This window comes from Anaerobiospirillum sp. NML120448 (genome assembly GCF_023050945.1).
In the GTDB taxonomy this organism is placed as follows: domain Bacteria; phylum Pseudomonadota; class Gammaproteobacteria; order Enterobacterales; family Succinivibrionaceae; genus Anaerobiospirillum.
The window spans coordinates 1-57,671 of the sequence record NZ_JALKIM010000012.1 but is presented as its reverse complement, the minus strand read 5'-3'; the positions used below and the strand labels follow the sequence as shown (position 1 = coordinate 57,671).

At 39.6% G+C, this 57,671-nt stretch carries 28 protein-coding genes and 1 pseudogene (1 of these 29 running past the window's edge); 10 read left to right on the top strand and 19 right to left on the bottom strand.

The features are described 5' to 3' along the window. Positions 1-1,180: the 5' portion of a methyl-accepting chemotaxis protein gene (locus MXE38_RS03745; protein WP_246911634.1), read on the bottom strand. The gene continues 473 nt to the left of window position 1, outside the view; 1,180 of the gene's 1,653 nt are visible here — the first part of the coding sequence; it begins with the start codon at positions 1,178-1,180; its stop codon lies beyond the left edge, outside the window. 1,446 nt (positions 1,181-2,626) lie between these two features. On the opposite strand from MXE38_RS03745, the gene MXE38_RS03740 reads away from it, so the two are divergent. After that, entirely contained in the window at positions 2,627-3,337 is a 711-nt protein-coding gene (locus MXE38_RS03740; protein ID WP_246911632.1) for a hypothetical protein, read from the top strand. Positions 3,338-3,937: 600 nt separating this feature from the next. Here MXE38_RS03740 and MXE38_RS03735 read toward each other — a convergent pair. Both MXE38_RS03735 and MXE38_RS03730 read right to left on the bottom strand, forming a co-directional pair. Continuing rightward, positions 3,938-5,512 carry a Na+/H+ antiporter NhaC family protein gene (locus tag MXE38_RS03735; protein WP_246911630.1) on the bottom strand — a complete coding sequence of 525 codons (1,575 nt, stop codon included), beginning with the start codon at positions 5,510-5,512 and terminating at the stop codon, positions 3,938-3,940. Positions 5,513-6,034: 522 nt separating this feature from the next. After that, entirely contained in the window at positions 6,035-10,489 is a 4,455-nt protein-coding gene (locus tag MXE38_RS03730) for an autotransporter outer membrane beta-barrel domain-containing protein (protein WP_246911624.1), read from the bottom strand. A gap of 1,086 nt (positions 10,490-11,575) precedes the next feature. Here MXE38_RS03730 and MXE38_RS03725 point away from each other — a divergent pair. After that, positions 11,576-15,070, top strand: a complete 3,495-nt coding sequence (locus MXE38_RS03725; protein ID WP_246911619.1) for an ATP-dependent RecD-like DNA helicase — start codon at positions 11,576-11,578, stop codon at positions 15,068-15,070. Positions 15,071-15,136: 66 nt separating this feature from the next. Here the strand turns inward: MXE38_RS03725 and MXE38_RS03720 are convergent, their stop codons facing one another. From MXE38_RS03720 to MXE38_RS03695, 6 genes are all read right to left on the bottom strand, one after another. After that, on the bottom strand, positions 15,137-16,471 hold the full coding sequence (locus tag MXE38_RS03720) for a gluconate:H+ symporter (RefSeq protein ID WP_246911617.1): 1,335 nt from the start codon (positions 16,469-16,471) through the stop codon (positions 15,137-15,139). 847 nt (positions 16,472-17,318) lie between these two features. Continuing rightward, a complete protein-coding gene (locus MXE38_RS03715) occupies positions 17,319-18,203 on the bottom strand; it encodes a putative metalloprotease CJM1_0395 family protein (RefSeq protein WP_246911613.1) in 885 nt (294 codons plus the stop codon). Positions 18,204-18,625: 422 nt separating this feature from the next. Further along, positions 18,626-20,434, bottom strand: a complete 1,809-nt coding sequence (locus MXE38_RS12505) for an ABC transporter permease subunit (RefSeq protein ID WP_348647354.1) — start codon at positions 20,432-20,434, stop codon at positions 18,626-18,628. Then, the gene (locus tag MXE38_RS03705; RefSeq protein WP_246911610.1) at positions 20,421-21,332 is read right to left on the bottom strand and encodes an ABC transporter permease subunit; all 912 of its coding nucleotides are present in this window, start codon (positions 21,330-21,332) and stop codon (positions 20,421-20,423) included. Before MXE38_RS03705 ends, MXE38_RS12505 begins: the two co-directional genes overlap by 14 nt. A gap of 112 nt (positions 21,333-21,444) precedes the next feature. Beyond that, positions 21,445-22,524, bottom strand: a complete 1,080-nt coding sequence (gene potA / locus MXE38_RS03700) for a polyamine ABC transporter ATP-binding protein (RefSeq protein ID WP_246911756.1) — start codon at positions 22,522-22,524, stop codon at positions 21,445-21,447. A gap of 441 nt (positions 22,525-22,965) precedes the next feature. Next, a complete protein-coding gene (locus MXE38_RS03695) occupies positions 22,966-24,162 on the bottom strand; it encodes a hypothetical protein (RefSeq protein WP_246911607.1) in 1,197 nt (398 codons plus the stop codon). Positions 24,163-24,456: 294 nt separating this feature from the next. Between MXE38_RS03695 and MXE38_RS03690 the strand changes: the two genes are divergently transcribed. After that, positions 24,457-25,674 (top strand): iron-containing alcohol dehydrogenase, encoded by a 1,218-nt coding sequence (locus MXE38_RS03690; protein WP_246911604.1) that lies wholly within the window; start codon positions 24,457-24,459, stop codon positions 25,672-25,674. 299 nt (positions 25,675-25,973) lie between these two features. On the opposite strand, the gene MXE38_RS03685 is transcribed toward MXE38_RS03690, so the two are convergent. From MXE38_RS03685 to MXE38_RS03655, 7 genes are all read right to left on the bottom strand, one after another. Then, a complete protein-coding gene (locus MXE38_RS03685) occupies positions 25,974-26,879 on the bottom strand; it encodes a flagellin (RefSeq protein ID WP_246911601.1) in 906 nt (301 codons plus the stop codon). A 101-nt stretch (positions 26,880-26,980) separates the two neighbouring features. Next, positions 26,981-27,892, bottom strand: coding sequence for a flagellin (locus MXE38_RS03680; RefSeq protein WP_246911596.1), 912 nt, complete (start codon positions 27,890-27,892; stop codon positions 26,981-26,983). A 542-nt stretch (positions 27,893-28,434) separates the two neighbouring features. Further along, a complete protein-coding gene (locus MXE38_RS03675) occupies positions 28,435-35,967 on the bottom strand; it encodes a hypothetical protein (protein ID WP_246911594.1) in 7,533 nt (2,510 codons plus the stop codon). A 284-nt stretch (positions 35,968-36,251) separates the two neighbouring features. Beyond that, entirely contained in the window at positions 36,252-38,078 is a 1,827-nt protein-coding gene (locus MXE38_RS03670; RefSeq protein ID WP_246911589.1) for a peptidoglycan DD-metalloendopeptidase family protein, read from the bottom strand. A 399-nt stretch (positions 38,079-38,477) separates the two neighbouring features. Further along, on the bottom strand, positions 38,478-38,774 hold the full coding sequence (locus tag MXE38_RS03665; RefSeq protein ID WP_246911578.1) for a hypothetical protein: 297 nt from the start codon (positions 38,772-38,774) through the stop codon (positions 38,478-38,480). 374 nt (positions 38,775-39,148) lie between these two features. After that, entirely contained in the window at positions 39,149-40,513 is a 1,365-nt protein-coding gene (locus MXE38_RS03660) for a DASS family sodium-coupled anion symporter (RefSeq protein WP_246911569.1), read from the bottom strand. A 1,198-nt stretch (positions 40,514-41,711) separates the two neighbouring features. Next, positions 41,712-41,891 (bottom strand): hypothetical protein, encoded by a 180-nt coding sequence (locus MXE38_RS03655; RefSeq protein WP_246911567.1) that lies wholly within the window; start codon positions 41,889-41,891, stop codon positions 41,712-41,714. A gap of 1,664 nt (positions 41,892-43,555) precedes the next feature. On the opposite strand from MXE38_RS03655, the gene MXE38_RS03650 reads away from it, so the two are divergent. Further along, the gene (locus tag MXE38_RS03650) at positions 43,556-45,208 is read left to right on the top strand and encodes a HAMP domain-containing methyl-accepting chemotaxis protein (protein ID WP_246911565.1); all 1,653 of its coding nucleotides are present in this window, start codon (positions 43,556-43,558) and stop codon (positions 45,206-45,208) included. 463 nt (positions 45,209-45,671) lie between these two features. Further along, positions 45,672-45,848, top strand: a pseudogene (locus MXE38_RS03645) (flagellin); the annotation flags it as partial. Positions 45,849-46,037: 189 nt separating this feature from the next. Here the strand turns inward: MXE38_RS03645 and MXE38_RS03640 are convergent. After that, the gene (locus MXE38_RS03640) at positions 46,038-47,195 is read right to left on the bottom strand and encodes a hypothetical protein (RefSeq protein ID WP_246911563.1); all 1,158 of its coding nucleotides are present in this window, start codon (positions 47,193-47,195) and stop codon (positions 46,038-46,040) included. Between the two features lie 503 nt (positions 47,196-47,698). On the opposite strand from MXE38_RS03640, the gene MXE38_RS03635 reads away from it, so the two are divergent. The 5 genes from MXE38_RS03635 to MXE38_RS03615 all read left to right on the top strand — a co-directional run bounded on the left by MXE38_RS03635 (position 47,699) and on the right by MXE38_RS03615 (position 55,444). Further along, positions 47,699-48,973 (top strand): SLC13 family permease, encoded by a 1,275-nt coding sequence (locus MXE38_RS03635; RefSeq protein WP_246911561.1) that lies wholly within the window; start codon positions 47,699-47,701, stop codon positions 48,971-48,973. Between the two features lie 1,252 nt (positions 48,974-50,225). Further along, positions 50,226-51,548 carry a hypothetical protein gene (locus MXE38_RS03630; RefSeq protein WP_246911559.1) on the top strand — a complete coding sequence of 441 codons (1,323 nt, stop codon included), beginning with the start codon at positions 50,226-50,228 and terminating at the stop codon, positions 51,546-51,548. Positions 51,549-52,443: 895 nt separating this feature from the next. Further along, entirely contained in the window at positions 52,444-53,478 is a 1,035-nt protein-coding gene (gene dusA, locus MXE38_RS03625; protein WP_246911557.1) for a tRNA dihydrouridine(20/20a) synthase DusA, read from the top strand. Positions 53,479-53,644: 166 nt separating this feature from the next. Next, the gene (locus MXE38_RS03620) at positions 53,645-54,514 is read left to right on the top strand and encodes an aldo/keto reductase (RefSeq protein ID WP_246911556.1); all 870 of its coding nucleotides are present in this window, start codon (positions 53,645-53,647) and stop codon (positions 54,512-54,514) included. A 3-nt stretch (positions 54,515-54,517) separates the two neighbouring features. Then, a complete protein-coding gene (locus tag MXE38_RS03615) occupies positions 54,518-55,444 on the top strand; it encodes a PfkB family carbohydrate kinase (protein WP_246911554.1) in 927 nt (308 codons plus the stop codon). A gap of 316 nt (positions 55,445-55,760) precedes the next feature. On the opposite strand, the gene MXE38_RS03610 is transcribed toward MXE38_RS03615, so the two are convergent. After that, entirely contained in the window at positions 55,761-56,420 is a 660-nt protein-coding gene (locus MXE38_RS03610) for an HAD-IA family hydrolase (protein ID WP_246911551.1), read from the bottom strand. A gap of 304 nt (positions 56,421-56,724) precedes the next feature. Further along, positions 56,725-57,671: RNA-guided endonuclease IscB (gene iscB, locus MXE38_RS03605; protein WP_246911548.1), on the bottom strand; the 947-nt coding region annotated here is incomplete at its 5' end.

The window sequence follows — 57,671 nt, the reverse complement described above, 5'->3', positions numbered from 1 at the left end:
TAAGCGCTAATAAGTTGGTCTGGCTAGCAATCTCATCAATGGTGCTTACAATAGAGGAGATCTCACGGCTCTTTTGTGATAATTGCTCAATCTTATTGGAGTTATCTTTTGTATTTTCTACCTGACGCTCGACATTTTCAAAAGCACGCTTAATTAAAGCAATACCACCTAAGGTAATGTCCTTACACTCATTTGAACCTTGAGCAGCTCGATCGCAATTGCGGGCAATATCGGCAGTGGTGGACACCATTTGATCAGAGGCAGTAGCCACAGTCATGGCCTGGCTTTGAACATTATCAGTGGCAGTAGCAATAATATTAGATGACTGGTTAACACTGTCTAAACGGGTATAAAGCTTGTCGCATTCAGTTTGGGTAAGATGAACGATCTTACTTACAGAAGAACGTAATTGATTTAAAGAAGCACAGGCACGACCAAACTCATCCTTGGACTTAACTTTAGCCTCTTGAGTAAAGTCACCAGTACTCATACGTTCAAGCTGCTTAATAAAATCAATAATTTGTTTGTTGATATAGGTAGCAATAAAGAAGGACATGATTACTGCTACGCTGATACCTAATACGGCTAAAGCGTAAATATAGTACAAGCTGTTTTCATCGGCAGCGGCTGATGAAACATCTAAACACTGCTTCATTTGAAGCTCTTCAATACGACTTGTACAACGTAAAGCAGTAGCACGTAGTGGCATTACATCTCTAATGTAAAGATTAAGAGCAAAATCAGCCATTTCAGAGTCAAGCAATGGCACAATTTGGTCTTCTAATTGGCGAATAAAGCCAAAACCTGCGGTACGTAATTCTTGGTTGGCAGAGGTGTAGGCTGGATCAATAATAAAATCTTCGTGTAAATCCATAATTGATTTACGAAGATTGGCTACTAAAGTAGGTATGTCTTTTTTAAGCTGTTCTGGGGTGTAATCTTTATCAATTAAATTAAGACCCTTCATAGCTTTTTGGTTAGCAATTAAAAAGGCATCCTCTACCTTTTTAATACGCTGGAAAGCAGTAGAAAGAGTTTCATCAATAGTATAAGCAGCTCGTTGAGCCATGGTTAAGTTGTAAATAGAAATACCAACAACCACCACGTTAACAAAAATCACAGCCATAAAACCAGCAATGATTTTAAATTTGGTACTTTTATTGCGCAAAAATGTAATCATGATGTCACATAGCGTATCTCTAACCATAACAAGTTAAAAAACGTAGCTCATAAAGTTAGGATTAACGCTCTCCTTATTATTAAGATGGTAAACACACCAGCAATGAAAACTATTAGATAATAGTCTAAATTGTTTGAAACCTTGTATTTAAACACAACGCTGCCTTTTACGGCAAAAGCATATCTTCTGAATAGAAAATTAGAAAAAATAAGCGCTGTGAAATTAAATAAATACATCTAGAATGGCATATTCTAGATAACATGAAATCAAACTTATGGTGGAGTTTTTATCCAAGTTTAACCAGTTCAAAAGTACTGAGTTAGTTAGTAAACTCTATTTAAACTTAAGACCAAGTATTAAAAGAATTTTTACCAATGCTATTAGAAAATTATAAACTTTTGGATAAACAAAACCAATTGCTTAACGCTGATAGGCAACGTTTGCACTCACACTTTCTTAAATTTAATCAAAAAATACCTAAACATACTCTAAAAGTACTAACTTAAGTTGTATAAGTAATACTTCTAAAAAAGAGTATCTAGAGTATCAAAATTTCTGCGATATTTAAAGGTAAATTTATCCTTTTTGCTTGATTACTTAACAATTTTATAGGTGCAAATCTATGTATATAATGAATATCAAAAATTACGTTCTAAAAGCAAAGCACCAGTAGTATTGTAGCCTTCCATCCCCAGCTACAGCTCAAGCACCAGCGCTTGCTCTCACTCTCATTCTCGCTCTTGCTCAAGATCTTGCGTTCGTTCTTGCTCTTGCGCCTGCTTAAGCTGTAGCTTAAGCCTTAGCACTTTAGAGCAATGATTTAATGGCTATAAATGCATTGGTTTTGTTTAGTAAGCTGGTAGCAAGTGATGAAAAGCTCAGCTTTAGCAAGGTTCTTAATAGCGGAAGCTTTATGGCAAAGTTTGATTATTCGCTATAAGCAAGAGCAGCAGTAGTGTTGGTTTACAGCTCCTGCTCAAGCTAAAGCTCAAGTTTCAGCTTAAGCTCTAGCACAATTATACTTATGAGATAATGGCTGAGTCTGTGGTTTAAGTAAATGGCTGGTAGCAGCTGATGAAAAGCTCAGCTTTAGCAAGGATATTAATAGCGGAAGCTTTATGGCAAAGTTTGATTATTCACTATAAGCAAGGGTAGCAGTAGAGGTGATTTACAGCTCCTGCTCAAGCTAAAGCTCAAGTTTCAGCTTAAGCTCTAGCACAAGTATACTTATGAGATAATTGCTGGGTCTGTAGTTTAAGTAAATGTCTGTAAGCTCCTGATGAAAAGCTCAGCTTTAGCAAGGATCTTAATAGCGGTAGCTTTATGGCAAGGTTTGATGATTCACTGTAAGCAAGCGCAGCAGTAGAGTTGGTTTACAGCTCCTGCTCAAGCTAAAGCTCAAGTTTCAGCTTAAGCTCTAGCAAGGTTCATAATACTGGTAAGTTTATGGCTAATTTAGATTATTCCCCTTTTTGTGTACAAGAGTCTGATATTCAAGCCCTTAGTTTAAGTGGCTTTAAGTTTATGGAGCGCTTAGCTTGTGATTGCGGCTTAATTGAGCGGCAGTGTTTTAATTACATTTACCAAGGGATAATAGCCACTATAATAGGCCAACAGCTTTCAGATAAAGCTTATCAGGCCATCTTAAGAAAATTACCTCAGTCATTTTTTAATAGTCCAGTTGGTCTTATTTGTTCTATCAAAGAACACGAATTATCCTTGGAGAAAAATGGGAAAAGGATCATTCCCTTGAGTAATTCAAAAGTTGCTACTTTAAAAGGTGTAGCTCATAAGTTTGCCTCAAATGTATGGAATGAGTACCAATTAAGAAAACTTAATCGCTCAGGTAGAGCTGAATTACTATCAGAAGTTAAGGGTATAGGCCCTTGGACTATTAATATGATAGAGATGTTTGTCTTTAAAAATAAGAACGTCTTTGCTAAAAATGATTTGGGCATCAAGAAGGCAGTGTTGCTGCTCAATGATGTAGACGAAAGTGAATGCAGTCCTAAAGAAATTGCAGCACTGATGGATAAGTATGAGCACTTAGCTCTACAAAGCTCTCGTGCCACTATTTTGTCTTTCTACTTATGGGCGCTCAATAGTTTGGATAAGGAAAAACAAGAAACTTATTACGGATCTCACAAACTAAACTAAAAGCTTTTAATAGTTTGTCCACCATTAAATTACAATGAACTTAGTCAGGTTTATTCATAAGCTTATTTAACAACGCTATATTTTAGCTATTGCCTTTATTAGCCTATTTAAAAGCTTAAGCTATACTTAAGAGCTCACATCAGGGTAGTAGGGCTATAGCATATAAGAATGGCATTGTTGTTGTTGTTGTGATTTACTGTTTGCTAGCCTTAAGCTAAGCCTTGAGAGGTAAAGTGTTAAAGGATATATAGCTTATATTAGCTATTAGCTAACCACCTCTGGCGCTTAATATGATTTCTTTTGTTAATTAATTGGGGTAAGGCCACATGAGATTATTGATTTGTATCTTGATACCTTGGTTAGGTTTTTTCACCATAGGTAGACCATTTACAGGCATTATTTGCTTAATCTTACAGCTTTGTTTGATAGGCTGGCCTATTGCAGCTATTTGGTCTGTATATAGCTTAAGTAAGTATGAAAATGAGAAGCGTCTTGAAGAAATTCTGTTGAGAAGAAAAAACTTCTAGCAAATTAAAAAGCCAGCAATTAATTACTTAATCGCTGGCTTTTTTCATGTGATTTTAGCTTGTTGCTAAGGAATTACTTAGTTGGGTGTAATGCCTCGTGATCAGCATAGGTTTCACGTTTAAGGTTGCGCATATGAAGATAGGAGAGTACGCAAACCATGATAACAAAGCCTGTGCCTAAGCTTAAAACTAAACTACCAGTAAAGCCTGCCACAATATAGCCGCTAAATGCAGAGGTAGCTACAATTAAAGCAAATGGTAATTGGGTGGCAACGTGCTCAATGTGGACACATCCTGCGCCAGCTGAGGACAGAATGGTCGTATCTGAGATCGGTGAACAGTGATCGCCAAATACTGAGCCAGCTAAAGTAGCACTTAAGGTAATAGTAATAAGTGCGCCTGATGGATCAATAGCTTGAGCAACTACTACTACGATTGGAATTAAGATACCAAAAGTACCCCAAGCAGTACCAGTTGAGAAAGATAAGAAGCCTGCAATTACGAAAATAATAGCTGGTAAGAAGTTACCTAACATACCCATATCATTCTCTACAATGCCAGAGATGAATAATGGGGTTTGTAAAAGGTCACGACATACACCAGAAATAGTCCAAGCCATAACTAAGATTAAGTTAGCAGGGATCATGGCTTGAATGCCCTTTAAGACACCATTCATAAATTGCTTTAAGGTAAGTAAGCGACGGCCTACGAATAAAACAAAAGCAACTACTAAAGCAGCAAAAGAGGCTAATACTAATGCAGGGCCTGCACTGGTATTACCAAAAGCACCACCTAAAGAATGGTAAGCAGGATCTTCACCCCAATAGCCACCTACGTATAGTAAGGAAAGAACTGCAAATACAATTAAGGCTAAGATAGGTACGATCATGTCTAATACGCCGCCCTTTTCGGTAACAACGTCAATATTCTCATGATCACTGTTGCTGATGCCAGAAGAGCCATTCTTAATAGCATCAATTTCAGCACGACGCATCTGGCCAAAATCAAAGTTACCAATAGCAACTAAAACTACCATGGAAATACATAATAAAGCGTAGAAGTTCCATGGAATAGTAGCTACGAAAGCTTCCATCTCAGACTCAAAAGCGCCAGTAGACTTTAAGTTAGAACCAACGGCTGCAGCCCAAGAGGAAATTGGAGCAATAATACAAACAGGGGCAGCAGTAGAGTCAATAATGTATGCAAGCTTAGCACGGCTAATACGATACTTATCAGAGATAGGACGCATCACAGTGCCTACAGTTAGGCAGTTAAAATAGTCATCAATAAAGATGAAAGCACCTAAAAGAGAGGTAGAAAGTAAAGCACTCTTACGACCCTTAATCTTCTTTGTTGCCCACTCGCCATAAGCACGGGAACCGCCTGCCATAGCAATTACATAGACTAAAGAGCCTAATAAAGAGCAGAAGATTACGATATTAAAGTCAACCTTGTTAACCATCACAGAGAATGCATTTTGCACAGTGCTGACGATTAAAAAGTCTTGGCCCATGCCGACAGTGTAAATTAAGGTACCAGATAAGATACCAATTAATAAAGAAGAGAATACTTCCTTAGTAATAAGTGCGAGCACAACCGCAATAATTGGCGGCAAAATGGATAGCGCACCTGCGTAATACGGTTCCATTCGTTGACCTCTCCTATCAAAAGTCAAAATCTTGTAGATTATAAATAGCTTTAAGCAAGACCTAAGTTAAGGACTTGCCTGCTAGTAAATAAAATTAATAATTAAGCCCTGCTTTCACAACTTGCTTTTGCTAGACATGAATTAAAACAGGTGCAAGGTAGTAAAAAACGCCGCAATTATAGCACGCACTAATATTAAGCTAAGTGTGTGCACATAAATAGTGCATTAAATTGCCATTACATTTTTAAATCGATAAAGCACTCAATTATTGCACTAAAACAATGCAACTAACATATCAGCACCAGACTTATGGGGAATCAATAAAGGATAAGGACAGGCGACAAGCTCTATAAACTTTGATTAGGCTGTAGAGATGATGCTCAAAGTAAAAAGGCAGGTCATAATCGGAAGACCTGCCCTCATTTAATTGAGCATTGAAATTGTTCTTAGGCGGCTCTTAATAGTGGCTTGCCTTTCACAAAAACTAAGAACCGCCTGCTCACAATAAGCTAAAGGAGCTTATTAGAACATGTAACGTACATTACCCATTACACCGAACTCATCAGCATTGGAAGAGCCAACATAGTTGGTGTTCAAGCCAACGGATAACTTCTCGCCATACTTAGCGTCAATGCCAAAGGTTGCGCCATAGGTGAAGCTATCAAAAGCATCAGAGGTTAAATCAAGAGTCTTGGTACCAACAAAGGTAGTATCGAGCTTAGCCTCAGTGTCACCAGCGTTAGCAGTTAAGGTTAAGTCAAATACTGGCTTAACAGTCCAATCACCAACAGCAATATTCTTAGAGATAGTTACGCCAAATGGGATAGCAACCATCTGCATAGTATCGAAGTCGGTATTAGCAACTACAAGACCATCAGCCTTAGCATCGTAGCTATCAACATCTAAACGGGTGTAGCGTAAGCCTAAGTGTGGAGTTACGTCCATAGAGGCTAAATTGAGCTTGTACTCACCACGTAAGCCTAAGGTTACGGCATTGCTATCAACATCAGCAGTTACCTTGCTTACCTTAGCACTTGGAGTTTGTTCAATATCATTAGATAATTGAGTGAAGCCAGCATCAGCAACTAAGCTAATCTGACCAAAAGTCATACCAGCATAGAGACCTAAGCCAAAGTAATCTGCATCATTAGATACCTTATCACCAATATCCTGGCCATCAATAGAGGCAGAACCAAAGTTGAAGTAGGCACCTGCACGAATGCCAGGCTCAAAGGTAAAATCACCACCTAAAACAAGGCCAGCTAAGTTAGCATCTACACCGTAGCTAACGCCATCAGCACCAAAGCTATCAGACTCGTGGCTCTTGTAAACTGGAGATAACCATAAGCCGCTGCCCTGAGCATTGTCAGCAAATACTAAGGAACCATTAGGATTTGCACGGGACATACGATCTACAACTGCATCAGTAGCAGCATGCTGAGCTAAGTTGGTAGCCTGAACAGTACCGCCATAAACTGCTAAACGAGCAGTCTCTTCAACAGCCTTACCGCCATCTAAACCAGTCATAGTCTGGATGTACTTAGTACCATCCTTATCTAATTCAACGTAATCCTTATTACCCTTTAAGGCAGCAACAGCTAGTTCTTGTACAGGGGCAGACATATTAAAGGTCTGTGCAACTAGCTTATCTGGATTTAATGTAAAGCTAATCTTGCCAGTTGTTGGGTCGTAATTACCATCTAATAGGCCGCCAGCAGCAGAAATAACAACACCATTGTTGGTTGTATTTTGTGCAGTTGCATTAGATAAGGTGATCTTATTTTGCTCAGATAAAGCAGTCTCAAAATCAAGCTTGGAGCCACTAGCTAAGGTTACTGTTGCAGTACCAGAGTTTGCAAACTGAATAATTGCCTTGGAGCCATCGCTAGTCTTAGAGGCTAAGTTATCAGTTACTACTAAGGATGAACCAGCACCTAAATCAAAAGAGTTGCCGCCAGTTAAAGCAGTAGTTAAATCATCGTTAGATGCTTTTGAGTTGAGAATTACCTGTTCGCCGCTAGCAATATGTAAAGACTCATTAGCAACTAAAACAGCGCCGTTAGACTCTTTTAATGAAACACCATCAAAGAAGTTTAACTTGGTTAATAAAGCCTTGGCCTCATCAGCTGTGGTACCAACTGCTAAGATTGAGTTCTTGCCAACACCAATGTCACCGCCAACAGATACTACACCATCAGTTTCATTAGTAACTTCGGTAATAGCTACGATGGTAGAAGGCTGACCGTACTCAGGGTCAAGTACTAACTTACCACCCTTAAGATCTAAGGAGCCAACCTCTAATACGCCAGTATTATTTTCATTGCCAACTTCAATCACTGAATTAGAGCCAGATAAAATAACCTTACCAGCTTTTACTGAGCCTGCAATAGACATTTTCTTAGTTGCAATGATTTTATTAGCTGTTACGGAACTGGCAAAAATATCCAATGACCTAGTAGTAATTATATCGGCTGTGATGGAGCCGTTGCTAACATCCATATAATCAGAGACAGTAATATCTTGTGCTACCAGAGAGCCGTCATTAACTAATTCTTTAGTGTAGATATCACCAGAAGTATTCAACTGACCATTGGTCATTACATAAACTGTCTGTAAAGATTTATTTTTAGCACCGATATCACCCTGAACATTTACAGCAGCATTTACAGAAGCTCTGCCTTGCTTATTAGTTGATGCTGTAATATTGGCTAAAGTACCACCATTACCATTAACTACAAAGTCAGCATTGCCGTTAAGAGCTACGCCACCAATAGAGCTATCATTCTTGGCAACAAGCTTACCATTTACACCATTTAAGGTTACAGTGCCACCACTAGCAATTTCAAGATCGCTCTTGCTCTCAGCTAGCTGTACAGAACCCCAAGAGTTTGCACCAGTTACAGCTGCATTAGCGCCTGTAACGGTGGCATTCTCGTAAATACCGCTAAGACCTGAGTTACCTTGAGCAGTGGCAAAGTTAACCTTGCCACCAGAAATACCTGAATCGGTATCAGATAGGGTAGCACCTTGAACTTCTAACAAGCCATTGCCACCATCACCTAATAAAGCTTTCTTGAGAGCGTCTAACTTAGTCTTCTCAATTACACCAGCTTGACGGCCAGTTAAAATGATCTTAGAGGAGCCATCTAACTTAAAGTTCTTGATATCACTCTTGAGAACATCAGACTCAGTTACTTTGGCGTAAGAGGCGCTTACAGAAGAAAGCTCTTTGAGCTCAACGCCTTCAGCTGCAGCATTCTTAATGGTGTTATTAACTGTTAAATTACTATTTTTTAAATATAATTTACCACCATCTGCAACTTCAATGCTCTCAACAGTTAGTGAGTCTTCCTCGCGAACCTCAATTAAATTGAAAGCACCACCACTTTGTACATTAATAGCAGTGTTGGTAAGGCCAGACCAGTCGCCTGTAATAGTTAAGGAACCACTGTGGCTAGCATCACCACCTACTTTAATGGTATCAATACCAGAAATGGTACCATTTTTTGTTTCAGAGTTTCCTAACTCAAATTTAGCAGCTCCACCACTAGCTCCTACAGTAAATTCGCCAGAACCAGTTAAAGTATTATCTACATAGAAAGTGCCTTTAGTCTGGGTGAAGTCATCACCAACAGTCAAAGCATTAGTGTTTAAATCAAGATCAGCTACATCAAACTTAGAGCCTAAGGTTAAATCATTAGCATTGAATGTGGTTGCTGCTGAAAGTACTAACTTATCAGTGTCTAAAGTGCCATTATCTTTAATAAACTTTAGGCCAGAAGTAGAAAGGTCAACAGCGCCAGAGGTTACATTGATTTCACCGCCGCTAGCCATGGTGATCTTGCCACCAGCCATGCCTTCTAAGAGCTCAGCAGTGGTGTTAACTACCTTGTTGTTAAAGGTAATGGAGCCGCTATTAGTAATATTGCCACTTGTAGCATTGAATACAGAGTCTGCATTATTTACAACAATAGATCCATTTTTTGCAATATTTAAAGTTGCGCCATTGAGATTAACGGTTGTAGCTTTGGCACTAGCAGATGCGTTTGCGTTTTTATCTAAATCACCAGAAAGATGTAAGACGCTATTGCCACTAACAGTAATAGCAGATTCAGCTCCTGTTAAGTTGATATTGTGTGCAACAATATAGTTGCCAGAGCCGCTAACATTGATATCAGTGCCGTTTACATTAATAGCTCCATGGCTAAAACCACGAATAATGGAGCCAGAACTATCCTTTTCTGTGCCCTTCATATCGATTTTGCCACCCTCTAAATTGAGAGTATTAGCATAGATTTGAGAGCCAGAATCAAGAGTAATATTAGAATTGCCTTTAACGCTTAAAACACCAGTTCCTGCAATGATGTTGCCATCTTTATCGCCAGCTAGTGTAGCGCCTAACATGGCATTGTCTTCCCAGTCAGAGTTTGTGTTATGACCGATATGTTTTGAGATGGTTACAATAGCGTCAGTTAACTCAACTTTGCTAATCTGAATCATGGCTTGAGTAATGTTTAACTCACCACCATTTACTTGGAGTTTGGAATTTGGATTATCTTCAAAGGTATCATCAAAAGTACCATATAGGCCTTGTCCTTGAGATTGTGCTCCAGTAATACTTAGGATGCCGCCTTTCTCAACAATTACATTCTCTTTAACACGAAGATGGTCTTTATTTACATTGCTTGAACTATCATATTTAAGGTGACCACCATTAGCAATGGTTAGGTTAGTAAAGAAACCACCTGAACTGCCACTGATTGTTTCTTCGTTTTTAAGAGTAAAGTTACCCTTTACATCAGTTTTGCTAGAGCCACTGATAAAGTCTGCAAAAGTGCCAGAAGCAGCCTGAGCTTGGCCTGCGGCCATGGCAACGGTGACTAGGGCGGCGGTGGCTAAGCCCTTGAAATAAGCATGATTGAAAATAGCACGATATTGGGCCATTAAGAACTTAATGGCATTGTTTGTTTGCTTCATTTCTTTAGAAATTCTAAATAAGATTGGAAAGCTTTGTCTTTTTAAGGGCTTTATCTAGTAACTACAATGGCCTTTAAATGCGGATAATCAAGGTTACTAAACTTACAAACCACAATAGCTTTGTTCGCTATTTTTGAGAGGTATTATCTATAGATTGTTGAATGATCTATTATTAGCCTCAGGCAAAGATAAAGCGTAGTGGTCAATAAGCCTGTACTCTTGGAAGTGCGTACAGGAGTCGCATAGGATATAGAATATCGTCTATAAGATGATTGACCTATACCAAAAGATAGCATAAAGATAGGCTATCTTAAGTAAAACACTTGAGCAACACGATAGTTGCGTTATAAGGCTAGAAGCCATAAATTTGCTAGCACTTTTTTAATTATGTGCTAACCCAACAAAGCTGCTTTTGTGTTAAAGACAAAACTTGTTAGAAAAATAATAGAAATAATAAAATATTATTTCTATCATTGTTATTATGTGCTATTTACGTCAAATTATAATAAAAACTATAGCAAAAAAAAAAGAGCAAATATTAAATATATGTACGTTAAAAAGTCAATTTCACAGGAATCTACAATAATGCTAGGCAAAGCGCCTATTCTAAGACGTTTAATATAAAAACTATTGTAAATCATCATGTATTGATGAGGGCAGAAGTGCAAAGTATAAAACCTTGTTAGATAGTGTATTCCTAAGCAACACTCTCTGAGTTTTAACAGTATAAGCAAAGGGGCGGGCGATAAACAAGATAGGTGATAGGATCAATTGAAAATCTTGTGGTATTATTTGATAAAAATCGAGCCAATTAGTAAAAATAAAATTTTTCTAATCTGCTTCAAAAAGAATAGGTATAAGTATAGCCAGTGTGGCCGCACTAGATCTACAGAAGATCCTTTCCAATATTGCTCCTCAATAATAAATGATGTACTAAATGGTGGGTGGTATTAGCTTGAGTGTAAGAGCGAGAATTTTGGCTGCTACTTGTGATTTTGCTCAGCTGTAAAATAGAAGCTTTATGTCTGGCATTATGGATGAATGATATACTAAAAGCGTTGTTCTTTTTCTGCTGTGAGCCATATGATGAGTGATCAAAACTTTGAAAATAAAGATAAAGTTGAAATTTTACCTAATGGGGTAAAAGTAATATGGCAATTCTATAAGCCTAAGAAAGAAAAAGCCTCTGATCCTCAATCATCAGACAAATCCCTGGAAGATAGCAAGGATAGCTATGGCAATCGTACTAGTGCTGGAAAAAGAACTGGCACTAAATCTAGCTCTCGTTCTGGTTATAGTGCTCGTGGCAGAGCTGGCGCTAGTGCTAGTGCGGGCGCTGATGCTAGTGCTGGGGGAAAAAGCAGCTATAAAAGCAAAAGTACGGCTTATAAGTCTAAAAAGAGCGCACAAGAGCCTACAGCTTATTCAGGTTTTGCTAAAGAAAACCACCACTATGATAATGAGACTAAATTCAATCATAGCCAATTTAATGCTGCGGCTAACCAGTCTGGTAATGACTTTTATGCCAATAATAGAGCCGTAAGTAAGCAAAGTAGAACTTCACAAAACTCATATTCAAGAGCTAATCAGCCTTCCACTAATAATGATTACATGGCCAATAATTACCAAGGTTATGGCCAGGGAAGCGTGCGTCCTGCGCAAGCTCAAGCTACAGCTCCAGCTATAGCCACGGCTAGTGCTAGAGCTTCAATCCCTAATTCATTACAGGTAGCACCTAATAATAGTACAGGATATAGCCCAAACTATAGCCAAGTTGCTAATGGCAATAGGGGGATTGAGGTAAGTGCAGCTGCTAGTAACAGTTATGGTCATAATGTTGAGCGTGGCAGAATAGCTAATCAAGACTTTAGAGTAAACCATAATGCCAGTCAGGGGCAGGGCCGTACTTATAGCAATAATAGTGCGGGGATGACTGCTGGTAACTATCAGAGCCCACAGATGAATAACGTGGCTTTTAATATGGGTAATGCTCAGCCATCAAGCGCAGTTAATAGGGCGGGCGCTTATGCTTGGGATAATAAGCAGGCCATGAATATGGGCAATTCCTATGGTGCCACTATGAATAATGGTCAAGCTATGGGACAAAGCCGTAATATGGCTCGTAAAGAGAACATGGTTCAGGGCCAGGCTACAGGATATAACCATGGTAATGCTGCTGGTCGTGGTCAGAATATGGCCTATGCCCAGAGCCAAAGTCGTAGCATGGGGCAGGGCCAGGGCCTTGGGCAGAGTCATAGCCAAGGATATGGCTATGGGCAGAGCGCTGGGCAGCGCTCTGGGCAGGGGGCTGTCCAGGGAACTGTCCAGGGGGCTGGGCAGGAGGAGCGCAAGGGCAGGTTGGATGAGCTGTCGGGATTGCTAGAGCGGGTAACTTATCATAATGAGGAGACGGGGTATTGCGTTTTGCGTATTAAGGTAAAAGGCGAGACCGATCTGATTACTGTGGTAGGTCATGCCTCTAGTGTTACCCCTGGTGAGTATGTTACTGCCCATGGCTTTTGGATTTTTAGTAAGGAGTATGGCCGACAGTTTAAGGCTGAGCGTATTGATGTTTACCCTCCAACTACCCTTGATGGTATTGAGCGTTATTTAGGCTCAGGCATGGTTAAGGGTGTGGGGCCTAAAACTGCCAAAATATTGGTAGATGCCTATGGCGAGAATGTGTTTGATATTATCGAACAAGACCCTAAAGCTATGCTTGATTTGCATGGTATTGGACAAAAGCGTGCTAATAAAATAGCATCAGGCTGGGCAGATCAAAAAGTGATTAGATCTATTATGGTCTTTTTACATTCTCACGGTGTTTCTACCTCTAAATCAGTACGTATCTTTAAAAAGTATGGCTCTAAGGCTATTGAGGTAGTACAGGAAAACCCATATTGTTTGGCTAAAGATATTAGAGGCATTGGCTTTAAATCAGCTGATACTATTGCCTCTAAAATTGGTATTGGTGCTCAAAGTCCGTTAAGAGCTCAGGCAGGTGTTGCTTTTGCGCTATCGGAGGCTTCTAGTAATGATGGCCATTGTTGTTTGCCTCGTAGTGAGTTGATTAAGCTATCCCAAGAATTATTGAATATTCCAGAGCCTATTATTAATGATGCTATTGAGCATGAAATTGCTGATGGTGAGTTGACGCAAAGTAACTTTCCTACTAGTGATAGTATCTTTTTATCCTCTTTATATAGAAGTGAGCAGCGTATTGCCCAAAGCCTTAAAGAGCTAATGGAGCAGCCACTACCATGGCCTGAAATAAAAGAAGACATAGCCCTTGATTGGGTTGAGAAAAAGCTCTCCATCAACTTAGCTGATAGTCAAAAACAAGCAGTAAAAACGGCGCTTCATAGCAAGGTAATGGTTATTACAGGTGGCCCTGGTGTAGGTAAAACTACTATTGTTAAGGCTATTTTAAAGATCTTAGCTGCCAAAAATGTTGATATTAAGCTCTGTGCTCCTACAGGACGTGCTGCTAAGCGCTTGTCAGAAAGCTCAGGCTATGAGGCTACTACTATCCATAGAATGCTTGAAGTTGATCCTAGTACTATGGAGTTTAAATACAACGACACTAATCCTTTAAGTTGTGATTTATTGGTGGTAGATGAGTGCTCCATGGTTGATATTCCATTGGCTAACAATTTGTTAAAAGCTGTACCTCGCCATGCTGCTGTGATTTTTGTAGGTGATATTGATCAATTGCCATCAGTAGGCCCTGGTGCATTTCTGGGTGATTTAATTGCCAGTGAGCTCATACCTGTGATTCGTTTAACCGAAGTCTTTAGACAAGCTGCTACTTCATGGATTATTCGTATTGCCCATGAAATTAACAAGGGCTATTTACCTCGTTTTCCTACTAAAGAAGATAAGGGTGATTGCTATTTTGTTAATGAAGAAGATAGAGAGCGTCTCCCTCAAACCTTAGTTAACTTAGTGCAAAACAGGCTACCTAAAGCTTACGGCTATGATCCCATTAAGGACATTCAGGTACTGTGCCCTATGAATAGAGGTGATAGTGGTGCTCGTGCTTTAAATATGATGCTCCAACAAGCTCTTAATACCCCAGATGAGCATTCTATTACTAAGTTTGGCGTGACCTTTAGCGTGGGTGATAAGGTCATGCAAATTGAGAATAACTATGACAGGGATGTTTACAATGGTGATGTGGGCTTTGTTCAAGATATAGACCAGCAAGAGCAGGAGCTTTTAGTAGATTTTGATGGTAGGAGCGTGGCCTATCCTTTTAGTGAGCTTGATGAATTAGTTTTAAGCTATGCTTGTACTATTCATAAGTCGCAAGGTAGTGAATACCCTGTGGTGGTAATACCTCTTACCATGCAGCACTTTATGATGCTCAAGCGCAATTTAATTTACACTGGTGTAACCCGTGGTAAAAAGCTTGTTGTCATTGTAGGTGAGAAAAAGGCACTTAATATGGCGGTTAAAGATTGGCGTACTAAAGAGCGTAATAGTGGCCTTAAAGATGCCATAAAACAAAAGCTTTTTGACTTAGAGTTAAATGAAGAGCATGGCGGTATGACACCTGTGCAAGGTCAGCTCTTAGGTTAAAGTAAAAAGCCCTCTTAGCTATTGCTAAAAGGGCTGGTGGGAGGATTTAGTTTCTTATCTAAAGACTTAGATAAAGAGAGTTAGGATTAGAACCACAATCAAGCCTACTACAGAGTTGATAAGCTCTAATAAGCCCCAGGTCTTAAAGGTCTGGGCCATGCTTAAGTTAAAGGTTTCTTTCATTAACCAGAAAGCTGCATCATTAGGCATGGTGATAGTGTTAGAACCAGCAGCACAAGCTAACATTAATAATACAGGGTCAATGTCATATACACCTAATAATGGGGATACTAAGCCTGCGGCAGTAATTGCTGATACAGCACCCTGACCAGTTGCCCAGCGAATAATAGCAGTGATAATCCAGGCTAAGATTAATGGGTTAATGTCTACACCCTTAACAGCCTCAGCAATATGCTGACCAACGCCAGCAGAGATAATAATCTCCTTAAATACACCGCCAGCACCGATAATTAAAACTACTACGGCAATGCCCTTGATAGCCTTGGAAATAGAGTCAGATGCCTCTGCAATGGTACGACCAGCACGAACACCAAAGACATATAAAGCTACAAGTACAGATAAGAACAAGCTAATGATAGGTGAGCCTAAGAAGTTTAATACATAAACTAACATGTGCTCCTTTGGTAAAACAGCGGCTACCAAAGTATGGCTAATCATTAAAATAGCAGGTAGTAATGGAATTAATAAAGAAACAGCAAAGCTTGGAGTCTTAAACTTAGAGTAGTCAGTTTCCTCAAAGCCACCAATGGTTGGCATCTTATAGACGTTCAAATCGTCTAGGAATCTAGGTAAGATGATACCAGCAGCAATGATGGACGGAATTAAAACTACTAAGCCGAATAAGTAAACTAAACCAGAGTCAGCACCTAAAGTGGTCATTAAGGCAACAGGGCCAGGCTGAGGTGGTAATAAGCTATGAGCTTGAGCTAAAGCGGCTAAGGATGGAATTACCAAAGCCATGTATGGGATCTTAGCTTCTTTTGCGATGCCAATTACTAAAGGCATCATGATGATAAAGCCCACTTCAAAGAACATAGCAGTACCGAAGACAGAGCCAATGAATAATAAGCCCCACTTAAGGTATTTGGTACCACAAGTCTTTAAGATCACATCAGCTACTTTTTTAGAAGCGCCACAGTCAGTCATTAACTGACCTAAGGCAGCACCTAAGATTACGATGAGACCTACACCTGCTAGAGTATTACCAGCGCCTTTGGAAATGGCACTAACAAGAGATTCTAAAGGCATGCCTTCTAAAAAGGCTACTAAGAGACCAACAATTAACAGAGCTAAAAATGAGTGAAGCTTTACCTTAATGGTAAGGAAAAGCAAAAGCACAATGGCTAAGCCCACCCATAAAACAGGAATCCAATGTTCCATAAATTCACCTAAACCGAAATACTAAACAACATAAACAATGCTACTATGGTTCCTCATATACTAATATACTTGTATACAAGAACGGATTCAATTCTATCCATCTAATGCAAAATTGCAAAAAAATCCTTAATAGTTTTTGATTTAAATCACAAAAAATGTGAGTTTTACAGCTAATTTGGCTTGATGTTTACTAAAAGCCTATATTTATGGGATTATTATGAGATATTTCATCTACTTTGTGAGAGCTTTCCTTGACTAAAGCATTACTTTGCTTACCAACAAACTATCAGTCGTACTTAGTGCAGCTTAAAAGCATTCTTGCCATGCCCCAAATCCTAAAGACCATAAAATAGTAGCCACCAATAATCACAGCGAAATTGGCTTACTAGTGCCATACTTCTCAAGTAATCTTGAATAAGCAGTACTGAATAAAAGCTAATTAATATGAAATGAGTTTTCAATTTTACTACTGGATATAAAGGCCTGTCTCACTAAGGCTAAGGAACTATAAGCAAATACTATCCATGTTTCTAAAGAGCTTAAACCATAGAGACTCAATAGTGTAAGAATCTAAAAGTTTCTTGTTAATTACTTACAGCTCCTAAGAATAAAGCCATGGTTAAGGCAGGTCATAAGTACTATGCATAAAGGCATGAAATCTGGATAGGGAATAAGAGCTGCGTATAAAGGGGACAGGTATAAGGATAGGGAACAAAGGCATGAAGTAAGGGGCCTAGCACCTGGCATAATGGCTAAGGTTGCTCTATTTTAAAAGTTCATTAAAACAAAAGCCCTATAAGAGCTTGCTCTTACAGGGCTTATCAAACTTTAAAGCTTAAGCGCTAGGTTAAAAGGAGCCAGTGTCCAAAGACTTAGGGCCTGAGGCACTCTTTGGAACCTTAATCTCATCGCTATTTTCAATGATTTGCTCATTGCTCTTAGTGCCTTGAGACTTATTGTTAGTATCAGCGCTCTTGTCTGATTGACCATTAAGAGACTCTTTGACCTTTTCTTGCTTTTCCTTAGCCTCTTCTTTCTTATCTTCGGCTAATTCTTGACGAGCAGCGGCTTCTTTTTGATTAGCTTCTTGGTATACCTTGCGATCTTGTCCAGATGGCTCAGCTGGTGCCATAGCAGCACGCTTTACAACTTGCATCTTTTCGATAGTGGCTTGAGGATCTTTTTCCTCACCAATATCAATACTTACCTCACCATCGGTAATATAGCGCTTGCCATCAGGGCCTGTTTCATAGGTGTAAGTAGGGGCGGCAGCGTATTGACCACCAGCACTCTTATGAGCATTTTCATGAACACGAACTTCTTCATGGCGCTCTTTCATCTCTTTGACTTTTTGTTGCTCTTCTTCGGTTAACTCCTGGCCATCAATTCCTTTAGGAGTTTGGCTAGAGCTAGGCTTAGACTCTTGACCTTTAGTTTGAGTCTCTTGACCATGAACTTGGCCCTGACCCTGAGCTTGGCTCTTCTCGGCTCCTTGTTCTTGCTCTTGGCCTAAGGACAAATAACCTTGTAGGGCAATATGACGCTGATGGGAGTATTGCTGGTTTTCACTAGCATTTTGAGTGGAGCTGGTAGCAATATTAACCAAATTATCTTGGCTTTGACCTGCTACACGAGTTGATTTATCAATGCCTGTAACTTGTGGAGCATTAGTGTTAGCTCCGTTAACCATAGACTGGTTAACATTAATGTTTAAAGGAGAAATGCCTGCCATATCAACCTCAGTGCTAAAAATGATTGGGTAGAAACACTCATCACCCTGATAGCTGTAGAGTTAACAAATAGCTGATATAAGCATATGCAGGAGATGGTAGGTCGCACACAACGTGCACAAATATTGTTAACCTACTTAACGGAACCTTGCTTAGAAAATTTATAGTGAGAACATGAAAATCATTAATCACATCCCTAAAAGGCTAAGACTATTTGGTATGCATAATGGATTCTACCTATTACCTGCCCTTTAAGATAAGCGCTCCAAGATTAACTAGGTCTAGTTTGGTAAGTATTAATTGGGAGCAAGATGGGAGGTAAGTTAGTCATTTTTGCAGTGATGGGAAAATTGAAGATAGATCTAATTTGATGGGGTGCTTTAGTAGGCAGTAAAAAGCCCGCACGAGGGCGGGCTTAGTATTATTATTTAGCATTAGTGTTGTCAAACACCTTGAGGCTATCATCAGCCTGGGCTTTGGCTTTATCCTCATCACGGATGGTTACTTGTGATGCCGATAAGTCAGAGGTGTTTTTGCTTTGTTTGGCTTTAGCTGACTTTTTAGCCTTAGCCTCAGCAAGAGAGCTTGCTGTAGTAGCAATAGCAGCACTATTAACTTGAGATTTAGCGCTCTTAGCCCCTTGAGCAGCCTTAGAGCTCATAGTTCCTAAGCTACTCATAACTGAGGTTGAGATAGTGCTATCTGAGTTGGAACTATCATCCAGGTGCTCAACAGTTTGGCTAATAGCATTATATTGAGCGGCCTTTTTAGCCTTGGCATCGGCCAAAGAGCTTGAGGTAGTAGCATTACTGGAGGCAAGAACATTGCTATCAAGCTCAACACTATCTTTGGCATTGTGCTTAAGCTCTTGAGAGGTCTCAACAACTTTAGCCATACCAGCTTGAGCTAAGGTGCTTGATACAATACGCTGTTGAGCTGTAGCATCTTTAGCGCTATCGCCCAATACCGACTTCTTATCCTTGCTATTTAAAGCTGCTAAAGCGGCGGCCTCTTTAGCCTCCTCTAAGGCTTTTTCGAGCTGCTCAGCAGCAATTGCAGCAGCAGCTGCTTTTTCGGCAGCTTCTTTTGCTGCTTCCTTAGCTGCTTCAATAGCTTCGTAATTAGCCTCAATTTCCTCTTCGCTTGGCATTTCCTCGTCAGTTTGCTCATCGTAGTTACTTTCATCAAGTATTTTACTATGGCTCTCTGGCTTAAAGGTACCTAGCTTTTGGAGCTTAATACGAGTCTCATTAGAGATATCTTTACCTTCACTTAAAGCTAAAGCTTGCTCTTTTAATACTGCTAAAGTGGCCTCATCAAGCTTACGACGCTCATCTAAAGCATCTTCACCGTGTGGAGCACTATAGTGCAGTTTTTCTTCAATAGCTGCTGCCTTGGCGGCCTTTGCAGCATCAGCACGCTTTCTCTTTTGTTTCTTAACCATGGATAACCAGGCAAAGAAAGTAAAGATAGAAACAATAAAGACAATAATAGTCGCTAAAGCATTAATCTCAGGTGACAGACCACGACGTACTGATGAGAAAATCAGCATTGGTAAAGTTGTGGAGTCTGGGCCTGCAATAAAGCTAGCAACCACCAAGTCGTCCATTGACATGGTAAAGGCTAATAAGAAGGCTGCAATCTCTGATGGCATTAAGGCAGGCAGAATAATAGCAAAGAAGACCTTTACTGGGCCTGCGCCTAAGTCCATAGCTGCCTCTTCAATGGAAATATCAAGCTCTCTAAAGCGTGAGCGAATTACCACAGTGGCATAGGAAGAACAGAAGGTAACGTGAGCAATCCAAATAGCCCAAATACCACGATCGGCAAAAATAGAGATCTCAGAGCTTAAGGTCACAAAGATTAACAATAAAGCTAAACCAGTGATAACCTCTGGGAGCACCATTGGAGCGGTAATTAAGAGTACAAATAATGACTCACCTCTAAAGCGGCCTACACGTACTAACACAAAGGCAGCTAAAGTACCGATCACAACCGAGGCACACGCAGTCATCAGCGCAATAGTAATAGACACACCTACAGCTCGAATAATATCGCCATTATTAAATAAAGCGCGATACCACTTAAGAGAGGTCTGAGTCCATACAGTCACCATACGAGACTCATTAAATGAGTAGGTAATTAAGGTGACAATTGGCAAATATAAGAAAATTAATGCCAGTACAATGATAACATTGCGTGAAATAGCAGTTTTTTTGTTATTTGCGAGCATTCATCTTCTCCTGTTCATTACGCTCAATCTTGTAGAAGAGCAAGATTGGGATAACTAAGATTAAGAGCATGATGATCGCTACGGCACAGGCTAATGGCCAATCACGATTATTAAAGAACTCTTGCCATAAGATACGACCAATTAAGATTGAGCCCTTACCACCTAAGAGTTCTGGAATTACGTACTCACCAATGGCAGGAATAAATACCAGCATAGCGCCAGCAATAATACCTGATTTAGTCTGTGGTACTAAGGTAGTAAAGAAGGTCTTAACAGGGCGGCAACCTAAATCATAAGCAGCTTCAATTAAAGAGTAATCAACCTTCATTAAAGCCGAGAATAAAGGCAATACCATGTAAGGCAAATAGCAATAGACAATACCGATATACACCGCCGCATCAGTTTGTAAAATCTGAATAGGGGCATCAATAATACCTAGAGCCATCAAAATATCATTAATTAAACCGTCACGCTTTAAGATAGTCATCCAAGCATAAATACGGACAACAAAGGATGTCCAGCTAGGCATAATTACCAACATAAAGAGCACATTGCGCATAGCAGGCTTGGCTGTTGCCAAAGCCCATGCTAAAGGATAGCCAATGAGCAAGCAAAAGAAGGTAGAAAATGCTGCTACTTGTAATGACTTCAAATAGGAGCGGATATAGGTTCCCTCAGGATCTGTGAAGATATAGGTGTAGTTTTCCAAATGCAAAATAATTTGCATGGCACCTTCTTCAAAGGTCACTAAAGGTGAATATGGAGGGATAGCAATTGCTGATACTGACAAAGAGATCTTAAAAATGATCAAAAATGGCAGTAAGAAGAATAGTATCATCCACAAATAAGGCGCTGCGATTAAAGCATAATCACGCCAAGTATGTTGATGGTTAGTCATCTGCCCTCCAACTTGAGCTATTTTCGGGGAAAAAGCTCGTCTAATAAAAGACAAATTGGCACTTAATCCAGTAGACATATGTATTACCGAATACCTAATGAATAATTTCTTACTAAATAGTAAGAGCAATACAGGAATCAGGATCCCAGCTTAAGTAAACATGATCTTCCCAGGTAGGTAGACCCTGCTTAAAGCGATCAACGTTAGGTAAAGTAGAGGTAATAATACGGCCATTACTGAGCTTGACGTAATAAATAGAAACATCACCTAAATAAGCAATATTTTCTACTACACCTTCACACCAGTTGGTATTTTCCTCAGGACGCTCGTGTGAGATATAAATCTTCTCTGGACGCATCGCAATAATTAAAGGCATACCGTCAGCAAGGTCGATATCATGGCTTAACTCAATTAAGTGGTTAAAGTCACGAGCTTTAATTAAAGACTGAGCAGCAGAGGAGGTAACTAAGGAACACTCAAAAATGTTTACTGAACCAATAAACTCAGCACAGAAACGGCAGTTAGGGTTCTCATAGATCTCGCGTGGGCCACCAATTTGGATAAACTCACCACGATCCATAATGGCAATACGATCTGCCATAGTCATGGCTTCTTCTTGGTCGTGAGTAACCATGAGGCAAGTTACACCTACAGAGTTAATAATATCTACTAACTCTAAGCGCATTTGCTCACGAAGCTTTTTATCCAGAGCACCCATAGGCTCATCAAGTAGCAATAAACGTGGCTCTTTAGCTAAAGAACGGGCTAAAGCTACACGCTGTCTTTGACCACCAGATAATTGATATGGTTTACGATCAACGTAGTCTTCCATGTGTACTAAGCGCAACATACGGTCGACACGCTCTTGGATTTCATTTTTAGGTAAGCGACTTTGCTTTAAGCCAAAAGCAATGTTCTGACCTACAGTCATATATGGGAATAGAGCGTAGGATTGGAACATCATATTTAATGGACGCTTATATGGAGGCACGCCAATCATTTCTTGACCGCCTAACATAATGCTTCCAGAGGTTGGGGTTTCAAAGCCAGCTAGCATACGTAATAAAGTTGACTTACCACAACCAGATGAACCAAGCAAAGCAAAGATTTCACCTTCATAAATAGTTAAATCAACTTCATCAACTGCTACGAAGCTGTCAAAACGCTTAGTAAGCTTTTTAATAGTTAAAATTGGCTTACGATTTTGTGCAGCAAATGAAGGTTTTTGACCAGGTAGTTCTCCTGATCTGTGCGAAGCAGATGCTCCTTTAACATTGTTTTTGGCGTTATTAGCACAAGCTACAATAGGAGTAGTATTGTTTAATGGAGCGTTATTGCTTGATAAAGCACCCGCCTCTTTTGGGGCAGACTCAGCTGCCTGTAACTTAGGATTAATATCCACGCAAGTCATTCCAAAATATTATTGCAAATAAATCCCGTAAGGTATTTACTTGCATCAAGCACAATGAAAACTCGACTAAAACGAGAACCAAATTTTTTCCGCTATATTACTGAAAAAAGCGAGCAAAGGGGGAATTATTTTCACTTTTTGCCATAATTCTTAAACTCCATTGTTAACAAGGCGCTATCTAATGGCAAATAGGGCCTAAAAATGGATAAATGCCCCCTTTAGTTAATCTGATCTTGACAGGTCTAAAAGTAAAATCATTTTTAAGGAGCGGGCAATAATCTCTAAATCTGCCATATGAAGCTGATCGCACTTATCAATAGCTGTTTGCAATTTGCTCTCAATAACCTTGTTGACCTCAGAGCCCTCAGCTCCCTTGGTAACCTTAGAACCCTCGATAGCATCAGTACTCTCGCTACCATCGTTAACTTTAGTATCTGCTGCAACAACAGCACCATCAGTGATCTCGGTACCATTGTAGCTATCGGTGTCCTTGGTACCATCAGTGCCCTCAGTAGCCTTAGCCTTTTCTGTTTTACAGGCTAAATGATGCTGTGCAAGAGCCTTAGTTGCCTCTTCCATAAGAAGAATAATACTCATATACAAAGCAAAGTTTGCTTTTTCTTGCATGGTATTGGCAAATTCAAGATCCTTGGCAAAACTTACCAATAGCTGATGAAAGTCATCAAGCTTAGTTAACAAGCCCTGGTAATCGTGATTAAAGATTAAAGCCCAAATAGGCAATAACTCTAGGAGCAAAATATTTTGCTCACACTCATACAAAGGATTGGTGTTGTGAGCATCAAACTTTGTACTTTGGCTAATGCAACTGGCCTCACACACAGACTCTGAGGAGTTTACTTTAACTTGTCTATCAGCAATAAAACGAGCCTTATCGTTTAAGAGCTGGACGTTAATTTTAGCTACCAAAGGTAAAAGTATAGTTAAATAGTTGTGAAAATCTGGTGCTCGCTTACTAATTTGAGCATACATGCCTAAAGACATTACTTTAGCTGCCAATCTTGAGATTTTATTAGGCAAAGGCAAGCTTCTTTGCAGTTCAAAAGTATGACTTGCATTGGTTCTTACTTGCTCTTGTTCGCTGGCATCGCTTTTACTATTAGGCAGGGCACAATGCAAAGACATGACTGTATTAAGCTCATAGCTAAACGCAGCATCTTCAATCAGGTCAAAATTATAAAGACATAAATCGCCCTTAAGCTCCAATTTAAGCTCTGGATATTGCTCAATTAAATCCTTTACTAGTAATAAAGGCTCTTGATTAATAGCCTGCCAAGCTCTAAGCGCCTCACTAAAGGCCTTATCAAGCAAGGCATTACTATCCTCACTGTTTTGACTGCTTGCTAATAAATTATTGCTCTTAGCAATTTCAAATAATTGATCCTTTAGTTTGGTGTCCATGATTAATACCCAGTAAAACAAATTATTAAAGGCATATCCTAACAGTTTTTACCCATCTTAACTAACCTCTAAGCGCCTTCTTTGCCTCTCAAAGCCTCAATTGGCCCTAATTGACCTTATCAGGTCACCTCCACTGTTTGAGCTCTACCTTGCTAGATTAGGCCCTGCCCTTGTTTGCTTGCATGGGCTTTGCCCGTGTTGTATAGGTCACTATTAGCATTCTGAACTTGTAAGAGTGCTTAGTGCGCTTTAAAATTAATTGACTACCAGATTATGTTCTGTCGAGGTTTATTTATGGAGAATTTTGATTATCAGCGCCGTACTTTTATGCTCTTTGGTAGAGCTAGAGAGAATGAAGTTGGTGGCTTAGTTAAGTTTGAAGGCGGCCGCAGAGTATTACTACATTTTGGCTCTGAGGCTGTAGAAAAGCCTGATCTCCTTGACAGAATTAAACGATCTTTAGATAGAGCTGGTCTTGAGATTTTTGAGCTTAGTTGCCCTGATGGTGATCCTAAATTAGAGGATATTAATAAGGGCATTGAATTTTGCCGTATGCATCATATTGATGCCATAGTAGCTGTAGGCCGTTCTAATACTATTAATAGCGCCAAAGTTATTAGCGTGGGTGCTATTTATAATGGCGATGTTATCGACTTTTTTACTGGAATTAGAGAGCCTGTTCATGCCTTGTCTTTAGGTGCTATTGTTACTAACCCAGATGCTGGAGCTGAATGCTCCCCTAGTTGTTCCTTGGTTGCAACAATTAATGACCAAAAGCAAATCTTTACTAAAACAAGTGCTACTTTCTTACCTCGTTTTGCAATTTTAAATCCTGAGCTAAGCATCAATATTTCACAAAAAGATACAGCTTTAGATGCTATGGATATGATTGCCCATGTTATTGAGTGTTATTTTACCAAAACACAGAATGTGCAAATTACTGATGAGCTTTGCGAAGGTATTTTAAGAACAGTTATTAAAATTTTGCCGCAAATTTTAGAAGAGCCTAATGATATCGATGCTCGTGGTAATTTAATGTTGGCTGGTACCTTGGCTCAAAATGGCATGTGCTCTTTAGGAAGAGAAACTGATTGGTCAGTACACTATTTAGAAAGAGAGCTGTCTAATCGCTACAATAGCTCTCATGGAGCTGGATTAGCTGTGCTTTTACCTGCATGGATGACATACTGCATGTCAGCCAATATTATGAGAATGGCCCAATTTGCTAATCGTGTGTTTGGTGTGCCTATTAATTTTGATGATCCAACTTCAACAGCTAGAGCTGGTATTTTAGAATTACGCAATTTCTTACATCGCTGTGGCTTGCCTCAAAACTTTATTGAAATGGGGCTACCTATGGTGGATGTTGTACGCTTAGTTGATCAACTCAATTTAACTAACGGCAAAACTATTGGCAATTATGTAAAGCTTGATGCCTATGCCTGTGAATCCATTTATACCATAGCTTACACTTATCGCCACGGCCAAAACGTTAGACGTATGGGCTTCTAAGCTGCGCTTACAGCCCCCCAAGGCAATACACTGCTCTTATGAAGTGGTACGTCGTCCATATGGTGGCTTTGGGCTGTAGGCAATACTTAAGCAGCCCTTTCTTACGCCTTATGGTGCTCAGCTCAGGCTTTAGCGTGCTTTAATAGCAAACAACAAGGGGCTTATTGATTGGCATTCAACTGTAGGCAGCTTGCTTTTGCTCCTATCCGTATAATATGAAAAACAGGCTCAAACCATAAAGTAAGAGCCTGTTTAGATATATTAGATTATAAAAGTAATATTGTATGCTTATACATCAATTAGCCGAGCATAGAGAGAGCTAATTGTGGACGGCTGTTAGCCTGCATTAACATAGAAGTAGCAGCCTGCTGAATAATGGACTGTTGGCTTAAGTTTGCAGATTCCTCAGCAAAGTCAGCATCACGAATACGGCTGCGAGCATCAGCCTGATTGGCTGAAACGTTAGACTGGTTGCGGATAGAGGACTCTAATCTGTTTTGGAAAGCGCCTAAATCAGCACGCTTGCTATCTACAGCAGCAATGAACTTATCAATGTTAGCTAGTGTAGCTTTTGCGGCATTAGCTGATGAAACACTCCAACGGCTAGCATTATTAGACATAATCCAACCAGACTTGCTAGCATCTTCAGCTTTTACGCCAGCGTGAGTAGCGATACCACTAAGTTTAAAGCCAGCTGAGAAACCAGATAAAACAATCTCATCGCCCTTGTTTGCGCCTACTTGGAAGGTAACATTACCATCATCATCAATTAGTCCTGCACCAGCAGTGAGTAAAATGTTTTGACCACCAAACTTAGTTTGTGCAGCAATACGGTTGATTTCTGTAGATAAGCTAGTAACTTCTTGTTGAAGTGCCTTGCGATCCTCGGCGGTGTTGGTTCCGTTAGAAGCTTGAACTGCCAAAGTACGGATCTTTTGGAGCATGTTGGTGGTCTCGTCAAGAGCACCTTCCATGGTCTGAGCTAAAGCGATAGCATCGTTAGAGTTACGATTGCCTTGATTTAATCCATTAATTTGTGTGGTCAAGCGATCTGCGATTTGTAAGCCAGCTGCGTCGTCTTTTGCAGAGTTAATACGCATGCCTGAGCTTAGGCGTTGATAAGTAGTGGTTAAAGAATTTTGAACATTATTTAGGTATCTTCTACCATTTAATGAAGATACGTTGGTATTTACATAAACTGCCATAATTATTTGCCCCTATATACCTTTTGAATTAGTTAAAAATCCCTTAAAAATCAGGTTTTACTTAAGGGACTTTAAATTATCTGAAAACAAGATAATTAGAATTAGCCGAGCATAGAGAGGGCTAATTGAGGACGGCTGTTTGCCTGCATTAACATAGAAGTAGCAGCCTGCTGAATAATGGACTGTTGGCTTAAGTTTGCAGACTCCTCAGCAAAGTCAGCATCACGAATACGTGAACGTGCATCGGACTGGTTAGCAGCTACGTTAGACTGGTTGCGGATTGAGGACTCAAGTCGATTTTGGATGGCACCTAAGCCTGAACGCTGGGAATCAACCTTAGCAATCATAACATCCATAAGTTCAATTACAGCTTTGGCAGATGATGCAGTACTTAATAGAACAGCGGTACCGTTCTTGTCTGCGCCTTTGGTTGCAGCGCCTACACCCTTAGCATTAGCTAAGATCTTTTCGAAAGTAAAATTACCAACATCAAATGTGATTTGGTCACCATTATTTGCACCAACTTGAAGTGTTACTTGACCTGCAGAAGCCTTAACGCCACCAGCTGTATTATAAATAGAACCTTTAGTAGTACCTGCTAAGATTGTTTTACCACCAAACTTGGTTTGGTTAGCAATACGAGTAATTTCAGCAACTAAAGAATCACCTTCAGCCTTAAGAGCCTTACGGTCATCAGCGGTATTGGTACCGTTGGCTGCTTGCACGGCTAAAGTACGGATTTTTTGAAGCATGTTGGTGGTCTCATCGAGAGCACCTTCCATGGTCTGGGCTAAAGCGATACCGTCGTTAGTATTGCGGTTTCCTTGGTTAAGTCCATTGATTTGGGTGGTTAAGCGATCTGCGATTTGTAAGCCAGCTGCGTCGTCCTTAGCAGAGTTAATACGCATGCCTGAGCTTAGGCGCTGATAAGTAGTGGTTAAAGAATTTTGAACATTATTTAAATAGCGACGGCCATTTAATGAAGATATATTGGTATTTACGTAAACTGCCATGATGAGTGCCTCTATATTTTATAGAAATCTTTAAAGCACTTGCTAAAAGAGTCGATGTAAAAGCGGTCATGACAGAAAAAAAGAAAGGAATGACCAAACTCTAATTAGCATGTGTTAGATATCTTGTGTGCTTACATTAAGTGTAACGACAATATAACGCGCGTATTGAATAAAAAATTGAAAACAAGCTATATAAGCTGTTTGAGGGTCATAAATAGATGCAAAATATATATCTAATTAACTTAACTTAACTTAACTTAACTTTGCATTTTTAAAAAACTTTAGTACTAACTATAAATCTGACATAGGGGAGACATTCAATTATTTACGTTAAACGAACAGGTTTGCTGTATGCTGAGGGTCATTTATACAAATTTATTACCTCCACAAGGCAAAATCTAAGCAAATTTTGATAAATAACCAACTGTCTCCCCTATGTCTGATAAATCAACAAATAGCTAGTATTATCTATTACATCAATAGCTTTAAGAATTTTATATAAAAAAACAAGCAGAAATCTAACGATCTCTGCTTGTTCTTTTTTAGCTCTTGGAGCGTACTACCACAGTCTTAGGAGCATTAGGGTCAAACTCTTCGTTTTCACTATTAGTTTCACTATTGAGCTCTGGCAGTGGAGAGCTCTTTCTTGAGCTCTCTATAGCGGTAGAGAACTTTGGAGCCTCTTTTACCTCAGTATCTACAGGCTCTCTTTTCCCAACAATGGCAGTAGAGAACTTAGGAGCCTCTTGCTGTTCTTTTTCATGGGATTCAAGCTTACCTACAATACCTATAGAGTGAGCAGGGGCTTGATCTGGTTCTTTTTCATGAGACTCTAGCTTGCCCACTATAGCAGTAGAGAACTTAGGAGCCTCTTGCTGCTCTTTTTCATGGGACTCAAGCTTGCCTACAATACCAATAGAATGCTCAGGAGCTTGCTCTGGCTCTTTTTCTTGAGACTCAAGTTTGCCCACTATAGCAGTAGAGAACTTAGGTGCCTCTTGCTGTTCTTTTTCATGGGACTCAAGCTTGCCTACAATACCAATAGAATGCTCAGGAGCTTGCTCTGGCTCTTTTTCTTGAGACTCAAGTTTGCCCACTATAGCAGTAGAGAACTTAGGAGCTTCTTGCTGCTCTTTTTCATGGGACTCAAGCTTACCTACAATACCTATAGAGTGAGTAGGGGCTTGAGGCTGCTCTTTTTCATGAGATTCAAGTTTGCCCACTATGGCAGTAGAGAACTTAGGAGCCTCTTGTTGCTCTTTTTCGTGGGATTCAAGCTTACCTACAATACCAATAGAGTGAACAGGAGCCTCTTGGGCTTCTGTCTCTACAGGCTCTCTTTTTCCTACTATGGCAGTAGAGAAAGTAGGGGCAGCTCTTTTGTCTCTTAGCGCCTTACGCAAATCAGAGTTTGGGGTACGTAAGATCCTTACTCCAGCACTACTAGAGGCAACTGGTTCCATTTTGTTATGAGGATAGCTATTTTGTTTAATACTATCCTCCTTTGGAGGCTCACTAGGGAAAGTAGTGGCACTGCCAACTACCCTAGTAGGGGTTAAATTAGCCTCATCCTCATGACTATGATTTACTTGATTAGGAACATAAACTGGTTGTTTATAGTCATCTAAGTTTACATAGCTGCCTCTTTTAGTATTAGCTTTAGGCTTAGTCTCCTGGCCTGATGAATCATCGCCATACATAGCACGGCGCAGTGCGGCACGACGGGCTTCAAGAGTATTTGTGCTAGCTTTTAAATCGGCCTCTTCTGAGAAGTCCTCATTGGCATATAACAGCTCTGCAATGGCCTCTTCTGTGCCAACTTTACGTAAAGAGGCAATTTCCTTGACTGTAGCTTCATCTAATGGCTCAACCTCGAAGCTTCTATCATTATTGCTATGGGAAACAATCTTTGCTTCTTGAATATTGACATTAGCCTTTACAGGAGCAGGTGAAATAACCTCAGTTACCTCAACTTCCGTTACCGTGTCATAATCGATGTCGCTCTTAGTCTTAATGCTTGGCACATCCTCAGCTTGAACCTCAAGTACACTAGGAGCCAAATTATTCTCATAAGAATTAATTTGAGGAGCTAATGGCTCATCAGTAGCTAAGTTAAACTCAAAATCTGGCTCATCTAATCCAGGTGCTAATACAGGCTCAGCAAAAATGTTTTCGTCAGACGCATCTACCTCCGCCTGAATAACAGCCTCAGCCTTGGCCTCAACATCGGACTTTACATCATTAGCATTCTCACTGCTAATACCAACACTATGGTACTCACCCTCAAGGCTATCCTTAGCTGCAACCTCAGTAGCAACTTCTGCATCAGCATTAACTTGGGCTGTAGCGGCAGTACCAGTATCAACCTTAGCAGCAACTTCGGTATCAGACTTCACTTCGGCTGGGGCGGCAGTACCAGTATCAACCTTAGCAGCAACTTCGGCATCAACCTTAACTTGGGCTGGAGCGTCAGTGTCTGTATCAACCTTAGCAGTAACTTCGGTATCAGCCTTAACTTCGGATGGGGTGGCAGTACCAGTATCAGCCTTAGTTTCAGCTTGGGCTAATTTAGCCTCTGCTTTAGCATTTTCAATTAATTTGTTGAGTGCAGCTAAGTCAGGTTTATTAATTTGGCCCTCAGTCTTATTGTCTTTAGCAGAGCTATCGACCTTATTGGCTGTATCAGCGTCTTTAAGTTGCTTATCAAGCTGCTCTTGTTGCTGTTCAATAGCTGGTTGTTTTTGAGCTGCTAATTCTTGCTCTTTTTCTTTAGCTAAAGCTTCAGATAAAGTCTTTAAGCGCTTTTGAGCTTCAGCTCTCTTAGCGGCTGCCTCAGCTTCGGCCTCAGCAAAGACCTCATCAGGATTGCGAGTATTATGAGGATCTTCACTAATAAAGAATGCTTTCTTAGAAAGCATAGTGACGTTAGAGTCAATTGCTTTAGTAAGATCCATATTGCTTGGTAAGGATACAGAAGCATTGCTCTTAGCACTCTTTTCTTGTTCAAATTGCTCTTGTTGCTTATTAAGCTTATCCTTGAGAGTGGCCTCATCCTCTCCAGCACGCATAGCGGCTAGACGAATAGTTAATTCCTCTAGGCGGCTAAGCTTTTTACTTTCAGCACCTGAACTTTGATCTTTATTCTTAGCAGCCTTGCTATTAGCCTTATTATCAGCCTTAGAGCTATCACTAACGTTCTTTTGCTTACTCTTCTTAGCAGTGCTTTTTGGCTCAGCCTCTAAGCGCTCTTCCTTAGCTTTCTTTTCAGCAGCGATGCGTTCAGCTTCTAAGCGTTCCTGTTCGGCCTTTTCAGCGGCAATACGTTCAGCTTCTAAGCGTTCCTGCTCAGCCTTTTCAGCAGCAATGCGTTCGGCCTCAATACGTTCAGCTTCTAAGCGTTCCTGTTCAGCCTTTTCAGCGGCAATACGTTCAGCCTCTAAGCGTTCCTGCTCTGCCGTTTCAGCATCGATTCGCTCAGCCGCAATGCGTTCAGCTTCTAAGCGTTCCTGCTCTGCCTTTTCAGCGGCAATACGTTCAGCCTCAATACGTTCAGCCTCTAAGCGTTCCTGCTCAGCCTTTTCAGCGGCAATACGCTCGGCCTCAAGACGTTCAGTCTCTAAGCGCTCTTGTTCGGCCTTTTCAGCGGCAATACGCTCGGACTCAAGTCGTTCTGCCTCTAAGCGTTCCTGCTCTGCCTTTTCAGCGGCAATACGCTCAGCTTCTAAGCGTTCCTGTTCAGCCTTTTCAGCAGCGATGCGCTCAGCCTCAATGCGTTCAGCCTCTAAGCGCTCTTGTTCGGCCTTTTCAGCGGCAATACGCTCGGCCTCAAGTCGTTCAGCCTCTAAGCGCTCTTGTTCTGCCTTTTCAGCAGCAATGCGCTCAGCCTCAATACGTTCAGCTTCTAAGCGCTCTTGTTCAGCCTTTTCAGCAGCAATGCGCTCGGCCTCAAGGCGTTCAGCCTCTAAGCGCTCTTGTTCAGCCTTTTCAGCTGCAATGCGCTCAGCCTCAATACGTTCAGCTTCCAAGCGTTCTTGCTCTGCCTTTTCAGCAGCAATGCGCTCGGCCTCAATACGTGCAGCTTCTAAGCGTTCCTGTTCAGCCTTTTCAGCAGCAATGCGTTCGGCCTTAGGGCTATCAGATACAACTGTATTAAAGGAGCTCTTAGTTTCAAGAGGTAATTTATCCTTAGTGATCTCAACTTCGCCTAATGCTATATCAGTGGCATAGACATTGTTATTGAGAGGGATATCATTTTGCTGGTAATCCTTAGGATCATCTAGTGAGGCTAGGGAATTGGTTTGTAGCTTATTCTTAATAGAAGTTAATAAGAGATCAGCTACTTGTTCTGAACTTACGCCAATATTTTGGTCATCATTTGATTGGGACTTATCAGTGCTCTTAAGATCTGCAATATCTTTATTGAGCTCCTGATTCTTATCATGTTCGCTTAAATCAAGCTGTAACTGATCTTTATCTTGAGTGTTAGTAATATCACTCTTAATATTTTCAATGGATAATTCTTTGTCTTGGTCAGATACAGACTTATCTTGTTTGCCTTGTGCAAGCTCTGGAGTGTTTAGCCAATCTACTTCATCCTCAACACCTAGAGGAGTTTTCATAGCGGTAGTATGGGCACTATGATCGCTCTTTTCTTGAGCTTTATTGCGCTTAAAGCTCTTAAAGAAGGAGGAAACAATAGCAAATGGACTGCTTTTGCCTTCTTCATGAGTTGAAGTGCTATCTTTTGAGGAGGCGGCGGCCTTGCTAGGCTCTGAAACAGGCAATGATGTTGACTGTTTATCGTTCTTGTCTAACTCAAGCTCATGAGCATCTTGGGATGGCTGCTTTTTAGCATTAATAATCTTTGGCTCAAAACTCTCAATATATTGAACCTTGCTGTTATTAAGATCACCTTCATGGCTTTCGATATGATCAATGCTTTGGCTTGTTTTAGCATTAATGTCGCCATTAATATCACTTAGATGATTTTCGCTGTGAGCAGGGGTTTCCTGTGGCTCCTTTTCAGCAAAAATATTATCTAATTCCTTAGCAATATTATCCTGATCATGGTCTGCATTTAGGTTCTTTTCAGAAACCTGGGTAGAGTCAGTCTCAGGGCTCTTTTCTAAAGCTTGATCCTGTTGTGCATTATCTTGGGTGTCAGTTAAGACAGTAGAGCTATCCTGTTCCTTATCTTGCTCTGGCACTGGGGCTTCATTTTCTTGCTCAGTGGTGCTCTCAGGATCTGGGGCAGTATTCTCTAAGGTAGAGTTACTGTCAGTCTCAGTTTGAGCCTTAGTATCACTTTCTAAAGCTTGATCCTGTTGTGCATTATCTTGGGTGTCAGTTAAGACAGTAGAGTTATCCTGCTCCTTATCTTGCTCTGGCACTAGGGCTGCATTTTCTTGCTCAGTGGTGCTCTCAAGATCTGTGGCAGTATTCTCTAAGGAAGAGTTGCTGTCAGTCTCAGTTTGAGCCTTAGTATCACTTTCTAAAGCTTGGGACTGTTGTGCATTATCTTGGGTGTCAGTTAAGACAGTAGAGCTATCATGCTCCTTATCTTGCTCTGGCACTGAGGTTTTATTTTCTTGCTCAGTGGTGCTTTCAAGATTTGGGGCAGTATTCTCTAAGGAAGAGTTTCTGTCAGTCTCAGTTTCTGCCTTAGATTCAGCATTAGTGGCGGTTGCTTGGGATGGAGCTGGGGTAGTTGAGTCTTTCTTAAAGAGGCTCTTAATTTGGCCAAGGGCTGATTGCTCCTCTTTGATAACGCCAGCAATTTCTACTTTGGATGGCTCCAAGATAGGGGATGGTTCAGTAGTTGCAATTTCACTATTGAGCTTAGCATCATCATTAATGCTTTGGGCAATGGCGTTTAACAGATCGCTATTGTCAGCATCTGTATCATTTTGTGTATTATCAACATCCTGAGCGTGCTCAACTTCTTGGCTGTGATGCGCCACATCAAGAACACGGTCGATATGAGACTCAATAACCTTTTGGTTCTCTTGCTCTTGAAGTTTATCGGCATTCTTTACTAGGTCTTGTTGTGCTAACTGTTCATCAATAGAGGCACTGACTTCCTCTTCGGTGTGAGCTTGAGACTTAGTATGGAGTACAGAGGCAGTGTTAACCAATGCATCTGGGGCAGTAGTTTTATTATGCTCAGCGGCAAACGTCTCTGGGCTTTGTAAAGCGGCAGGCTTAACATTTTTAAGACTTAATTTAGCAGCAGTCTTGCCATTGTTAGCAGCTTGTTGCTGTTGTAAGAAGTGCTCTAAGGACTCAGGCTCCAATTTACCTTGGCTTAGTTTAGAGTAGAAGCCTTCGCCTTGTTGTTCCTCGCTAATTTCACGGGATTCATTAACCACAGCAGCAGAAATGCTCTCTGCTTTTTCTGCCAATTGCTCCAGTTGTAATTGTAAATCTTGGTGAGCTTGTAAGAAGGCACCTACAGGGTTTTCACCAATAGCGTCAACAATACTTACCACTAAAGATGGCAAGTATTCAAACATGCTTTTTTCTACATACTCTGTTAGTAAAGTGAGGTTATCGCCCTTTACTCCTAAAGTAATGGTAGGGACATTAAGTCCTTCTATATCCTCTACTCCTACAGGGCATTCTTGTCTTAAGGTGCTAAGTGATTTTTGTAGGCCAATAGGGCGTAATAAGCAGGCATCAGTTGGAGCGTAATAAGTTGCTAAAGTAGGGGCAATAGGGCTTAACTTATTAAAACGGCTTAATAGGTCATCTAAGATCATGAATAATTCACGATCTTGGCTGAGGCTAGCACTTAGTCCCTGAGGTGGGAGGAAATTATCAGTAAAATAAACCACCACAGATGGACGTGGTAATTTAGCTAGCTCATTTAAGCGCTCAATAATGGTAATACTGGCCTGATGTAATGATAGGCCCTCAGAGCGGCACTTTTGCACCATGCCATGCAATGCTTTATGTAAGTTGCCTGTAAAGTTATGGCTAGCTCTTTCTAACAAGTCACTAAAGGAAACAACCTCAGCATCTTGCACTTGAGGAGTAAAGTCCTCTTGATTGATATGAGCATACATAGCCTCTCTTTGATCAACTAAATCAGAGGCATTTTCGATAGCTTTAGCCGCAGCTTCTTTTAAAATTTCTAGTAAATCATTTAAGTCTAAATTTACTATAGGCATGCTAAAGCTAATTTGCATACCATCAGGGCTATACTCTTTACCAAATTCTTTGACTCGTAAGCTATCAAAGGTAGGTACTAAAGGAGAATTATGGAGTTTTTGAGTAAGCTTGGCATTAAGCTCTAACTCTCTAATTAATTCAGAGGCAATGATAGAGGCGGAAAAACCAGAATAAGGCTTAAAGGATGCAGCGCTATTGCCAATAATGTAGAAAGAAGGCTCAACCTTACCGTAATTACCAGTAAAAATATGAAGATCTTGGTCTTTACGGAATAAAGGGAAATTAGGCTTAGCATTAATTGCTAAACGTAAAGTAAGCTTTTCTCTGTCAATGAGCTCTTGAATAAAAGGTATGCACTTTTTAATGCCGCGATGCTGAATGGCACTTTCAGAGGTGCAAATAAAGAGTACGTTGACATTGAGTCTTACGTAGTTATCAGATAGTTCTTTGAGGGCTACTAACATAGAGCCAGTAGCACACTTGCTTTGTAGAACGCCTAAGCCAAACAGAAGGTCATCATTTGCTATGCCTTCTTTAACTTTGGAGTCATTTAGCTCATCTAATTCTTTTAAACGACTTAAAAGCTCATCACAATTGGTAGAGTAACCTTTCAACATGCCATAGTGATAAGGGCTAGCAGTGTCGGTATCGCACAAAAGAACAATAGTTTGTGATACCTCTTCCATAGCCTTAACTAAAGCAATAACTGAGCTTTTATTAGAATCTTGGTGCTCAATTAAATGGAGTTTATCCTTATTCTTTTTAAAATAAGGAAACTCTACTAAGCCATCATGGATAGCTTGGCAAATTAAGGCAGGCCCTTTGGCATGCGCAACAGATGGAATAGAAACCAGCCATTTAGTTAAAGTGCTCGCTTCTTGAGAAAGGTTATTATTTGACAGCATCGCAATTGTAGTTTTGTGAAGATTGATATCTTTCAATCCAGATTACATTAAACGGTAAAGGCTAAACTTCACTATCTTAAGATCATAGCGACTTAAGATGTTAGCTAAGCATACTTTGGTTTGTCTATTATAGCTAAGATAGCCATGCGCCCCAAATGCTTTGCTTAGACAATATGTTGATTAACGCCTCAATATGTTAACAAAGTCGATTTTTAAGGCCCAAAGGATAAGCTAAGTAAAATAAAGCCCATAAGATTCTGGCTCTTATGGGCTATATTTTGAAATTACTTTTTAACATCAGCCAGCTTATCATTTTGCAGCTCGGCTCGAAGCACTTTTACGTTGTTAGCAAAGGCTTCACGTTGTTCACGGGCCAGATTAGGATGATTGGAGCTTGGCAGTTCAATCTTTAATGGATTTACTGGGCGATCATTAATACGTATTTCATAGTGTAAATGAGGGCCTGTAGTACGTCCTGTATTACCTGAGCGGGCGATTAATTGTCCCACAATAACCTTTTGGCCACGCTTAACCTCAGACTTTGATAAGTGCATATACACGGTAGAAAAGTCATTGGCATGGCTAATAATTACGTAATAACCAGCAGCTCTTTGATATCCAGAGAAAGTAACCACACCATCAGCTGGGGCATAAACAGGGGTACCAACTGAGGCCTTAAAGTCAACACCGTTATGAGGGCTTACTCTCTTAGTAACAGGGTGACGGCGGTGAGGATTAAAGTGAGAGGTTACTTTAATCTCATCAGCTAATGGGAAACGACGGAAAATACCTGCTGTTGGGGTAAATTCGTTTTCACCATAATAGTTTTGATCGTCTGGATTAATAAAGCTTTCAAAACGACCCTTACTGGTCTCAAAGTTAACAGCATATAACTTAGCTTGAGTGCCAATACCACTAAAGAGCACTCTAAAGCTGTCACCTGTTCTAAGCTTGTTAATATTTAGTTTTTGCTTAAAGATTTGACCAATGGTCTTAACCTCAGTAGGGGTTAAACCTGCTCTATGGCCTGCACGAGCAAAGTTTTCGCCTTTTTCAATCTTAGCAATTACTAAACGTGGTCTATTAGGGTTGACGTTATTAGCTCGATCTCGAGCCTCTTGTTCGGCACGGGCTTTAGCCAAAGCAGCTTCTTTGATAGCTCTTTGTTTAGCAGCCTCAACAGCCAAAGGCATAGTCTCAGCCTCTGGAATAGAGGCTATCATTTGCTCATTATCTACGTGGGCGTTAGTCTTTTCGTAAACTACCTTAAAGTCATCAGTAGCACTTAAACGGCTAAAACGTACTTGTTCATCTTTACCAATAGGCTTAACCATTTCCATAACGACATTTTCTTTATCGATAAGGAAATAGATAGGATCACCCACCTTAAGCAGTAGGTCTCTCTTACCTGCTACCTTGGTAATACGATTTAAAGTTGCATAAGGTAAATCTAGGTAGGTAAAGATCTTAGATAAAGTATCACCTGATTGAATATTTTGACGATACCAGCTACCTTCTGGGCGCATAGCTGTAATATTAGATGGTTCTTGAGCTGCGCCTGGAGTAGTTACATCAGGGACAGGTACTGGTACTGGTGTGTCTTGAGTACTTGTTGTTTGATCAGTGGTAGTAGTGCCTTGAGCTAAAATAGGATCTTGAGTGGCTTCTTTATTGCCATCAGCCCAAGTGCCCTCTGTAGTAGTAGGGGTAGTAGCAATAAGTTCTTCTTCATCTTCTGAGTCTTCATCATCAACGAAGATATTGTCTAAAGTAGCACTGTCAGCAAGTTTGTTTTGATCGTTGTCGAAATACTGGCTTGGAATATCGTAATCATCATAGTTTTCTTGATGGAGATTAGTATCCTCATTGCGAGCCATCATCTCTTGAGCGCTCTGGTCTTTACTCAAATAGTCTCTACTATCGGCAGTTAGAGTGGTATCGTCGTTAAATCGCTCCCAGGTTGAAGGCATTGGAAGTACGATCAGGGCGCTAAGTGCGACCATAACAGCTACACTTATGATGTGTTTGCGAGGCAAGATAAATGGGGCTATATTTGGCTGAGCAATGTAGTCCTCATGTAGCATGCGATTAGTTACTTTGATATTTAACATGGCACAACAAACACAAATAAAAGACTTAAAACAACGAACCTAGCTAGAGTTTACTGCCTAGCGTGCAACAAGTGATTTAATGGTTAAACTATGAAAAGGGACAACAATTATTTCCTCGCAAAAAAAGATCTAAACACACACACTCCGTACAAGGCAAAATAAATAGGCTTAGAGCTAAAACTTGTGAGTAAGGAGTGAGTGTTAGTGGCTATGCAAACCTTTGCCAAAGCTAAATAGCTTACAAAATAATACTTAGGATGATCTTAGTATTCGAACAAACTGGTCTACTAGTATCTACCTGAACCATAAGAGTTTAACCAATTTGATCACTTTTCTAAAGCACTAATGTGATTTTTTTCACATATTTTACAAATTACGCATGAAATTAGCCTATGATAACTAAATCATACTAATGGGCAGAGCAAATAAAATTACTCCTGCAATAAAAATACATAGCAGAATGCTAATTACTACTAAGTAGCCTTGTAAAGTAACAGGATAGCCTAAAGACAGATATTGGCCGATAGCGCCTCTAATATGGTAAATACTGCTAGGAGTATGTTTAAACCAGAGCTCTCTTTTGGAGTCAAAGATAAAACGAAACATAGCACTAATCATGATAGCTATGATAATAAAAAGCCCTAAACGCTTAGGAGTAATAATCAAAACTAAAGAAGCAAATTCAAAGCTATGCATGACCAATCCTAAATCAAGTAATTAAACTTATAACTCTAATACCAAGAACTACTAGCTCAACTTTTATTACTCACACCAAAGTGTACCTTGACTATTAATAAAAGTTAAGGACAAAAAAAAGGGGAGCTTGCGCTCCCCTTTGCTAAACAATGACAGATTTTAATTCATTTGGTACTTTCTAAAGTTTTGCTACAAGTTGTTAATTTGGATAGGCCTTAGTTAGATAAGTTTTTTGGGCTCTGTCCTTTACCAATTAAATTGTAAGGAGCTTGGAGCTTTGCTAGAAAAATAATGACCTATCTAATTAGCTTATTACTTGTAAGTATATCCTTTTAGGGGCTAGGCCAAATTTTTCTGGCCTAGCTGTTAAAACTTTAAAGGAAGAATAAGTAAGCGCCGATTGCGATAACGAAGGAACAGATAATGTTCAATACTAAACCAACGCGAACCATGTCTTGCTGCTTTACGTATCCAGTACCGAATACGATGGCGTTTGGAGGAGTTGCTACTGGCAACATGAACGCACAGGATGCACCTAAACCGATGATTAATGCTAAGCCTAATGGAGGTGCACCGATGCTCTCTGCAATAGAGATGAACAATGGTACTAATAAGGCGGCAGATGCGGTATTAGAGGTGAACTCGGTTAAGAATACGATAAAGAATGATACTAATAAACCAATGATGAAGTAGTGTTGGCCCTGAACTAAGAACACGATACCGTCAGCCATGATCTTGGAGGCACCAGAGTCCTTTAATACGGCAGATAAGGTAATACCGCCGCCGAAGAGCATTAACACGCCCCAATCAGTGTTCTCTTGTACTTCTTTCCAAGAGATGAGCTTTAATACTACTACGATAATTGCTGCTGCAATAGCGATCACGCTATCAAAAGAGCCGATGTTGGCAGTTAAGCCGAATAAGCTGCTAATGATTGGGTTGATCTTGCCAGAGAAAATCCAGCATAAAGCAATTACTACGAAGATACCTAAGGTTAAGTAACGTTGGCCATTGAACTCAATACGCTCGTCCTTGAAGTCAACTTCAATCTTGAGGTTAGGCTTGAAGACAAAGTAGAGAGTTAATAACATGATTGGCATGAGAACCATCATGAATGGGAAGCCAATAACAAACCAGTCAGCGAAAGTTAGATCCATGTTGGAGGCTACGATAGCATTTGGAGGAGAACCTACCAAGGTACCCATACCACCAATAGAAGCTGAGAAGGCAATACCTAATAATACGAAAGTAAATACAGCCTTATTCTCTTTAGGATCTAACTTAGATAACATACCAAGTGCCAAAGGAAGCATCATAGCTGCGGTGGCAGTGTTACTCATCCACATGGATAAGAAGGCAGTTACTGAGAATAAGAAGATTACGGATAAGAGGAAGTTGCCTCTTGCTAAAACCATAATTCTCTGAGCGATAATTCTATCGATCTTCTGGAAGTGCATTGCAGCTGCTAATGCAAAACCACCGAAGAATAAGTAGATGTTTGGATCAGAGAAGCCGTTTAATGCTTTGGTGGTTGTTACCAAGCCTAACATGGCGGCTAAAATTGGGATCGAAATAGCGGTAATAGTAACGTGAACTGCTTCAGTTAACCATAAGATACCAACAAAGAGTAATAACGCTAAGCCCTTATTCTCTTGTGGTTGGAATGGTAAAAAGTTGAGAAGCAGGATAAACAGTACAATATCGCCGATAACTATGAAAGTTTTTGCTTTCGGTGACATAAAAAAGCTCCTTGGTTTCTAACTCATAAGCTCATGTGATAGCTGTTAATGATTAACCTAGGTTCTTCATACAAATTAACTTGATTTATTTTGTGCTCACATTAAACAAGGACTTTGCAAGTTAACTTGTATGAAGAACCTAAAGTAAAAACTTGCTAGAGCACGTGGGCTTGAATACAAAATAAACAAAAACACCCATCTCGCAATAGCCTAGTTGATAAAAATTGACAGAAATTTCAATTAGAAACTTAATTATTAGGGCAAGTTCACATATTTCATACATAAAAGCCCTTATAACTGCCCAAATTTGCAAAAACGTATCAAAAAAAAGGCTTTTTTATCGTCAAGAGCTTTATCTAAAAGTACCATCTAAAGTTCATATATTCGATAAATAGGCCACTTGTAAGACATGTTAATTTAAAAAAGGTATTGATAAAAAAAGAGCTTGACAAGAGAGAACACATAGATATTTGTGATCAGGGTCAATTCGATGCCCAATAATTGATCAAAGTGATTTATTAAACCAACATAAATTTTTATAAAAAGCGATATATAAGCCATTTTAAGCGTATGGCAAAATAGTCTCTTAGCGTCTATTTCTGTGCTGGTATGTAAGTAAACCAGCTATATAAACGGCGCATCAATCATGTTCTAATCATGAAAAAATTAAGTGACAAATATCAATATCAAAGGCAAGTCCAGAATGATTTCACACCTGCAAACTCAATTGTCATTAGTACCAGCTAACTAAAACTAAAAATACTAGAATCAAACAAACACATTAAGCTTACTTGCCTGTAAAACAAACACCCCTGCATCACCACTCACCATCACTCACCAACCAATAAACTTGCTGTTTGCCTTCTGGCTGACTTACTTCCGTCCTGCCAGCTAGCTAGCTAGCTAATTAGAAGGCCCGCCACCTGTCAGCCTAAAAACAGCAATTCTGCTGCTAACATCAGTGCTCCATCACTTACGAGCGCAAGCGAAAAATACCTACAGGAATCTATCTTGCCCTTAATACCAATGGCATAAGGGCATACTAGAGTGTTTCATGAGACTGGGGAGATGTTGCTACATTTTATGGATGGCCTGCAAAAGCCATTTATCAGCAATAAATAGTAGTTTTAGCCAAAGAAGTTGCACTTTTTAGTTAACTAGCAGGCTAATGAGGGAGCAAGTCTTCATTACGCCGACTCTAAATAGGATGTTTTGTAATTAATTTGCCAACTTCACCAAGTAAGATAGTTGGAGAGTAGAGGATAGTGTCAGCGCCAACGGTTAAAAAAACGAGATTATCGACCAATTGATTATAGGAAATCATTAATTTGAAAGTCATAGCTTTCATTGCGGCTGATATAGCCTCAGCCTGTTCCATACTTCTCTCAACTGTTCGAGGGGATGCTGGTTTCACATTTGCCAAAGCACATAAATGTCTATACTTAAGTTAAACATGAGCCAAAGAAGCATTGCCAGCAAGAGCAGCAAACACAAAAGATAATACAAAGAACCCCATTGTCTGTCATAAGGAGTTTCGTTAGTCCTTATGCTCGTAGCCATTTTCTTAAAAAGCTTATGAATTAACTCACAACTAAACAACTTTGTAAGCTTAGGCGCTTTTCCATGAATAGAATAGACTTTTGAAGCATTTAACAACATGTTTCCGTGCGGTATGAACCTTTCTTGTTGTTTGTCCTTGCGACAAGAACATCGATGTGCCTTTTTCTCATACATAGGGGAGAGAGTTGGTTATTTATCAAAATTTGCTTAGATTTTGCGTTGGGGAGGTAATAAATTCGAATAAATGACCCTCAACATACAGCAAAACTGTTAGTTTAATGTAAATATTTGAATGTCTCCCCTATGTCAGTTTTCTGAGCACTAAGTTGAGTTTTACAGTGATTCTTTTTTGGTTTAGAAATAATAAAGACCGTTTTATATTTTTGGTATTGCCCAACCATTAAAACGGGTAACTTTTAATTAAAAACGGCCTTTCATTGCGAATCTGTATCTTTTGCCACATCAGCGTTTAATAGCTTAAGATGCCTGACTAAAAACTACACTATTTTATCCCTCTGCGTTAATTTTTATAAACAACGTTAATTAGTTGCTTTTTTGTCTGACGAATCAAATTGTTGGTCTATATGACAAAAAAAGTCAGAAAAGTACGCTAGCTTGTAATACAGCCCAAAATAAATATTTTTACCAAGAAATTGATCTGCAAATACGATAAAAGCGAATTTTCCAAAAGAGGTTAATTAATTCGTGTGAATATAATTGGGTTAGATATTCACTATCTTAAATGCTTGCCAATAGTATGTTTTTTCACAACATTCTCTTAAAGAAAGAGCTTATAATGGCTAAGTTTAATAACTTAATAGATATAACATAAAAATATTTTGCAATTGTGATGTTCTTAGCTAATTAAGTCTTGTTTTTTTGAATAAGTGTCTAATGTGTGGTGTAATAAAAGGAGCGTGCTTGCTAAGGGTTCCTTTTACTGCTCTTAACAAGTCGTAAATGGCTTTCACTTGTTTACAAAAAATAGGTGAAAATAATCTTGCTCGTATTGATAAGCCATAGTTAAGCGGCGTTTAGATGGTTTAGTTGCTTAGCTGCGTGTTTTATGTTTGAACACCATGTAAGGGCTAGTGTTGAAAGTTGCAAGTAGAAATATTTGTAATGAGTAGTTGTTAAGCATTTTAAGTGGTTGTTATTTTTTGCAAGGAGAGTATTTTCCTCCTTTAATGACATCAAAATATTAAATTTTGTCTGGCGATATGCTTTTTACCTTTTATCCGTTTCGTCTTTTGATTTAGTTATTGATATTAAACCTTACTAACACAACGACCAATAATAATTTCTAAGTCATTATCTTCTGTAAATCAGTCGTTATGTGCATAGTAATAGTATTTGTATAGAGTTGCCTTTGACTGCATTTAGTTGCTCTAGGCGGCGCTTGCGTTATTGTCTAATACTATTTTTAAGATAGAGCTATTGGTAATTAAAGTATGTGCTTTAAGGTGGAAATGCTAAATTACCATGTTTCATGTATTTCTTAATGCTAATACTCGCTTCAAGATCCTAACTGGATTCTTGGTTGTTATCTTTATCAATTTATTGGTAGTTGGAGTGTCTATTTATGCTCTTAGCAATGCTCGTCAGGCTGCTAAGAATATTGATAATGTGATAAGTAATGCTTTTACTCGTATTCAGTATGTTGAGGCTGTAGCCAGAGACACCAATGTTAATTACTGCCGTGGTATTAACTATATGGAGTCTACTTATAATCCTCAACAGTTCTACAATCAGTATGAGCCAATTTTAAAGCGCCTTGAAGATGCTGTAGATCGTCTCCAAGTTGATGCAATTCCAGTTGCAGAATATCCTATTGCTATTAAGAACTTGCAAGAGGCTGCTAAGGCCTATACAAATCACTTGCGTAATAAGGTTTCTCCATTATTAATTACTGACAAGGCTGATAGTGCTCTTGATCTTTACACTATGGACTCTTTGCCTCTGTGGACAAGAACAGTAACTATCGCAGGTAATATCACTAAGTTACAAACCTCCTATAGCATGAAGCTTGCTGATGAGGCTGCTAATCCAAGAAGCATTTATTTGGTTTCTATCTTAGCTGTTGTTGGTGTAATAAGTGCTATTAGTATTGCCCTTTGCATTTCTGGCTATATTGCTCAGCAAATTAAAGGCGCTATTACTCACATTGATCTCATGGCAGATGGTGACTTTACTAAGCGCTTTGAGGTTAAAACCAAGGATGAGTTTGGTCACGCAGTTGCAGCCTTAAACAAGCTCAATGATGCTGTACGTGACATTGTTGATATGACTCAAAATGAAGTTTTACAGCTTGATAAAGAGTTAGAGCGAGTACGCAATTCATCTCAGGTAATTTCCAAGTCCACTAGCGATGTAGAGTCTCAGGCTATGACTGTAGCTGCCGCCTCTGATGAGATGGTTTCTACTACTGCTGATATTGCTCGCAACTGTGAGACCGCAGCACATGGCTCAGATGTTTGCCGTGAAATTACCAGCAATGGTGTTACTGTAGTGCAAAGAGCTTTTAATAATGTTCAGCAACAGGTTGCTAATACCAAGGATAACTCTGCCAAGATTGAGTTACTTGCTGCTAAGAGCCGTGACATTTCAATGATTGTAAGTGCTATTGATGACATTGCTGCACAAACTAACTTGTTGGCTTTAAATGCTGCTATTGAGGCTGCTCGTTCTGGTGAAGCTGGTCGCGGCTTTGCTGTGGTAGCTGATGAAGTACGTAACCTTGCTATTCGTACTGCTAAGTCAACTCAAGAAATTAATGAGATGGTACAAACCATTCAAGAGTATGCTGAGTCTGCTTCTGTTTCTATTACCAACTCTGTTGAGAATATGGACAAAGTGGCCAATGATGCTAAAGAGCTTGAGAACTTACTCAATGACATTACCAGTCACGTAGTTGGCCTTAACAGCCAAATTACCCAAATTGCTACCTCAGCTGAGGAGCAAACCACTGCTACTGGTGAGATCTCTGCTAATGCTCAGAACGTAACCCAAGCATCAAGTGAAATGACAGCTCAGGCTTCCATGCAAAATGATTGTATCAAGTCTACCTTAGACGAGTTAAAGGGCTTGCAAAAGGCACTTTCATTCTTCCGTACAGGTAAGAACTACAATTCATAAGCTAATGGAAAAACCATTTAGACTATTAAGAGATTTTTCTTAGCTTTAGAGTAATGCACTAAAGCTATTACTTAGTAGTTAATCATTTAGCATTAAGATCTAAAAGGCGTTAAACTTTGTTTTAACGCCTTTTTTTACCCATACTTTAAAACCTTACCCTTAAAAGCCTCCACCTTCTACCTTTCACCATCCAGCCTCAAGCCCCCAAATCGCAACTCCTTTTTTGAAGGCCACTCCCAATTACAAAAACTTAAGCTAACTTTGTGGTTTTGACATCATAGGTTGTACCAATAGCTCTATTGCGCATCACAAATTCTAGCAACAATTTGTTGGCTCACTTTTCTGTCAAATTGCAAACTTCTACGAACTTAAAAAGTGCAAACAATCCAAAAAACAATAGTATTTTTATAGTCAGCAGCACAACTTCAACAAGCCCATAAATAACAGTGAACTAAGCTACTTTAATCAGGCTAATATCGCAGAAAATGAGTCTGATGCACGTAGCCGTATTCGTGATACCGACTTTGCCTCTGAAACTGCGGCTCTAACCCAGAATAATATTATCCAACAAGCTTCTCAATCAGTGCTGGCTCAGGCTAACCAGCGTCCAACCATTGCACTTAGCTTGTTAGGTCAATAAGAATAACAATATCTCTCTCTTTATATTTAGAGGCGGGCGTAAGTCCGCCTTTTTTACTTGTAAATAGTGAAAAAGCTAATAGAGCATAAGCATAAGCATAAGCTTATGCTGGATTAAATAAGCCTTGTTGCTCCTAGGCTGGTAGTTTAATATTTTTGCTAAAGATAAGCCGTGGCGTGATGTGATGATTTAACTTTCAGGTGCATAGTACTTTAGAGCATCCTTATAGACAGAAATACTATCGGCCACTTTGTGGTGTTCAGAGCGCACTTTAAAGTAGTCATACAATTGAGCTTTTAGGGCAGCATCATCTATCTTAGGTGGCAAGATACTCAAAAGCATTTCATCATAGCTTTCGTATAAGACCCCAGAGCGATTATATTGTTGCCAGGTGACTTTAGGCTTGCGCTTTAAAGGATTAGTAGCTAATAGGCTATACCACCTTGGATCAAAGTTAACATGGCGTATCTTATAAGTTCGAACTTCATAAGTGCCATAGCGATAGTTTGTCCAAAAAAGATGTGCCTCCATGCCATTATCTGGCCTTGAACGCCAATACGTCCAGTCATCAGGATAATATTTGTAATTGAGCATGCCTAAAGCATTAAAGAGATAGACCTCCTTTTTTGACCCTAATAGAGGCGAGTAATGCTCAAAAACATAGGCAGCGTCTTTAGTAATGATGTCAGCCATGAAGACAGGAGTCAAAAAGCTATCATGATTATTTTCATAGAGCTCATGGGCAAGAGCTATTAGCTTGTCGCTAGGGTTTTTAATGATTGAAGCTGTTAGGATAATGGCAGGTATTTTAGCTATTTCACTTTGAGTAGCCTGATACAACATCAAATCATCACAAATAGCAAAGGTTTGGCACTTATCTCCATCATAAAGAGGCTCATGTTTAAACTTGCTCACAAATTTGATATTGGAGGCAAGATAGCGGTAAATTTCGAGCATTTGAGGAGAGTCTTTACCTAACATTAGAGCAAAGCAAAAATTTAATTGCTCGTATTCCTTGTAGGTAAAAGGTCTTTGAGTGGACTCGTTTAAAAGACTTGAGAGCCTTTCCTTAATTACAGGAGCGATACTCTCAGAGACGCAATTAGAGCAGCTATCCGTCAGTATAGCTATGCCCATAAATTTGCCTTTAGCAAGTTTAGCCCATAAGGGTGAGGCTGCTTCATATTCTAAAAGTGCGAGAGCTTTTTGGGCAGCAGTCTTACATTTTCCTTTTTCAGTTTGAGCTAATTCAAAAAGCACAGGCCCATTGGCTTCATCTGAGCCTAACCGTAAAATAGCTTGCTCTCGTTTAGCGCCTTTTTCAGGCAAGTCACTTAGATTAAACATACAAACTTATCCTTTGGCATTTAGCCTGTAATGACACATAAGGCTTATCTTAAAGTGATAAAAGCATACTAAGATTTAGTACTTTCAATGATATCTACAAAAAGCTTTAGCTGCGTAATACCTTAGTTAAATTCGCTGGATTGTGTGATCTAAATCCTCGACCTAAATCACTCAAGGGGCTAATATTGATAAATATTGCTCAATGAGGCCTAAGCAAGAGTTTACTTTACCTAAAAAGACAGACTAATCTTGTTGTTAGGCTATTTAGGTGATTTAAAAAGCGAGGCTGTATTGAGAGTTTAGTTGACTTCACAGTGCTTAAGCGCCAGCACCATCTAAACTATGCCCTAAGATATTGGGAATAATGCTATATATAATTTCAGTTTAGCAAGCTACTAGCGTGATTCGATCTCAAATGGATCTTTATTTGTAAGACAAGGCAATTATGTATAGAGCTAATGATAAAGGGCATGGTTGTTAGATGTCTTGGATAGGGACTTGTTATGGAACAAACAGCAGCAATTATCACTCTAGAAGTGTTAGCAGTTGTGGCTATTTTATTCGTTACTGAGCTGGTTCCCCTTGCGGTAACCGCAATTGGAGCTACTGTAGCCTTGGGTGTTTTAGGTGTTTTAGCCCCTAAAGAAGTGTTTTTAGGTCTTTCTAATTCTACTGTAGTGCTCTTTGCTGGTATGTTCGTAGTGGGTGCTGCTATGCTTGAGTCAGGATTGGCGCAAGTTATAGGAAACTCGGTAGTAAAACGAGTAGGCACTAAAGAAGTACCTCTTATGATTGCTATGATGGGTTTGACTATTGTCATGTCATCATTTGCCTCTAATACAGGTACTGTTGCTTGTTTAATGCCTGTATTAATTGGTATTTGCGTAGCAGCTAAAATTCCTTCCTCTCCATTGCTCATGGGTATGGCTATTGCGGCTAACGTAGGCGGTAGTATTACTATGGTGGGTACACCTCCAAACATTATTGCCTCAGCCTCATTAGAAACTGCCAATATTGCTCCATTTGGCTTTTTTGAGTTTGCTTGGATCGGCGTTCCTCTTTCTATAGCTGGCATTATATACATGGTGTTTGTTGGTCGCCATTTAACACCTAAGAATATGGCTGATGTTTCCTCAGCAGGCAATAATCGTGGAGCATCAGGCACTCCAAGAGCTCGTATGATGTGCGTAGCTATCTTGCTCTTTGTTATATATGGTTTGATTTTTGGTATTCCAGGTTTAACCCAAGAAATGGTGGCTGTAATTGGTGCCTTAGCTTGTGTTTTAACTGGCATTATTTCTGAAAAGAAGGCCTACCAAGGTATCGACTGGGTAACTATCTTCTTATTTGCAGGTATGTTGCCTTTAGCTAGTGCTTTAGAGAAGACTGGCGCTGGTGAAATGATTGCTAGCGTAGTAGTAGGCATTATGGGTGATAACCCAAGTCCATATGTGTTCATGGTAGTATTGTTTACCTTATCTTGTGGTCTTACCCAATTCATGTCCAATACCGCAGCTGCTGCTTTATTATGCCCAATTGGTATTTCTATTGCTGCTAAGATGGGGTGCTCTCCATATCCAGTAGTAATGGCTATTGCTATTGCCGCATCTTGCGCATTCACTACCCCAGTAGCAACTCCTCCAAATACCTTAGTATTGGCTCCTGGTAAGTTCAAGTTTATGGACTATATTAAAGTAGGTACTCCATTGGTAATTGCTTCAATGATCATCTGTGTTGCTATCATTCCAATGGTATGGCCTTTCTACCCAGATGCCTAATAGGGTTTAAATCATTTTCCTAAGCTCTATTGAGCTTTAATCAAGTCCCTAGCAATTGCTAGGGATTTTTTTTGCCTTTTGCCAACCTTGAGCACCTTAAAAAAGCAGGATATCACTCCATAAGACCAACAGCCCATAAGTGCATATAGCTATCTGTTTGGCTTCAAAGTTTTAGATCTTGAGAGCTTGTTTTATCGGATGCTCAGGCTGCTAAAACATGTCTTGTCATTTCACATCTTGCCCCAGCCAGTTCTGTCCTATTACGTCCAGTGCCGTCCTGTCCTTGCTCATATTGTGCTTGGCAAGCAGGTAATATGACTTGCATGTTGGGCGTGATAGAGCGAGTAGAAGCCTGTAATAGCTTTTTTGGGGGACATCTTTGCTAGCTTGGTTTATCGCAGGTTTAATACTTTTTTTGGTTGGGCTTTTGGACTGTGATTGTGGAGGTATACAGATAGGGCTAAGCGAGGAATTGGGGCTATGATGCTGCCTTTAAATGGTGATTGGTGCTAATAGTATGGGTAGAAAGTGGCGGTGCGAGGTTAGCATATTGACATTAACTCGAATCTATAAATGTAAATATTATCGAGTTTTTAATGGTTTTTGGCTGATTTTGAGTGATTTTGGGTGATTTTTGAGGAGTTTTGAGCGTTTTTTGATGATTTGGTCTGTGGGAAGCTTTTTGGTGACATGGTAAGACAAATTAGTTTTTGGTAAAAACTCTAATTATCTTTAATTTTGGTTAAGATTGGGCTTAGTTTTTGTCATTTTCTTAAATTATTTAAATAAATTTGGAGCAAGCCCGCAATTTCTAGGTTGTGTGCTTTGTAATACGTTTGCCTGGGTGTATAGTCTTAGATAGGTTAAGAGATAAGCGTTTATTGTTTATCTTACCTTGTCCTGTAAGTTTCTTAAGTTGGATGCTCTAGAGCTTTGTGCTTTTAGAGGAGATTTTTGGACAAGATTTGTTAGTGGGTAAGTACGTCTGTTAGCTTGTTCTTAACTAAAATTACAGTTTTAGTGAACTATTTTGGCTGTAATAGTTTGATTGGATCCTTTAGGTGGTTGCTAGTCATTTTATCAAAGCTAAATTAGCTTAATTACATGCTTGTTCTTGTATTCCTGGTACAAATATTAGCAAGCAACTATTAAGCAAACTTTATAGACGTAGATAGTTGTTTAGTGCCAAATTATGGCAATCGGCACAGCACAATTAACTTTTAGCTTAGTTGTGATGGTCGGGGGATTTTTTATGAACCTTCTTAATATCATTCATGGCTTTGATTCTGAGCTCTATAACTTCTATGAAAGCGAGTTAGAGCGTCAGTACTATTCTCTTTCTTTTATCCCTGACGAAAACTCTATTTCTCCTCTGTGCTCAGCTACTATGGGTAATGTGTTAGTTAATACTCAACACTCTACTCCATACTCCAATGGTAATTTTATTGAAAAACTAACCGCTAAGCGTGTTTGTGAGCTTTTTAATGGCGAGCATGCTAATGTTAAGTCTTTAACTATTGAAGCAGCATCACGTGTGGTATTTCAGGCTTTAGTACAACGTGGTGACACTGTAATGTCTCTTGATTTACGTAAAAAAGAGCATTGCAATAGTGAAAGTTTAGTATACCATTTTGTTAATTTTGGCTTAGATCCTAAGACTCAACATCTTGATTATGATGCCATTGAAAAGAGCGTAGCCGAGAATAAACCAAAGCTTATTGTGGTATCTCCAATTAACTATCCACAACCAATTGATTATGAGCGTTTTGGCAAAATCGCATCTTCTGTAGGTGCTATTTTATGGTGTGATATTTCACAGATTGCAGGTTTAGTTACCGCAGGTGTAATGCCATCACCTCTACCTCATGCTGATGTGGTTACCTTTACCACTCAAGGTGCGCTTCAAGGCCCTCATTGCTCCATCATCTTATGTAAGAAGAGATTCTCCTCAGCTATTGACCGTGCTGCTGTAAGTTCTGGTCATAGTGGTTTAGGTTCATCAGAGTTAACTGCTTTAGCCGTACGCTTACAAGAGATGCAATCTATTGAGTATAAGAACTACTGTAAGAGTGTAGTAGATAATGCTCGTTCTTTAGGCAAGGGCTTAGTTGATGGTGGTATGCGCCTTATTGGTGGTGATACCAACTCTCACTTTGTGATTGTTGATACTCAAAGCTGTGGTATGTCTGGTCGTGGCGCAATGGATAGTCTAGCTGACTGTGGCATTTTTGCTCGTAGCTGTACTATTTATACAGCTGATCCTGAAGTTAAGTTTGATGCGGTACGCTTTAGCTCAATGCCTGCTACTACCCGTGGTGTCAATATTGATGATATGTACCGTTTAGGTGTATTAATTGGCAAGTTCTTAGCTAGCCCAACTCCTGAAAATGAGAAGAAGCTGTTAGGCTTAGTACGTGACCTAACTTTAGTATTACCTTTATTCCATGATCGCTGGTTACAAAAGGTAGTAAAGAACAATTTAGGCGGCAATTACAGCTTTGTTGGTAACTCAGATAGTACTCAATCAGATCAATCAAAAATTGCTCGTTTATTTAAGCGAGTCACCAAAAGCTAAAAAGATAAATAGCTGTTCCGATTAACTTTTCCTTGTTGCATAAGTCCAAGCTTAATTCATTTAGGTTTGGGCTTTTTTGTTTTTAGCTAAGCCAACTTTTACCGTTAGCCTCAGGTTCAGACCTCAATCCTCAGACAACAGCCTACATAGCCTTGAGCTCTATATGGCTATAGTCGTGGCTTTGGCCTTATGGCTACTGGGCCTTATGGTTCTGGCCTTTGGGTAGCGACCTTGCTCTTGGCCAGAGGCCAAAGAGCAAGGCTATGGCTATGGCTATGCTATGGATATGGCTATTGCCATGGTCGTGTCTGTTGCTGTTGCTATGGCTAGGAGGCTGTGTGAGAGCGAGGTGCACGAGCGTAGCGAATGGGATAGTTGTTTGTCTTATTGTGCTTGAGTTAGGGAGTTAAGGGTTAGTTAAATATTGTTTAAAGGAAGTGCTGTTTAAGGGAGGGAGTTGGTGCAATCTTGCAAAATGTTGCATTAATGGATTCGTTTGCATTTGTCGTTTTGATGGTTGATGTAGAGGTATAGTGAGTATAAAAGGCTTAAATACGCTGTTTTTAGCTTATTAGATAGTTTGTTTGTTATTTAACATTTTGACATGTAAAATCAATATTTTTGCAAAAATTTGTGCAAAATTTGCGGACTAGATCTCATTTTGTGTTAAAATCTAAAGCAAGAATGTTGATAAATTACAGATTTTTGGCAAAATAGACTGTAAATAAAAATATAGTTTCTTTGCAGAAACATTTCATTTTTATGAAAAAGATTAGCTTGTGTCTATGTAAAACCTTTGTAAGAAGGATATTGTTAGATTATTAGTGCTTTTAGGGTCTTATTTATGAGAATATAGACCATTTTTAAATTTAGTTAATAACTGATAGATGTAATTATGTTAGAGACAAAGAGCATTAATAATACTTCCAAGATCTCATCTTTTTTGCCTAGTGAGCGCTTTTCTGTGGCTCCTATGGTAGATGTGACTGACTCTATATTTAGACGCATGGCTCGTATGTTGTGTTCTCAAGCTATGCTTTACACCGAGATGATTGCTTGTGAGGCTCTTGTTCATGAGAAGTTTCATCTCATCAATTTTAAAGACGAAGAGCTACCTTGCACTCTACAGTTAGGTGGTAGTGATCCTAATAAGTTAGCTTTTGCTACTAAAGTTGGTGTAGAGCGTGGTTATAGCGCTATAAACCTCAATGCTGGATGTCCTTCTGATAAGGTACAAAGTGGTAACTTTGGTGCCGTATTAATGAAGACCCCTAAGTTAATTGGCCAATGCTTTGCTGCTATGCAAGAGGCTGCAGGTGATGTTCCAGTATCGGTAAAGACACGTATTGGTGTTGATGAGCTTGATAGTGAGGAATTTACTTTTGAGCTTATGGGGGCCATTTATGATGCAGGTTGTCGCCACATCATTATTCATGCTCGTAAAGCTTGGTTAAATGGTCTCTCCCCTAAAGAGAATCGTACTATTCCGCCACTTGATTATGAGCGCGTTTATAAAATTAAAGAACACTTTAAAGATTTAAAAGTTACTATCAATGGTGGTATTACTACTATTGAACAATGCAAAGAGCAATTAGCAAAGGTCGATGGTGTCATGTTAGGACGTGCCATTATTGATGATCCTTTCTTATTGACTCAGGTTGATGAACAAATTTTCTCTTTACCAAAAGAACAATGTCGTTCTTTAACTAGAGAGCAAATTGTTGAGCAAATGGTGATTTTAGGAGAGCAAATCCAAAAAGAAGGTAGAGCAATCCACTTTTTATATCGCCATTTATTAGGTTTATTTAATGGTTGTCCTAATTCACGTATCTTCAGACGTTATATGTCTGAAAACATGAACCAAAAGGATGCCTCACCAATGGTGTTAATGCATGCCTATCAGGCTATGTTGAGAGGTTCTTTATACTAGCAATAAGTGTCTTTTTATGTTCTCTGTCGCAAAAAGTACTTATATTTTTTTAATGAGCTTAGAACCGTGCCATAATTAAACTAAAAAGCACACTTGCTTACTATGTATCAGCATAGTGTTGCTTTTTTTCTGGACAATTGGATTAACAGATTGCACGGACATAATTATGGCATTAAGTATTAAAAGCGTAGTTGAACTTAATAATGGTCTTAATATGCCTCTTTTAGGCTTGGGTGTGTTTAGAAGCCAAGCTGGAGAAGAGACCCGCTCTGCTGTCAGAACAGCCCTAGAGTATGGTTATCGTATGATCGATACTGCTCGTATTTACTGTAATGAAAAAAGCGTGGGTCGTGGTATTAAAGACTCCCTAGTGCCTAGAGAAGATATCTTTATCACAACTAAATTGTGGAAAGATGACTTTGAAAACCCTCGTCGTGGTTTAGAGCAATCTTTAGAGCGCTTAGGTGTTGATTATGTAGACCTATATTTATTGCATTGGCCATTTAAAGGTTATTGTCAGGCTTATTTGGAACTTGAGCAATTACAGCGTGAAGGACTTTGTAAAGCAATTGGTGTATCAAACTTTAAGATTCATCATTTAGAAGATCTTAAAGCTCATGGAGCTAGCACTATACCTCAGGTTAATCAGGTAGAGTGCCATCCATTAAATGCTGAAAACGAGTTATTAAATTATTGTCGTAAGCAAAACATCATACTAGAGGCGTATTCTCCTTTAGGAGGAGAGGGTAATACTTTATTATCTGATCCAAGAATTGCCTCTTTGTCTGATTATTACAAGGTATCGCCAGCGCAATTAATTTTGCGTTGGAATATACAACGTGGTGTCGTAGTCATTCCAAAATCAATACGTCCGCAACGTATTTTGGAAAACTCTCAGCTTTATAGCTTTGAGCTTACTATGGATGATATGGACGTCATTAGTGATATCAACGCCAATCTGCGTCGAGCATATGATTCTGACAAGATCGATCAGCGACCAGCATCGACGTTCCCTAAAATTATTGAAGAGGAATAACAAGTGGTTAATGCTAAGCCAATTACCTGTGTAGGTTTAGGTGAGATTTTGTGGGACATTTTACCAGATGGACCTCGTGTCGGTGGTGCCCCTGGTAACTTTACCTTCCATGCTATGCAAATGGGCTTAGATGCCAGTGCTGTGTCTAGCTTAGGTAAGGATGAGCGCGGCGATGAGGCCTTACGTATCTTACAAGAGAATGGTTTGAAAGTTCACGCCTATCGTTCTGATAAAGAAACTGGCTATGTAAAGGCTACTTTAGACGAGCGTGGTGTACCAACTTACAACTTCGCTTTAGATACTGCCTACGATAATATGCCTTTTACTAAAGAGTTTGAGGACATTGCTAAAAAGACTCAAGTATGCTGCTTTGGTACTTTGGCTCAAAGACAAGAAAACGGCGAATCTCGTAAGAGCATTTTAGCTTTCTTAGATGCCATGCCAAAAGATAGCTTAAAGGTTTTTGATATCAACTTACGTCAAAACTTCTATAACGTTGAGGTTATTAAGGCTGGTCTCGAGCGTTGCAATGTCTTTAAGTGCAATGATGACGAGTTACCTATTGTTTGCAAGTTATTAGGTATTGATGTGCTAAGCCCTGAGGATTTTTACAATCAAGTACTCAAAGGCAAGTTCGATATTGATCAATTTATTTATACTTGCGGCGAGCATGGCTCTGATATTTTCTACTTTGGTCAGCACTCTTATGTTCCAACACCAAAAGTAAAAGTAGTTGATACTGTAGGCGCAGGTGACTCCTTTACTGCTACTTTCATTGGTTTAACTGTACAGGGCGTTGATTTTAAAGTAGCTCACCAAGCAGCAGCTGATGTAGCAGCCTATGTATGTACTCAATCAGGTGCTATGCCTTTATTAAGTGCTGAGCTTAAATCTCGTATTCAGGACTTAATTGCCAAGGCTCAAGCATAGAGAAATTGGTCTTAACACTAATTTAGCATCAACCTTGTTGCAAAGATGTATACTCTTTGCAAGGAAAGTTAATAAAAAGCCCAAAAGTTTCTTTTGGGTTTTTTTATGTCAAAAATCAAGCGTGATTGCTAAGTTCGGGGGCATGTTGGTAAACAGCCCAAGGTGGTTGAGAACTCAATCCTGCTGTGTCGTAATTGTCTTAGCTCAACTAAAACCAAAGTTTCAAGCTCCATCCTGAAAATGAGCTAAGCTCATTTTAGGATGGAGTAGTTGACACAACCTTGCAACTCCCAACTTCTGATAGATTTATATCTATCTATGACTGGCTATTGTCCGCTCTGATAATAGCTTCGCAGTCAAAGTGTCCATCAAAGACTTTAATGGCATCCATCTTAGCTGCTTTAGCGCCTTTCATTCCCAATACACTGTCTTCAAAGACTAAACATTGATCTGCTTTAGATTGAAGCTTTTGGGCAGCTAATAAGTAAATATCTGGATTAGGCTTGCCATGCTCTACCATATCTCCAGAGACAATAGTGTCGATATAAGGTAATAAGCCTGCTTTTTCTAATAAGAATTTAGCCTCATGCTGACGGGAACTGGTAGCTACAGCAATGCGCTGGCCACGAGCATGAGCCTCTTTTACTAGTTGAACAAAGAAAGGAAAAGCCTCAGCCTGCTTAATATAAATATTTTCGTACACTTCGTTTTTGTACTCATTCATAGCAACAGGATCTACTTTTTCAGGAGTGGCGCTTTGGTATTGTTCGCAAATCTTATTGGTAATGACAATGCCAGGTAAACTAGCAAAACCATAAAAAACATCAGATCCTAAGCGCTTAAAACCAAAAGCTTCTAACATATGGTTCCAAGCCTCGTGATGCTTAATCTCAGAGTTAATTAAAGTGCCATCCATATCGAAGATAAGGCTTTGATAGAGGCTGATATCAGAATTTAATTTTTCTAGATTGTTCATAATAAACGCAATATTAGTAAGAGTTGCGGAGTCAACATGACTAATGAACTTGCTCTCCACTCAAATCAAAAAACTATTGGCCTTTAGCAATGGCTAGGCAGTCAAAAGAGCCATTAAGCACTTTAATGGCATCCATTTGTGCATTTTTAGCTCCTGTCATACCCACAGAGGTATCCTCAAAGACCAACAATCACTAGGGGATACATTAAGACTTTTAGCTGCCTCAAGGTAAATATCTGGGTTTGGTTTGCCCTTAGCAACCATATCAGAGGTCATAATATTAGTAGCGCAGAAACCCCTGTCTTTAGACAGGGGAGGAAGCGCCCTCCTTTTTGATTGCAGTTAAAAATGTCTTTCGCTTTTGAATAAGCTTAAGTTTTTTAGGGGAGACAGATTTGGATATATGTTGACCATCAATGGTTCTAATATCAAAACCTCCATCTTGACGACGTCCCATAATAAAACCTTCTTTTCCATAGCACTTTTTACCAAAACACTTAACTTTATCGAAAAGTCTAAAGCCTTTGACTATATAAGGAGCTTGGTTTAATTTCCTTATACCGCCCTTTATAGCATTGACCTTGTGAATCTGGCGATTATGTTTACGGGTCTGCTTTTGATAAAGGTAGACATCAGATCTAGTGGCATGTAAATTACCTGCTATACAGAAGGCATCTGCGCAATGAGTCTTTGGTAGCTTTAATTTAATGCGCTGGTATTTAGTGATATAGCCGTAAGTTTCTTCTATCAACATTCCTGGATGTGCTTTACGTAAGCATGCAACAAATGCAGGACGCATAATGTTCATAAAAGCCGCATCTTTAAAGGATCGACCACGCTTTATGTTAAGCGTAATTAATCCAGCGTGATACTTCTTATGGCAGGTTTCACAAAGTGTAATTAAATTGTTAGGGGCATTACCACCAGTCTTACGACTTTCAAGGTGATGTACACAAAGAACCTTGTCTTTGGACTTGCCTTTGCAGTGTTGGCATGTGTAACCATCCCTCCAGAGAACATATTCACGCACATTCCAAAAACCTAGCTGATCGCCTTGTTGATAGCCATTGCCTGTAATAGCTGGATTCTTAATCTTTTGAATATCAAAAGATGCAGTTTCAACCACTATCTTAGTTACAGGAAACAACTTCAAAACAGCTTCAATACGCGATAAATGCGCCTGAATACGGTTATCAATGCTAGGAGCTAACCAGCCTTTGTGTTTAGAGCGAACACGATTGTTAAAACGAG

Excerpts from the sequence above, each read along its gene's own strand:
- MXE38_RS03740 (WP_246911632.1), top strand. The coding sequence starts at position 2,627 with ATGGCTAATTTAGATTATTCCCCTTTTTGTGTACAAGAGTCTGATATT.
- MXE38_RS03735 (WP_246911630.1), bottom strand. The coding sequence starts at position 5,512 with ATGGAACCGTATTACGCAGGTGCGCTATCCATTTTGCCGCCAATTATT.
- MXE38_RS03730 (WP_246911624.1), bottom strand. The coding sequence starts at position 10,489 with ATGAAGCAAACAAACAATGCCATTAAGTTCTTAATGGCCCAATATCGT.
- MXE38_RS03725 (WP_246911619.1), top strand. The coding sequence starts at position 11,576 with ATGAGTGATCAAAACTTTGAAAATAAAGATAAAGTTGAAATTTTACCT.
- MXE38_RS03720 (WP_246911617.1), bottom strand. The coding sequence starts at position 16,471 with ATGGAACATTGGATTCCTGTTTTATGGGTGGGCTTAGCCATTGTGCTT.
- MXE38_RS03715 (WP_246911613.1), bottom strand. The coding sequence starts at position 18,203 with ATGGCAGGCATTTCTCCTTTAAACATTAATGTTAACCAGTCTATGGTT.
- MXE38_RS12505 (WP_348647354.1), bottom strand. The coding sequence starts at position 20,434 with ATGCTCGCAAATAACAAAAAAACTGCTATTTCACGCAATGTTATCATT.
- MXE38_RS03705 (WP_246911610.1), bottom strand. The coding sequence starts at position 21,332 with ATGACTAACCATCAACATACTTGGCGTGATTATGCTTTAATCGCAGCG.
- MXE38_RS03695 (WP_246911607.1), bottom strand. The coding sequence starts at position 24,162 with ATGGACACCAAACTAAAGGATCAATTATTTGAAATTGCTAAGAGCAAT.
- MXE38_RS03690 (WP_246911604.1), top strand. The coding sequence starts at position 24,457 with ATGGAGAATTTTGATTATCAGCGCCGTACTTTTATGCTCTTTGGTAGA.
- MXE38_RS03685 (WP_246911601.1), bottom strand. The coding sequence starts at position 26,879 with ATGGCAGTTTATGTAAATACCAACGTATCTTCATTAAATGGTAGAAGA.
- MXE38_RS03680 (WP_246911596.1), bottom strand. The coding sequence starts at position 27,892 with ATGGCAGTTTACGTAAATACCAATATATCTTCATTAAATGGCCGTCGC.
- MXE38_RS03675 (WP_246911594.1), bottom strand. The coding sequence starts at position 35,967 with ATGCTGTCAAATAATAACCTTTCTCAAGAAGCGAGCACTTTAACTAAA.
- MXE38_RS03670 (WP_246911589.1), bottom strand. The coding sequence starts at position 38,078 with ATGTTAAATATCAAAGTAACTAATCGCATGCTACATGAGGACTACATT.
- MXE38_RS03665 (WP_246911578.1), bottom strand. The coding sequence starts at position 38,774 with ATGCATAGCTTTGAATTTGCTTCTTTAGTTTTGATTATTACTCCTAAG.
- MXE38_RS03660 (WP_246911569.1), bottom strand. The coding sequence starts at position 40,513 with ATGTCACCGAAAGCAAAAACTTTCATAGTTATCGGCGATATTGTACTG.
- MXE38_RS03655 (WP_246911567.1), bottom strand. The coding sequence starts at position 41,891 with ATGGAACAGGCTGAGGCTATATCAGCCGCAATGAAAGCTATGACTTTC.
- MXE38_RS03650 (WP_246911565.1), top strand. The coding sequence starts at position 43,556 with ATGTTTCATGTATTTCTTAATGCTAATACTCGCTTCAAGATCCTAACT.
- MXE38_RS03640 (WP_246911563.1), bottom strand. The coding sequence starts at position 47,195 with ATGTTTAATCTAAGTGACTTGCCTGAAAAAGGCGCTAAACGAGAGCAA.
- MXE38_RS03635 (WP_246911561.1), top strand. The coding sequence starts at position 47,699 with ATGGAACAAACAGCAGCAATTATCACTCTAGAAGTGTTAGCAGTTGTG.
- MXE38_RS03630 (WP_246911559.1), top strand. The coding sequence starts at position 50,226 with ATGAACCTTCTTAATATCATTCATGGCTTTGATTCTGAGCTCTATAAC.
- dusA (WP_246911557.1), top strand. The coding sequence starts at position 52,444 with ATGTTAGAGACAAAGAGCATTAATAATACTTCCAAGATCTCATCTTTT.
- MXE38_RS03620 (WP_246911556.1), top strand. The coding sequence starts at position 53,645 with ATGGCATTAAGTATTAAAAGCGTAGTTGAACTTAATAATGGTCTTAAT.
- MXE38_RS03610 (WP_246911551.1), bottom strand. The coding sequence starts at position 56,420 with ATGAACAATCTAGAAAAATTAAATTCTGATATCAGCCTCTATCAAAGC.